We start from the raw sequence: 57,429 nt of genomic DNA on the forward strand, positions 1-57,429 counted from the left end.
ACCAAGCGCCATGGCGATGAAGTTGACGCAGGCGCGCTTCAGTCCGGCCTTGCCATCGAAGTGATAAGCGATGGAGGCGATGTTGGTTTTTGCCGTTTGTGCGATGGAGCGTGTGGACGTTCCAGCATAGCCCTCGTGACCGAAGTGATAGAGGGCAGCTTCAATGAGATCGCGTTTTGTCTTGGCGGAGGGGTTATCCGCTGCCAGGGCTTCGCGCAGTTCGTCAGGAGTGGGATGGTTTGACATGACGACACCCATAATTCAATCAATCGATTGATTTAATGTGGTGCTGATTTCCCTTCTTGTAAAGAGGGTGCTGCGATTTTTTTGTAAAGGGAAAACGTGGGGGGTGGGGGGGCCTAATTCTGACACTCGTCCAAATCACGTTTCGTTCTGTTCATGTTCTTGCTATCTCTGATAAATATAGATCGTGGGGAAAAACTGAAAAAAGAGAAAAACGGCCTTGAACTACGGTCAGTTAGTGGGTAGTAACCACCTCAAGGACACGTGGCCGAGTGGTCGAAGGCGCTCCCCTGCTAAGGGAGTAGGCCCGGAAGGGTCTCGAGGGTTCGAATCCCTCCGTGTCCGCCATCCTTCCATTATTGCTAAAGTCAAATTCATCAATAAAATCAATCCGCTATGACGGATAGATAAAGAAGTCTTGACTCTGAATCCCCTTGCTACATAACATTCTACATAACAAACTACATAACATTTGTGTTCAGTGGAGTGTGGAATGGGGTACACGTTAAGTCGCGGGATCTATTATTTTGTAAGGCGTGTTCCCAAAAGATATGCCTCTGTTGAGCCTCGTTCTCGCATTCAGATATCGCTCAAAACCAAGAGCCCGGACGTTGCCGAAAAGAAATCCTTGCTGGTTGACGAAAGGTTGGTTGCCTACTGGGAAACTTTGCTGGCGGATAAGGGCGAGAGTGCACAAGAGCATTATGATGCGGCATTAAATTTTGCTGCAGCTCATGGCTTTGCTTACCTTTCTTTGGATGATGTGGTCGCTGCTCCGCTTGGTGATCTGCTTGATCGGGTTGATGTGATACCTGAGAGAGAAGTGCGCAAGAAAGAATCTGCTGCAATTGCCGGTGTGTTTGGTACGTCAAAGCCAGCCAAGAAGCTCTCAAAGGTCTACGAAGAATACATTGAGCTTACTCCTGACTTGCGGGTGGGGATGAGTGATGACCAGATCCGAAAGTGGAAGAGCCCAAAACTCAAAGCCGTAAGCAATTTCATCGCTGTTGTTGGTGATAAGGATATTCGAGAGCTGAGCCGGGATGATGGGCTTGAGCTTCGGCAATGGTGGATGGACCGGATTTTGGATGAGGGAAAGAAGCCGGGAACCGCAAACAAGGATTTCACCCACCTGTCGAAAGTATTCTCAACGTGGTGTGATCTAAAGGGGGAGAGCTTGAACAATCCTTTTTTACGGTTGCGACTGAAGGACGACAGCGTTCAAGATGAACGGCCTCCGTTTTCCCGTAACTGGATTAAAACCAAGTTGCTTGCGCCTAATGCATTTGGGGCAACCAATGAGGAAGCCGTTTTAATTCTTAAGACCCTGATTAATACCGGCCTGCGTCCTTCAGAGGTGATCGGGGCAAAGCTTGAGCACTTCAAGACCACTCACAATATCCCGCATATCAGCATTGAAGAGTATCGCGCTGAACGCCAGATGAGGAAGCTCAAGACCAAGTGGTCAGCGCGTGAGATACCACTTGTGGGCGTTTCTCTTGAGGCTGCACGGCGATTGGTGGCGCTCGGCGGCGTGAAAAAGTACTACCTGAAGTCAGATCAATGGTCAGCACTCATCAATAAAGCGCTGGACGAGCGCAAGCTGCGGGAAACAGATCATCACACTGCTTACTCGCTACGGCACTCTTTTGAAGACAGTTTGTTGGAGGCTGGGGTGGATCATCGTTTGCGCGTGGAGTTGATGGGGCATTCCTACGAGCGGCCAAAGTATGGGGAAGGGGGAAGTTTGCAATTGAAGCGTGAGCAGATAGAGAAGATAGCTTTCTATTGAAATGCTACGCTTGCGGATCGTGTTGTATTCTAAAGCCTAGGTAATGGCCTCCTTCATATACCCCGCACCCCACTTTGGTCCGGTGATTGTCGCTAGCTCTTTCACTCAAGCGGACAATTCTACTGAAATGAAACTTAAACCGTGAGGGGTTGTAAGGGGGTTACGGCGCGGTTTGTTTTTTTTGGGAGCTCTTTTCCGTGTGTAATGTTAGTTCGCCTCTGTGTGGTTGGTTTCTAATTGCTCTGTGACGATTGTTGAGGGGAGGGTGGATCAAAAGTTCGGAAGTTGAAGGTCCTTTACCCGACCCGATATATCTCAGAGATTTTTTTTTCCTGAACTGCAATTCTGAGGCGCTACTGCTTCAATGTGTGAAGCGGTTTGTTGCATGGTGGGTGTTGCTAGCAGTTGGGGATATAAATCTTTTTATATCAATAGGTTGAATTGATAGGCGTTGGGTAAGTGAAGCTCTTTCAGCCTTTTTGATTTCATGGTTCCTGGGCGCATGGTTTTCTTTCGACTGCCAGCAATGGAAGGGGGCAGGAAAAGTTCAGAAGCTCGAAGTTAAGGACCGGCGTGGATAAGCAGATTTTTTTTCGCACGCAACTTTTAGAGGGGGGTGGTCCAAATATCTAGAGCGGTGCAAGTTGAGGACCGGAGGGGGAGGGTTTTTGCGTAAAAAGTGCGAATTGAAGGCAAAAAGCCCAATGGATTGGTTTCAGTTTTGAAACTTTGCAACCAAATTTGCTACTAATAATCTCTTTGTTACATAAAAATATATTAATAATATCAATAAGTAAGATAATTTAGTTTCAAAGTTGCAAGAGTAGCAGAGAAAAATAGGCTCGGGTTTTGTTTTTGGCCTTAGATGAATAATTCACCACCTTATTTTTCGTGTTCGGAGATGCTGCAATTTTGCGCGACTAGATTGCAGGCTGCTGGGGTGTGGGGCACTATATATAGTTTCTTGTACACCTTCGATATGCCTGTTTCCTATTCAAGATACCTTCAAAACTCTGCTACTTTTGCAACTTTGAAACTTTGGTATTAACGTACTGAAAGTAATCAATAATTATGGTAGCAAAACAGTGGGTAGCAGGTAGCAACTTTTTTCGTTTGCTACCTTTTGAGCTGCGGCTGACTGGCTCGGCGATTTTCTACGCCATCTGGTGCGGTTCGGATGGAATTCAGGGAAGTTCGGAAAACGCAGAAAAGGCCCCTAAAACCGTTGTTTGCGCAGGATCGCAAACACAAGACGTAGTACTAATACCAGCTTAAAGAGTATTCTCCACAAAGCGCAGTACCCCTTTTGCTACTTACCCAGATTAAGTTACAGTGTTTTATGGGTGGCTAGGGTAGCTCCTGAACGGTCGGATATCGCACCCGGCCTGCCACCTGCTCACTAAGTGCGACCGCCGAGCGAGGGCGAAATGGGAAAGCTAGGTGGCGTCAGAAAGAGGCTAGAAGATTTTCTCCTTCCTGAAGATCGGGAAGAGATCGAGCGTCGCCGGGAGGACATTAGAAAAAAACTGCGCCACCTCGTTCTGCTTCCGTTTAATAGATCATTTAAAGAGCAAAACGAGGATGTAGATCAGAACTCCCTGTCTGATGATGCAAAGGAGTACTTTTTTGGAAGGTATGTCAAATTACCTTGGCATTACTCGTTGCTTCCAGTTGTTTTGCAGGGAGCAAAGTTAAGTGAAGCTGAGTTTTTGAATATGTTCCCAAAACAGACCGAGACTTTGCATTCCTTCGTTAAAATCAATCCATATTACTTTGCAGTTGATATGGTCGAATATGAAGCACGCCAGTACATACTATCGGGCCATATTTTAGCTGCTGCGGTAAATGAAAAAGAAGTAATCACTAGTCAAGAGGACAATCCTCAGTTGGTCGATAAGATCAAAGATGGTGTTTTCAATCTGGAGGGTTTTGAGGATACTATTTTTATCCGATCTGATGAAGCTTCTACCGGCCTTAGAGAGTTTCCCAAAAAATCAATCACAGAGAAGCTCTCTGGTGACCGAAAACCTGATTGGCGCGAAATTGTAGAGGTTCATCCAGTACTGCAACTCAAGGATAAAAATAGACGAGGTAGGGCATATATTCGGCACAATAAGAAATACATTGTGGAGGCTATCACAGGCTATATGGAGGGAGAATACGGTACTCATCGCAAAGCAGTTGAGGCGATGGTTGCAAAATATCCGGCTTCGACTAAGGGGAAAGACGGCCACATTTATTCAGACGCAGATGATGGTGGTAGTGGGTGGTTATACGAAAGGGTCCATAACATTGTGGAAACATTAGAAGAAAAAGGCTTTTACCCTAAAACACCAGAAGAAACCTAAATCTTCCCAAATGACTGCACCCCGCTGTCTGGGGTTCCTTGGTGTTGTTTCAACTGCAATGGAGCAACGCCAATGCGAGAGCATCCTCCAAATGATCAGCTCTTATCACGAACTGAGGTTCATACGCATTTTGGATTGACACAAAGGTTTCTTGAGGGAGCTGCCTGTAAAGGTGGTGGCCCGACTTTTGTGAAAATTGGTCGGTCCGTGCGCTATCGCGCTGGTGATGTGCGGGTATGGATCGAAACACGGCGCATAGCGCCTGTCCCTGAGGTTCCAAAAGGACGCTCAGCACCAAAAATAACTTCACTAGATGCTGACTGGCAGACTATAGGCGACTTGGCAAACGCACTTGTTGCCAAGATTGCAACCCTTCGGGCAAAGGAGGGTGGCACCAATGAGTGAAGCCCAAGACATTGTACGGGCACTGGGCGGTGATTTTAAAGGTTCTAGCGGTCAAGCACCATGCCCCTGCTGCCAGCGTGAGCGACGCAAAGATCAACGCGGACTGAGCGTGAAAGACGCAAGCGGCAAAACGCTTTTGACCTGCCATAAGAGCAGCTGCTCTGCCTCTGATGTTTTCGCGGCTCTACGGGGGGGTGGGATTGTGAAAAACCAAAGAGAAACGGTCAATTGCACTCCATTCGATATTGAAAAAGAACGCCAAGAGCGCAATAGGCAGAAGGTTAAAACACAGGCACTTTGTGACCATATATTCTCTGAAGCAGTGCCGATATCTGGTACGCCTGTCGAAACTTATCTGAAAACCAGAGGCATTATCGTTCAAGGCCATAAGATGCGTGATACTCTGCGCTTCCACCCAGCCTTGCGTCATTCGCCCAGCAGTCAAGAATTACCTGCCATGGTTGCCAGAGTGCGAGGGCCTAACGGATTACCTATTGGTTTACACAGAACCTTTCTGAAGCCTTATGGATTAGGCAAAGCAAGTGTTTCTCCTGCAAGAATGATGCTTGGAAGTTGTGCTGGCGGCGCGGTGCGCTTGGGTCCTAATCGTCCTATGATCATGCTTGCAGAGGGTATCGAAACAGCCCTTTCTCTTGGCATAGTCTCGCATATGACCGTATGGGCAACACTGAGCACGTCCGGCCTTAAAGGGCTGAGACTGCCTAAAATTCCTACAGCCGAAATTGTCATCTTAGCGGCTGACAATGACCCTGCCGGAGTGTCAGCGGCTGAAGAAGCTGCAGTGAGGTTTGAAGCTGAGAGGCGGACCGTTACAATTATAGCTCCCAAAGCGATAGGTGCTGACTGGAATGACGTGTTGCAGGAGGCGCCGCAATGACTGCTGAAGATATCGAAAAGGCAGTGAGTAGCGCGGTAAATACTGCAAAGAGCAAGATTAAAGTGGGCGCTGGCGGGAGCGTAAAAGCCCAGCGCAAAACGGCTAAACGCAATTTTCCGTTTCAGGTTGACAAAGACGGGGTTTATCGCAAGATCGAGAGTGAGCAAGAGGATGGTACAATGCGCACCTATTGGCGGCGCTTTGGCTCTGAATTGCATGTCCTAGCTCTTACCCGGAATGACGAAGGCGAAGATTGGGGGCGGCTCCTGGAGGTCACTGACCGTGATGGCATGCGCCATAAGTGGGCCATGCCCAGTGCCCTGCTGGCTGGTTCGGGTGATCCTTTGCGGGCAGAATTGCTGCGCTTGGGGTTTGAGCTGGAACCAGACCGTTCGGCAAGATCATCGCTTCTGGAATACCTGATAAAAGCGGAACCAGAAAAGCGGGCGCGGTGCGTTTGCCGTGTGGGCTGGCACGGGAAAAGCTATGTTCTTCCCGGTGGTGCCATCAGTGCGGATTGCGATAGTGAAGAGGTAATTTTACAAACCTCGGAAAAGCTGGACCATGCCTTCAATATCTCGGGATCATTAGAAGATTGGAGGGAGGCGATTGCCGCGCGGGCGCTTGGTAACTCCCGTCTGGTGTTATCTCTGTCTGCGGCTTTTGGTGCACCCTTGTTGGCCCTTACTGGTGACGAGGGCGGCGGCTTTCATTTTCGCGGTGCTTCGTCATCTGGCAAATCAACTGCCTTGACTGTTGCTGCTTCCGTATGGGGTGGCGGTGGTACACGTGGGTTCGTGCGTCAATGGCGTGCGACTGATAACGGCCTTGAGAGCATTGCAGGAGTGTCCTGTGATGGCCTTCTATGCCTTGATGAGTTGTCTCAACTTGACGCTAAAGCGGCGGGCGCTGCAGCCTACCTCCTTGCCAATGGCAAAGGAAAAGCTCGTGCGGGGCTGAATGGGCAAGCCCGCAAGGCGCAAGAGTGGCGCATTCTGTTTTTAAGCAACGGTGAAATCGGGCTTGCCGATAAGATCAAGGAAGGCGGCGGGCGGATCGCTGCGGGTATGGAAGTGCGCGTTATCGACCTGCGGGCGGATGCTGGTGCGGGGATGGGCCTTTTTGAGGACACTCACGACGAGCAAGACCCAGCTTTCTTTTCGCGGGCCTTGAAAGCGGCAGCAGACAACACCTACGGGACGGCCGGGCGAGCCTTTGTGGCGGAACTGGTGAACGATCTACCAAAGTACAGAGAGCGCATAACACAGCTGCGCAAGACCTTTATGGATTGGTTGTTGCCAGTTGGATCTGATGGGCAGGTTTACCGCGTGGCAGATCGCTTTGCCCTGGTGGCGGCTGCCGGGGAGCTTGCTTCAGATATGGGAATAACCGGCTGGCCTGCATGGGCGGCGGGCGAAGCTGTTCAGCGTTGCTTTAAAGATTGGTTGATCGAGCGAGGCGGTATTGGTGCCAGTGAAGTGGCTGAAGCGAAGAGGCGAATTGCTGAAACCCTTGAATTGCACGGGTCCAGTCGCTTCCAACGATGGGCAAAAAGTAGCTCTGACCGGATCGTCATCACTAATCGTGTGGGCTTTGTGAAGACCGAAGAAAGTGTGATCGACGACGAAGTCGAAAGCACTTATTTCTTCATGCCTCAACCTCTGAAAGAGGTTCTTACAGGGCTGGACTTTCGGGCGGTAATTACCGAGCTTGTAGACGCTGGCGTGATCGTTGCGCAGAATGGCAAGCCAAATAAGATGTATCACGTTAGCAGTGGCGGGGGCAAACATCGCCTCTATCAGATTGACCGCGACAAGCTGGACGGAGGTCCTGAGAGTGTTACGAGCTGAAATGAGGCGGCAACCCTATGAAGCATGGTATGTTCCTGCGAATTTTTCTATTCAACTCACCGCGTTGCTATCCCATATCATACGACTGCTTTGCCCGGTTTGAGACAATTTTTTAAGGCTCGCGTTAGCCAGTCATAAAGCTGACTTCGAGCGTTGATATGGGACTTTATCGCTCTCGGAACCTCCATGTGTGCTTCAATAATTTCCAGAAGTTTGCGAGTGGTGTGGCTCCTTAGTTGGACTTGTCGTTAATCTGCTTCAGGAGCGAGTAGATCTCCCAGATCGCACCAAAGACAATGGCAAGACCTATCAACATCGTCCCTCTATCAATTGCTTCACCGCTAGCCGCAGTCCCAAAATACCTGTGTGCGACAGCTTCGAAATCAGCGATCGAACCGCCTAATACACCGAGTGTAATCTGCCAAGCCCCAAATGCTAAACATAGGTAAGCGGCAAACACGCTTAATTTTGCAAAAAACATAATGAAAATCCTTGTTATGAACTGATTTGCATTCCCCGGCAAAAACGATTCAACTCCTTGTAACAGCAAGCAAAACTAATGATTTCCTTGCCTCCTTTAATGGACTGGCTTACTTCTGCTCTAACAGCTTTCTGGCATGCAAACACTCCTGTACTTCGGTGGAGTTGAAGAAGCTGCCGCATTGTACTGCAGGTCTCACTATTGGAGACTAAACTGTAAACGCCGTTTCCCTGACAGAGCGAACGAAAAGATTGCTTATTATCCTAAAAGTTGTAGGAAATAATTTTGACTAACGAAAAGTCATTAAGGTTCGAATCTTTGGGGAAGATTGAAATGAAACTTAGTTATTGGGCGTCCTTATTCCTACTAGCCCTTGGCGGTTGCGCGGCAACGATTGAACCTATACCGCAACCCGAAAGCGGATATAGCGCATTACGATTTCGCCAAGCTGCACAAGTAAGAGATCATAGCATCAACATATACATTTTCTCAGCTGGATCGACCTTTGTTAATGATCGCAAAGAAAAGGATATGCCAGTTTATTGTGGACCTGCGACGATAAATGACGCCCAAACTTATACTGTATGCCTTGGTTACAAGGGAGACGACACCATCATTATTGGACCCAGGGCGGGATTTAAGGAGGTAACAAGAACACTACCAAGCGGCACGTTGGAAGAAGTTAAAGTGAAAATGTAGCGCAACAACAAAAGCCGCATCGGTTTTCCGATACGGCTTCATCAAACTACAGATAAACTGAAAGATCGACAGCAGTCTAACCTGCATTGTTCGACGCTCCCGCATTTTTCAAATCGACGAACTCGTAAGTCATAAATTCCTAAGAAAATTCATACGGAGGCGGAGTATGATGCGTAATCGCAGCCTCCTTATTTGGACGGTTCCGCGAACCGCGAAAAGATATCAAGTGGCTCGCAAGCGTAATCCCAGCGCCTCTTAGTTTTGCGCCATACCTTGTAGCAGACCTGATCATCAACAAATCCGCGTATGTGCACTTTCTGGCCGTGAAAAGAAAAGGCATTACCAATCACAACGCTATCAGTGGGTACAGGCATCCGGCCTCCTTTTTAGGACTTGATTAGCAAGCGTCATCGGTAAGGGATTTGAGAAGTCTCTACCTCATACTTAGCTTCAACCTGCTTTAATAATGCTTCGGCAATTACCTTGTTAGCTAGCATATTACGAGGTCCTACTAACACCTTGATTTCCTTTAAGAGCTCTTCATTTATACCTACATCAATATAATCGCCTTCAACGCGCGACCTTACAGAAGTGTTCAACGGAAAGCTGAACAAAAAGCGGTACTCCTTCTCGTAGGCCCAATACCGATCCTTAGTGAACCAAATTGCGTCATTGCCATCGTCTCCGATGGTTTCACTGCGGTGCTGCTCTTGGTGATATTCGACACCTCGGTGGTAATACGCCCGTTTGCCTTGGGCAAGGTTTTCTGCGGTCCGGAGGAGGGGGCCATTAGAGTACTCCTCAACTACTGTTGGTCCATCTTTCATAAAGAGATTACTCTCAAATATCTCGATTGGAAGACCAATGCGCACTCCATCTAGTCCACCATACAGCGACCACATGGGAAGACTTTCTTCTTCTTCTTTGCTCCAGGAAGAAATGAAGGTTAGCTCGTTTCGCCCTTTGATAATTTGAGAGCCTTCCTTCTTGTCATTCAGAGTTGCAGCAGCCTTAAACCGCAAGGTCTTGTTATCGAGTATTAATGCAAGAACCTGTATTGTTGTGTAATGGTACACGTACTCCACTGACTGCTAACTCCTTTTTTGGACGGTTATTCATAATCAAACTTCTCGATTTTCATTGGTCCAAACAGTTTTATGCCGTCATGTTCGGTTCGCGAGACTTGGTGCATCTTTATTCAGAAAATTGACTTGGCTGCAGCTAAGTCGATCTTGGTAAGAAGCATTGGATCAGGATCGAATGGTGTGAGCTTGGATACTATCTGGCTGTCGAATTTTGGCGCACCAAGGTCTGCCAGATCGTATACTTCATAGCTGCCAGGCTCTATGTAATCACATCCGAATGACTGCTCAAATTTTGAACGTCCGTCTTCGTGATCCGGATCAATATCAAAATAATCTCTTATTTCGTCAGCTGAGTGTGTCGCAGAGCTACCGAGAAAAATGGTCTGCAAGCGCTTTGCTCCTTTTTGGGATTACCTTTGTCAAATGGTTTAGTTCACACCTCTGCAAGCCGTTGCTTGATAAGTGTCTCCGTGTTTTGAATTGAGTTGCCAGCAGGACTCGTAATTGTTTGGTTTTAAATAATGAGAGGATGCCAAGACTGCAGCACTTAGTAAAATGGCTATAGGTAAGGTTAGCTTCTCCAATGCCTTGCTCCTTTGTTGGACGGGACTAAATTTGAGAGTGAGCTAATTCTGAACGTCCGCAGTGGGAGCTGACAGGACTTGCTCCAAGGCCCAGAGCCGATCTTGACCCCAGATTCCGATTTTGCCGACGCCATAACTTGGCACACCCCAGAGGCCCAACTCCATCATATCTTTCCGATTCTGCTCGACTTGAACACGCCAGTCATCATTGTCGACGCACTCACGAGCTGCTTGCCAGTCTAATCCGGCGCTTGTAATAATTTGCGCCAGCCCACGATCAGTACTCGCATCGATGCCCCTAGACCAGACACCGGCCATGAAAGAATTACAGAATTCTCTGAGGCGGTCATTTTCTTCTGCAAATCTTAGGAGGGAATAGCCGCGCTCGATGGCTTTGCCCAGGGGGTCAGCAATCCTTCCAAAAGGAACCCCGAGGTGTCGTGCCTCGCGCGCGGCGTCTGCAATGATATACCTTCGTTTGGCCCGAGGGACAGGTAGCCCACGCATGATCATGGGAAGCACGGGTCTGATTTTCACGGATACGCCCGTCCGATCAGCAAAAGCAAACGTGCGTTCCAATGCGAGATAGGAGTACGGGCTTCGGAATGAGAGAAAGAAATCAATCTCGCTGCCGGCAGGAAAGGTAGATATGCTTTTTTGTAAAGGGTGGGTTTGAGACGCGGGGCCAAGCCCGAGTTGATGTAGGCGGTCTTCCAAATAATGTAGTCGATCAATACCCCAATGCCATTCCCCACCATAATAGAAGGTTGCACCCAGATAGTGACCGTACTGGGAAAGCAATGAATCACCATATGCCTTAACCTGTTCTGAGCTGGTGTTTTTTGAGGTTATGGGTGCGTTCCCAGACCACAAGTCCAAGCTGACGTCTAAGAGCTTCCCGATGTCGGCATGTGCCTCAAGTTCCGCTGCCATTCGTGCCTCGGCCAAGGCAATCTGCGCGGCCTCTGGTGCGTTTTCGCCTGGGCCAGATAGTCCGTAGTGCCTGGCAACTCGGTTGGCGTCTTCTAGTGCGTATGCTGCTAATGCTTCTTTTTCTGGAACGGCCCACTCCGGTGGACCCGATATCAGATGGATTTTCAAGGTACTTGCATAGTTCTCCTGGAAGTCGGCAAGCACTTGGAGCGTCAGATGGGCGTAGGGATCGGCCGCATGATGGAAATAATGCACTTCATGTGCTTCTCCTCTGCGAGCTCTGCGTCTTTCAAAAGCACGGTGCTTTCGCAGTAACCTGGTTTCACTTGTTATGTACTGAGCAACTCTAGAAATGGCGATCGATTTTAGAGACATCCAGAACGCTCCCTGACCAATAAATAGACTGAAACTTTAGAGTGTGAAATAAACTTATGCAATAATATCATATAATTACTTCTGAGAAAGGGAGGGTGAATCTACGTCGCTTCTTAAATTTTTCGAGCTGTCGCTGATTGCCTCCTTTGTTGGACTATCTTATCATCCACGTTCAACAAGCCGGGATGCTTTTGATGTGCTCCATACATAACAAGACGCGTTGGGTATTTGCGGCTTATCCGCTCTACGCGCTCGACAGCTATTCTCTTTTTGTCATTCCTCCGATGCCATGAGGCCCAAATAAATCTCCGGTTGGCACAATTGGTGGCTAGATGATTTCTTTATAGGATTGTAAGACCATCGAGTTCACAGGTGCGAACACTATAGCTTTGGGCTTAGAGAACTTGTTGTATTGCTGGGCTGCAAAATTCACTGCGGTGAACTTCTGTATATCGGCCTGCAGCATATACACTCCCGTTTGCACCTCATCGAACGCGTCCCCTTAGGTAACTACAGCGGACGCGCTCTTTATACTTCTCCTGTCTATAGCTTAATTCTGCGCAGCCTTAGTGCGTTGGTGATGACTGAGACAGAGGACAAGCTCATTGCCGCTGCTGCAATCATTGGTGAAAGCAAAGACCCTGTTAATGGATAGAGAATGCCTGCCGCAACCGGAACACCCGCTGCATTGTAAACAAAAGCAAAGAACAGGTTTTGTTTGATGTTGCGCAGTGTTCCTCTGGCAAGCTTACGTGCTTTGATAAGGCCAGAAAGGTCTCCGTGCAGCAGCGTGACACCGGCACTTTCGACGGCAACATCAGCACCCGTTCCCATGGCGATACCCACCTCGGCTGAGGCAAGCGCGGGAGCATCGTTAACCCCGTCCCCTGCCATTGCAACCTTGCGGCCAGCTTTGTGTAGGTCATCAACCAAAGACTTTTTGTCTTCAGGCATCACGCCAGCGCGAACTTCGTCGATGCCAAGTGCAGCGGCAACCGCCTTTGCGGTTTTCTCATTGTCACCTGTCGCCATTATCACTTTCATGCCGTTTGCATGCAGCTCATTGATGGTCGCTTTTGCAGTTTCCTTGATTGGGTCTGCAACGGCAATCAGGCTGGTTAGCTTGCCGTCCATTGCCATATACATGACGGTCTTGCCCTGCGCACGCAGTGCATCAGATTGGTCGCTTGCCTTTGCAGTCGAGATCCCTTCAGCTTCCATCATGGCAGCGTTTCCAAGAGCAACCTTGCTATCAGCGATGACACCAATAACACCTTTACCTGTGACAGCAGTAAAATCTTCTGGCTGAGTTAAAACTGCGCCCTGGGTCACAGAACCGGCAACGATCGCTTCGGCAAGAGGATGTTCTGATGCTTTTTCCAAAGATGCAGCAGCGGAAAGGACATCTACTCGGGAATGCTGATCAGAAAGCAGTACAACGTCTGTAAGCATCGGACGACCTTCGGTCAGTGTTCCGGTCTTATCGACGATGAGCGTATCAACCTTGGCCATCCTTTCAAGTGCTTCGGCATCCTTGATAAGCACGCCTGCCTGCGCGCCGCGTCCTGTCGCCGTGGTGATGGACATTGGTGTGGCAAGACCCAATGCACAAGGACAAGCGATGATAAGCACAGACACCGCCGCAACAATAGCATAGGCGAGTGATGGCGTTGGACCGAACGTCAGCCAGAGGATGAAGGAGACTATTGCAATTACCACAACAGTCGGCACGAAGTAGGAGGAAACCTTATCCGCCAATCCTTGAATTGGAGCTTTTGAGCGCTGAGCAGAGGAGACCATATCAACGATCTTGGCGAGCATGGAATCCCCGCCAACGGCCTTGGTTTCGATAATCAAACTACCGTTTTTGTTCAGCGTTCCGCCCGTCACCGTGTCGCCGGGGCGTTTTTCCTGAGGGAGTGGCTCACCGGTGATCATGCTTTCTTCAACAGAAGACTGACCTTCCAGAACAATCGCATCGGTTGGGATGGATTCACCGGGGCGGACGCGGAGCTTGTCGCCAACCAGAATGTTTTCCAGCGGCGCGTCATACTCCTCACCATCTGGCGTTATGCGACGCGCGGTTTTCGGGGAAAGGTCCAACAGGGCGCGGATGGCGCCACCTGTACGTTCGCGGGCGCGAAGTTCCAGTACCTGTCCAACAAAAACAAGAGCGACAATAACGGCCGCCGCCTCAAAATAAACAGGCACGTGTCCGGTTTCTGCCTTCAGAGAAGTTGGGAATAGATCCGGGAACAAGAGACCAACCACGCTGTAAGCATATGCAGCGCCAACGCCGAGCGTGATCAAGGTCCACATGTTCGGATTTACCGTTTTAATTGAGCTCCATCCACGCTGAAAGAAGGGCAAGGCTGCCCACAAAACCACCGGTGTTGCGAGCACAAACTCAATGTTGAGCGCAAGCGTTTCGCCAAACCATTCTCTGATGGGTAGGCCAAGCATGGGCCCCATAGTAAGAATAAGCAACGGAACCGCGCCTATCGAACTAACCCATAACCGCCTGGTGAAGTCGATAAGCTCGTGGTTTGGCTCGTCCTCTGATCCTGCTATCATAGGCTCCAGGGCCATGCCGCACTTTGGGCAGGAACCTGGACCTTCCTGAACCACTTCAGGGTGCATGGGACAGGTATAAAGCGCCGACTTATCTTCCGCTTCAGCGACTTTTTTGCTGTTACCCGAAGCGTAAAAATAAGGGTCAGTTTTAAATTTGTCGTGGCACTTGGTGCTACAGAAATGGTAGTCGTGACCTTGATAAGAAAGGCTTGGCTTTCCCTTGCCAATCTCTACACTCATTCCGCAAACGGGATCTGTCACCGTATTTTCTGAATGTCCATGCCTCCCACCGTGGGAATGGCTGCCAGCCCTATGGCCGGTGGCGTGCTCTTTTGCATGGATTGTACTGTGATCACTACACATGGTTGCCTCAAATTGCTTCCGTAACTAGAAGTCTAATCCTTCCAGTAACTGGAATGTCAACGTAAAATTACTTATTTGTGATATATTAGTGATTCTCATTCTATTGCAAGTCATTGTTAGGCAACACAATTCGCCTTCACGCTATCGTAGTTCAAGCGTGCAGTGCAAGAAAGTTTATTGAGGAAATTCCACGAAGACAGGCGGTTACAGACGAGATCGAACAAATAAAGTCTTTAGACAAAGGTGAGGATCTGACAATCGGTTTTTGACTGCCTTGGGTAAAGTGACCCCAGTTCAGCGCAAGCAGGAGGCGCTTCGCTATTCTGAGCTTATCGCGCGGTAGCGTTAAGGAAGGTGAGTAGTGTTCCCTCCTTAGTTGGAGGCTTTGCAGCGTCCGTCATCAATGTCTTCGAGTCCACGGATAAAACAGCCGATCATGCTATCTTCACCGTGAACCTCTGCGCGGAATTCGGCAATGGCGGTCAGCAGAAGAATGAAATATATTGTCCTCATTTCGCCATTCGCTCCTTAGTTGGACTTGTCGTTGGGCCGCTTCTCGCGTGAACAAACGTTCCAGATCGCACCAAAGACAATGTTCCCCGTCGAGGCCATTTGGACAGATCGGGTTAATTGAGTAAAAGAGTGTTTTGGCCCATGATCACGACGATAGGAGTGAACAATGGGGCAAGACACAAGATCCGCCAGTGCAGCCGCTGAAAAGGCAGTCAGGGACATTCGGCGCAAAACCCGGAAGCGCTATTCCACTGAAGAAAAGATCCGTATTGTCCTTGCGGGATTGCGCGGCGAGGAAAGTATTGCCGAGCTGTGCCGCCAGGAAGGTATCTCGCAGGGGCTTTACTACAGCTGGTCTAAGGAGTTTCTGGAAGCCGGTAAGAAGCGCCTTGCCGGGGACACTGCCCGTCAGGCCAATACCGACGAGGTCAAGCATCTGCGCAAGGAAGCGCACGAGCTGAAGGAAGTGGTTGCCGAGCAGGCGCTGGAGATCCGGCTTCTCAAAAAAAGCATGCTCGAGGATGGGGGAGACGAAGAATGAGATACCCCGCCCATGAGAAGCTGGAGATTATCCGTCTGGTTGAGAACACGCAGCAACCTATCAAGCGTACACTGGAGCTGCTGGGTATCCCCCGCTCAACGTTCTATGCCTGGTATGATCGTTATCTGGACGGCGGCATTGAAGCACTGGAAGATCGTGTATCAAAGCCATCCAAAGTGTGGAACCGTATTCCCGATCAAATCAGGGAGCAGATCATTGAACTGGCATTGGAGGAGCCGCATCTGTCGCCTCGTGAGCTGGCAGTTCGTTTTACAGATACAAAAGACTATTTCGTTTCAGAGGCCTCTGTATACCGTCTGCTCAAGTCCAAAGATCTGATCACCTCGCCAGCCTATGTGGTGATCAAGGCTGCCGATGAGTTCAAAGACAAAACAACAGCTCCCAACCAGCTCTGGCAAACTGACTTCACCTATTTCAAGATTATCGGCTGGGGGTGGTTTTATATGTCCACCGTGCTCGATGACCATTCCCGCTACATCATCGCCTGGAAGCTATGTACCACGATGAAAGCCAGGGATGTCATTAACACCCTTCAGCTGGCGCTCGATGCTTCAGGTTGCGAGCACCTTAAAGTGCTGCATCGCCCGCGTCTGCTGTCAGACAATGGCTCCTCGTATTTGTCTTCAGATTTAGCCCAGTGGCTGGAGGACAAGGGTATGGATCATGTGCGCGGACAACCTTATCATCCGCAGACACAGGGCAAGATTGAGCGTTGGCACCAGACCATGAAGAACCGTATCCTGCTGGAGAATTACTACATGTCAGAGGACCTCGAAGCCCAGATCGGTCACTTCGTCGATTACTACAACAATCACCGCTATCACGAGAGCCTTGGCAACGTGATACCTGCCGATACCTATTTCGGACGCGACAAAAAGATCTTGGAGCGTAGAAAAATCATCAAACAGCAAACACTGCAAAACCGCCGCTTGCGTTATCACGCACAGGCCGCTTAAAATTAACACGCAGAAGGGCCAGGCACTCCACTACTCAAAGGCCAATCTTGTCCAAATATCTTTGACGACGGACACCAATGATGCGAGGAACCTATTTGCGGTAAAGGCCTCTGTTAATCGGGAGAAGGGCGCTCTAGGTCCACTAAAATGGCTCCCGCCTAACCCTAAGTTCCGCTGCGAATACACAACACGCTTTAAGCGGATCATGACGATTTATAAGCTGCAGTTCTCGCAGAACGAGGCGAAGCGCTTAGGTGCCCTGAGAGAGAAGGTCTGCAACTAAAGTATCCCCAAGTCTGAAACTCGTTACATGACCATTGACTCCCTGTATCCGACTAGAGATGCAGGGAGAAGCTGATGCAATGAGCAATGCTCAAGGGGCAAATCCTCGGTCGAGCTATTGGCAGAAAAAAACACTCCTACTACGACAGTGAGGGATTTCCTCACGTCATAGTAGGAGATTGTTATGTACATTGCATGTTATCGAGACTGCGTATTTGGAATTGGTAACTCGGAAGAAAAAGCCCTTGAAAAGGCAAGAGAAATCCTCAGTTTGTTGGGGCGTGAGGAATTGGAGTATGCGTTTTACTATCTCAAGACAGCGCCCATAACGGAGAGGGCCTGTGCTGCGCTGAAAGCGAATGAAGCAATTCCGTTCACCTTAATCTAAGGTATCTTTGAACAGAGCTAACTTAGCCTAGCTATCCAGCGGCGGGATAGCTGGCTCCCCCATATATGCAGCAGCGGAACTTATTGATTATATCTGAGATGGTTTCGATATTTTGTCGCAACTGGTTGCGGCATTTCCCAGTTGATAGATGTTTATTTCGGGCATTGAGAAAATGCGTGTGATCTTATGTAAAGGCCAGCGAGATTAGACCCAAAGGCGCACAGTTGCCACTTACAACCTGGCTTTCACTGACAATGAACAACGACAATACGCCAAATTAAAAAGGCATATTGTGGGTAAGGAGGCTAAACGCCTCCTTAGGTGGACTTGTCGTTAATCTGCTTCAGGTGCGAGCAAATTTCCCAGATCGCACCAAAGACAATGGCAAGACCTATCGCTAACAGCCCTCTATCAATTGCTTCCCCGGTAGTCTCAGTCCCTAAATACCTTCTGGCGAAAGCTTCGTAATTAGCAGTCGAGCCGCCAATTAATCCCAGTACAACCTGCGAAGATCCAAATATTAAACATAGGTAAGCGGCAATACGGCTTAGTTTTGCAAAGATCATAATAAAATTCCTTTGTTGGATGGCGCCAGTTTCTCTCTTCAGCTTTCATCAACGGCAGAAAACAGGCAAAAACCTATGGCGCCAAGTGCTCCTTAGTTGGACGGTCCGCACCGTCCGTCATCAATTCTTTCAAACCCACGAATGAAGCACCCGTCAGAGTGCCTTTTCCATGCACTTCAGCGCGGAACTCTGCAACGGCGGTCAGTAGAAGGATGAAATAGATCGTCCGCATCTCGCCAATTGCTCCTTAGTTGGACTTCTTACTCAATAGGTCTTTTGGCTACTGTGAGCGAGCAGTACTTCCCCTGCGTTTTGCTATTTCCCTATACAGAGCTTCTGGACTAACGGCTATTTGCAATGCAAGTTGTCGCCACTCCCCCTTCGGGGGTAAAGTTCTGTGCCAATCCAACCATGCGTCCAACTTTTCACTTACCCTCTTGAGCGACAAAATTTCGCTTCGTAAGCGGGCATCTTGAACTTGCTTTGCAAGCCTTGCAGCCCATTGAATAGTCGATTCAGGATGCTGCAATAAATATTCTCGGAATTTCTCTTTTTCGACTACTTGGATGACCGAGTGAGTTAATGTCAAAGCATCGCAATGATATTTTTCGGAAAAGACCGATGCGTCAGCAACAATGTCTCCCCGCTTTGCATTTTGAAGCACCATCGCACTACCGCTATCCTGATGCCGAATAAGTTGTATCTCTCCCTCCAGTACTAAGTAGAGATGGCGGACCAAGTCGTTACGATGAAACAAGAAAGAACCCGCTTCAATCGACCGTATCCGACTTTTTCCCGGATCCAAGAGGTCAAAAATATATGAAAACATGATAGCTATCATATCAGAAGCGAACGCAATAGGACATGCTGAAAAACCCAGACTACCTGTTGGAGAGCGGTAATGTTCAAATATGTTTTATTTTTCGCCCTGATTTTCGCCCCAGCGCTCGCCAGTGCTGAAACGGGGGAGGGTAGTTCCATACAGATGGAACATGGTCACAACGAAACCACAGCCAATACGCAAGAAGCTGGCACACCTGTCGAAACTGGCCAGGCGGCATTTGCGGCAATACAGGAAATCGTCAACCTACTTCTCCTGGATCCCGCCACGGATTGGGAAAAAGTGGACATCCCAGCTCTTCGCCGACATCTGATTGATATGAATAATGTTACGCTGCATGCCGACGTAAAAGCTGAAACAACTACCGATGGTTTGTCCTTCGCAATCACTGGATCTAAAGAGGTAGAGGCCTCAATTAAACGTATGGTGAGCACACATTCTGTGACCATGAACGGCATCATGGGCTACACCTACGAAACGGAGGAACTGCCCGGTGGTGCTACTTTATTGGTTCATGCCGACAGCAACAATGCTCGTTCAAAATTACATGGGCTTGGGTTTATGGGCCTAATGACACTTGGGGCACACCACCAGCAACACCATCTTGCAATAGCAACAGGAACGTCATCGCACCAGTAAAGTCATTCCTCCTTTGTTGGGCGGTTCTGGATCAGAATTGTTCTTAATTAGAGGCGTCTCAGCCTTGGGTTACAGAGAGCTTATTACTAAAATTGGCTCTTCGTAGCCTTCTAAATCATCGGCTAGCCACCACTCATCCTGCCGGTGCGAATGTATTTTCACTTTAACTCCCCACTCGGTGGCAATTAGTAATGCAATCCGTTTGCGGGGTGGTTTGAACTTGTTCCATTGAGAAAACACTTCTTGCACGAAAGAAATACCTTGCTCCAAGAAGTTATTTTTCACAAAATCATCAATATTGATTGAGTTTATAAAGCACTCATACCCTGTTCTATCAGGAAACATATCTATCGATGCATTTGTCTCGGTTGTTAGGCTGGCCGTAAGAAATGTGCAGCCGTCTTTTTCTTTAAAGCCAGAAAACGCTAATTTTTGTAGAGCAGGATCTATTCTGCCAACTTCGACAGGCAGTCTGTTATAAATATCCACCATTTTGGAATTCATTTCATAACTCAAAACCACTTAAATCACGCTCCTTTGTTGGACTGCCATATAGGCATCCGATTATACCCTGCTGTACCTAGGACATTAGACTTGGTTATGGGAAACGTCCTATGTTTCAGAGGAAGGTCTAGACCCTGATGTCTTGCCCTATTTGATGTTCAGCATATTCTTCGTTGTCTTCCTCAGGTTCAGAAAAAAGTAACCCTAAATTTGGACATCGGCTCTAAATAGGTAATTTCCGATTGCTTTGTCGTTTGTTCGTTGCGACGCATTTTAGAGAAATAAAACAGAGTTTTGGGGCGGTATGGAAAATAGAAAGATTAGAGTTGGCATATTATTTGGAGGGAAATCTGCTGAGCATGAGGTTTCTCTACAATCTGCAAAAAATGTGGCAGATGCAATTGATCGAAATATTTACGATGTTGTCCTTCTTGGTATCGAAAAGTCAGGCCGCTGGCGCTTCCTAGATCAGGCTAAGTATCTCCTGAATGAGAATGACCCCAAGCGCATATCGCTGAACAAGGAAAACCAAAAGAGCGTCACACTTATCCCGCAGAGCGGTGGGGAGCTTACTGATGTGGAAACAGGGCAAGATCACTCCGCTGTAGATGTAATATTTCCGATTCTTCATGGCCCATTTGGCGAGGATGGTGCAGTACAGGGAATGCTCAAGTTAGCTGGAGTTCCTTTTGTTGGTGCAGGAATTCTCGGTTCAGCAATTGGTATGGACAAAGATGTCATGAAACGGCTTATGCGGGATGCAGGCATCCCGATCTGCAAGTTCTTGGTTTTCAGGCAAAACGATCAGTTAGATTTTGACGAGATCGTCAATAAGTTAGGACTTCCTTTCTTTGTAAAGCCAGCAAACCTTGGCTCGTCCGTTGGTGTGCATAAAGTTACCGACAGAACGTCATTCTCCTCCGCTATCCAAGATTCATTCGGCTACGACAACAAGATACTTATCGAAGAATTTGTAAACGGTCGAGAGCTGGAATGTGCAGTTCTCGGCAACCGGAACCCGTATGCGTCCGTCGTCGGCGAAATTATTTCCATTTCCGATTTCTATTCGTATGAAACTAAATATATAGATGAAAATGGCGCGAATTTGGAGATTCCGGCTGCCATTGACGATGAAACCAGCGATCGCGTACGGGAGTTGGCCCTTGAAGTATTCAGAGTGCTGGAAGGTGAAGGACTAGGTCGCGTAGACTTTTTTATGAAGGATACCGGCGAGCTGATCGTCAATGAGATTAATACCCTTCCGGGTTTCGCCAACATAAGCATGTATCCTCGGCTGTGGGAGGTTAGTGGTTTGTCCTATACCGATTTAATCAGCCGTTTGATTGAACTTTCGATTGAGCGTTTTGAGAAATTAGAGAACCTAAAAACATCATTTTGAAGTCACAGAAAACCCACGAAACCCTTCCGGAGTTGCCCCCCTATTGCAGGGGGGCGCGCCGTAATAGCATGTTTGACTTCCTCCTTAAATGGACTGTTGGGCTGGGCGTTCTTCAGTGCTTTCAATTTCGCCCTTAAAATGAATGCATAGTTCCGAGCCGTCCTCTCGAAGACAACTAAGAAACCAGCCGTTATCGTCCATGCGCTCAAGGTGCATGCCGCCATTCGTAACAACTCCTTCGAGATTGCCTTGATCGTCGTAGTCAACTCGGTTCTGCATTCTTGCTCCTTTTATAGACTATGCCGCCTTCCGTGCTTTGCGGCGAAATTCAGCTTGTTGGGCGTTCTTAAGTCGGCGTGCCCAGTCTTTCCAAAGTGCTTCCAAATCGTCGCCTATACGGTAGGACTGCCCCGTTTCGTGAATATAGATCACAGCATCGCCAGCGAAGATTCCATTTATCAGTTCACTTGCAAGGTTCTCGGTCCATCCAAGACACAACGGATCTGCGAAAAACACGTGAACCTGTGGGCTCTGATAAGCTTCAAAGTAAGCAATTAATCGCTGTCTTCTCTTGAGCAGGGACGCCCAATTTGTAGAGCGTTTGTTGGAAACGTCATCAACAAGAACGCTTGGGAAGCTCTTCCCATCAACTGTCAAATCTGGGATGCCCCAAGCTCTTGCAGCCTCAATCTGGTCTTCCAAACTTGGAAGGTATTTATAGCCGGTTATTAGCGCCATTTTGGCTACTTCATTCTGGACTTTTACTACCAACTTCCCCGCCTCACGCTTTTACTACATCTGCTACTTTTGCGATTGTTTTTCGCGTCGAATGCGCGCGTCACAGCGGTCTTTCAATTCTTTGATAATTGAATTGTAGACGTCAGCCGTAGCTTTCTTGGCGACCTCAGCCCTTTCGAGCTTCTGGCGCTCTTTATCTGTCAGGTAATCTCTCCAGCTCATATCTATGTGTACGCGATATTATTGCGTACTTCAATTCGTTTTTTAGTACGCAATATATTGACGTACTAAGGTAGTGATAATATAGTTATCTCAACATCATATTGAGATGCGATAAATTTCACAATGAATGTGAGAGGGTTGGTTTTTAAAACTCTGACATTGCCGCTGAGGTTTGACATGCTTGAAAGATTAGAACCGAAAAAATCTATTTTCGCTGACACATGGGAACTGCGCGTTGAGGGAGATCCAGATGGTGCAGTTGCTACAATGCTTGATGAGGCGGAAGCCCGCGAGATTGCTAAGCGTTGCAACGATTATCCTGAGTTAAATTCTCTTCGAGAAGTAGCGAGTGCTGCAAGTGATTTTGAGCTAGCCCACCGTGATGCTGAGTTCGCTGCAGCGTCAGGTGGACTGGATCATTTTGCGCAAGAGCTGAGAACGTCACTGGGCAAGTACTTTGAGTTTTTTGGCGAAGAAGATTGCCGAAACATACCAGTCTGAGAAACGCCGCTAAGAGGAAATGAAATGGAAGGCGTAAAACCAGTAGCAAAGCCGCCTCTGCCCTCTGTGATTAAGAAGCCGCTTAGCCCGCTTCAGCAAGCAGAGCTTAGGAAGTTGAATGCGGAAGCAGAGATGGCCGAAATTCTTCTGGCTCGCATGAAGGGAGAGTGCATCCCTTTTAGCCGACTTGAGGAGTGCCTCGAAAGCATTGATATGGGTGTCGGATTTATGCCGAAAGATACTCCTCATCAATACGCCAAAGGCGCTGAGGATGCCTTGAAAGAGGTGCGAAAGGCGATCGCAAAATTTAAGTCCTGAAACTCCGATTTTGAGAAAGTGATTATGAGCAATTCAATTGAACGAGTTGGCAAGATTGCAGATCGCTTTAAGTGGTGCATGCACGTTGTTGGTCCTGATGATGTGATCCCCGCTGAAAGCTATGCAGCTGCCCTTAAAATGGCTGATGAGCATAACGCCCATTACATAGCTTCAATGGAGCGTACAGACGTTTGTACGGTTGCTGTGCCAGCTATTTGGCCGTGGTCTGAGGAGGACCACGCAGAGCAGCTTTCAAAGCAATCCAACTAGGGCCAATTTTTAAGAGCTCTGGCGCTGCACTTGGGAAACCATAGAAGCCAGATCCGACGCCGAGGACAGCTAGGCGCGGAGGTGCCCGTAAGAACCGGGGGGCGGTGACTGAAGACAAACCCGCCATTTATGATCCAACAAAGGCCGGTAGGTGAGAATGACAGATACGCAGCTTAGTACAGAGGGTTTGATTGCTGCTGTTTGTGCGGTGAATGAGTGGCAAACGTATGGTGTGCACCGTCAAGTAGCTGAAAGGATTGTTGCAGGAAAGCCATTAAAGGACAGTCATCAGCAGCGATTGGAAGCTGCAATCTCTGCTTATCTGACGCATGAGCAAGCGAGTGCAATTTTCAATGACGATAAGCTGGACGCCTTGATACGGCGGGCTGTCGGTTTATTGCAGCGCCAGCGAGATCTGCTGCACGAGCATTGGAAACCCATCATGCAGAATGAGGCTGACAAGCAGGAGGAGTGTGTGGATCTGACGAATAATTCGATTGGATTGCTACTGGATGCTTTCGATCTTCTGAAGCCCCAAAAGCAACAGTCCTGAAATGGCCGGTGAGTGAAATGCCTAAAGTGCTTGATTTGTTCAGTGGGATTGGAGGCATGACGCTTGGCTTACAAGAGGCGGGCTATGAAACGGTTGCCTTTTGTGAAATTGAGCCATCAGCGCGTTTCTTGCTCCAACATCATTGGCCCAATGTAAAGATTTACGATGACGTTACCGAAGCTGAATTTTCAGAACCCGTGGACTTGGTTGCGGCAGGTTTCCCCTGTCAAGATATCTCACAGGCAGGGAAACGCGCCGGAATTACCGGAGAGCGTTCAGGACTCTTTTGGGCAGTCCTACGAGCCGTTTGCATGGTGGGACGGCCAAAGTTGCTCCTGGAGAACGTGGCAGCGTTGCTTGGTCGAGGGATGGGAGATGTTTGTGGGGCCTTGGCCGAGATCGGGTATGACGCGGAATGGAATTGCATTCCGGCGAGCGCCATTGGTGCCCCGCACAACCGGGACCGCAACTGGATTGTTGCCGACCCCATCGGGGGTGAGCAATCACGGCAAGAACCACGTAGCTGGACGGTTGGACGAGTGGGGGGGCAGCAGCAACCCTTTCCGTGGGACCAAGGATGGCGGGAAGCACTTACCTCGTTTCGAGGAATGGATGATGGGGTTCCCAGATCGGTGGACAGAACCGATGGCCTGCGAAACGCAGTCGTCCCGCCGCTCGTCGCGCAAATCGCAAAGCAAATCTAAGTAGTCCAACAAACTCCGATTTGTAGGAGGTGAGTGATGACAGCGATGCGAAACGACATTTGGCGCGATCTAATGGAGAAGCGCGAGGAGCTGATCAAGTCTATAGAGGCGGCACATGCGTCACCACTACGCGACTTCACAGAGGGCGACCGCCGTGAGTGGCAGGATATTGAGCACGCTCTGGACTACTCGCCTCAGCGGTGGGCAGACCAGCAATCCAACTAAGGCCGGAGGGTAGATTATGGGGAGAATGAAGACGTACGGGGTCACTGTTTCGGGTTTTCCGGAAGCTGTATATTCAGCGCTAACCCCAGCTAAAGCGCGGGTGCAGGCTTGGTACGAGTACACCTCAGCGTTTGAGTGCACCTTCAAAGAGTTTTTGAAGATTTCGACCCTCCGGCGTTGTGATGTTCCCGAGAAGGATGGTTACGGATATGTGCGCCGCTCTTACGGTGTTGACCCGAAAATTGGTGGGCGAGTCCGCCTCATAAATGAGGGGTCTAGTTCAGGCTGTGAGGGTGAGGTCGCTTACCCCGGTTCCTCAACCGCTCATGTGCGCGTCTTACTTGATGGGCGTGACAGTTCGGTGTGGGTCCATCCCAACAACATACGGTCCATTTAATTCCAATTTGTAGGAGGTGAGATGGAACAGGGCTTCACAGTGCATCACCGCAATACGCACCACTGGGACATTACAGGCAAAGATGGCCGAGTTTTTCGTCTTCGTGGAGAGCCGGGTGGCTACAAGGTTTTTGACGAGCGTGAGCAGATGTTTCGCCAAGAGGGTTCCGTGACGGATTTTCCGTCGCTGCAAATGGCAATGGGCTTTGTCTGCGCAGAGCTAATGAGTGAACCGAATTTACAGCAGTCCAACTAGGCCGCAATTTGAATGAAGTGTTGACGTGGACACATTATTACAGAAACGGGGAATTTTCTTACCCTGCAAGTCTGATCTGCTAGCGTATTCTGCATCAATGAAGGGTGGAAAATTGATCTTGAGCGTCGCATAGCTGGTTCCCAGAAATCCGGAGGCCGACGATGAAGGTGAATCCGTGATGGTCGAGCTTGGCGAGCATCTTTCACAGTTGCCTAGCAACTCCGGTGATGAGAATTTATGAAAATAAGTACATGTCCATTTTGCCAAATCGACGACACTCAAAAGGTTGTCGTTAATAAGGAGGGGCGCATTTGGGTTTCCCACGTTGAGTGCCCTGCCTGCGGTGCCCAAGGTCCAGTGCACTATGATGCTCAGAGTGTTGATAGCGCGAAAGACGAGGCCATTTTTCTTTGGAATGATCGTCCTTCCGAGAAACTCCAATATCCCCGCTCCCCTCCAAATTGGTAGAGGCGAAAAAAACTCCTGAAACTATTATCTTTTACTGGTGTGACGACTCCCTCGTCCTTCAGGGCGAGGAGACGTCACTGACAAGTGCTGCAACACATTGGAGGACACATTATGGACAAGGTATTAAAGGGAACTGATGCTGAGAAAATCAGGCAACTGAAGGATGCTGCAGAAAATTGGGAAAAGGCTGGGGATACGCGTGCAGAAAATGCCAAAGCGGAAAAAAACGACGCTGCCGCTAAGCGCGGAACAAACAAGAATGGCGAGGCGGGTGATGCTGAAGACCGTTCCGCCGATGAGGAAAATAAGGCCTCTGATAACTATTCCAAGGCAGCAAAAAACTGGGATAAAATAGCTAAGTCTTCAGGTAACCAAGCAGAAATAGAAAGCGCTGAAAAAAAGGCTAAAGCCGCTCGCCAAAAAGCCAAAGAAGCGAAGGAGCGGGCAGCGCAAGCTCATGAACGCGCCGGTACCGATCATGGAAACAACAACGACGGTCAGAAAAAGGCTGCATCCTTGGAGAAGGCCGCAGTGGAGCGCGAGGAACTAGCCGAGGGAAATTTTTAAGTATGCAGCCTCCCATCAACCAACTGTTTTTCACTCTGCCACAAGGCAGTCCTAAACAGTCCGATTAGTTAGAGGTGGGAAGGAGAGAGGTGCGTGGTTGAAAAGAGTTGGTTTCGGTCAGTGTCTCCCTCTTAGGGTAAGCTTTCATCGTAAGCCTCTTCGGCAGCAAATACCGCCTCTTGCTTACTACCTCTATACCCACTTGCAATTTTCACTGGTCCTCTGGTTACGATAAATGACTAAAGGCTCACATCGCTCTGAGATAGCTTTCTTACGAAATCGCCGATGCGGAGATGCTTCTGGAAACTACTGAACCGTTTAACGAGGCGGGCAAGTGGATTAGCTCATCAACCCGACAGCAGTACGACCGGGACCAAATGTGTCAAGTTTAACGTTCAAAAAATAAACTAGCATTGAACAGTGCTGATACACTATAGCCGAAGTGTCGTGGATCTTGAACAGCAACATATAGAGAAGCTTTGGAAGAACGCTACTTACAGCTTCACAAACACCTGCAAAATCCCATTCTTAACTGAGTGCTGTTTTTCGTTTAGATATTATCAATATACCGTGTAGCGAAAGTCTCATCTACGACTGAACCGTTGGAAACCTCTGATGTAGCATGGCCCTTAAGGCATCTGATAGCTTTTGAATTAGAAACTGTTTATGTTGAGGTAAGTGTTTTGCATAGACTGCCATGTATTCAACGGTTGGGCGTGCTCCACGTTTTAACTTAAAATCTGCCGCCCCAGAACTCATATTGTAAGATAGACCCTCCTTAATTGCTACGTCATGCGCAATCCAGCTCAATATGCGATAAAGACCCTTATCTTCTGAGTTTGAAGCGTCGTAACCCGCCATCGGAGCGCAAATTTTGCCATTACTACGGAAGGTACAAACCCAAGCTTTTAAGTGATTCATGTTATCAAAGACTCCATACATATCAATCACTTCTCTTTGAACCATTTCCTTGAGGAAGAGGGCTGTATACTGCGGGTTCAAACGGGAATATTTTTCTAGGTACAATTTATTGTATAGCTGTTCAGCGCGCTCAAACTCAACTTCTGAAAACGTTTTGCCGCATCGTTGGGTAAACCCAGTTTTTCTAATGAGGCGACTGTCTTTTTTGAGATTTCTGGGTGTCGGTGTGTTTTTGCTCAAGGATTGAATGTAGACAATGCGGTTCGGCAACATAACGAAGCCAGCATTTCTTAATGTAGCTAGAGTTTCAGGGTCCTGAATAGCATTTACTGACCGCAGGACGATAGCATGATTTGGGCGCTTACATGAGGTTTTTTGAATAAACTCTTCCAGACTCCGTTCAGAAAATACTGGCGTGGGACACGTGGAAAGTAGCCAATTATTGACCTGGATTTGACGTTCCAATCCTAACATATCCATAGCAACTCTCGCGATGAACATAGTCGGGATCTTCATAACGGATTGTAGCGGTTCTTTTAGGCCATTAAATGGATTTTTTTGAGCAAAGGTATAATCAATATATGCGGTTTTGGGGGATACAAAATAGTGATTTTTGTTTGATCGGCTATCGGAGATGGTCACTGGTATTTTAAGCTGATCAATCTCTGTTAGATCGACTTTAGCAGTTAAGTTCCTTATTAAATTTTGCGTGGGATGAGATTGAAATATTTCTGTAAAATGTTCTGACTTTGATAGCATTTTTTAGGTTGACCCGATGCCTTTGATAATTTTCTAAAATGAAACTAACTACGAATGGTATTGTAAGACGTGCGAACAAGTGCAATATCAAAAAGCGGCATGATTTTAGCTGCGAAAGAGGTAACTAAGTTCAATACTCATAACCTAAGATGAAACTTAGACTGAAAGACAATGCAAGTCTCCGTACGAATTACATTGCCCGTGTAGCGTATCTTATAAATGAAATTGTATTCAATAGTATATGCATCAATTTCTTCATTCGGTGATGAAAATAATTCATTATTGACTAAGATGTATACAGTTTATAGCCTAATAAATTACTTTATATAGAAAATAAGACTTAGATTGTTGTATCTCGCTAAGAAATGCAAAATTTAGAAGATCAGCTGTGTTCCTAACAAAACTTGTTTGGATTGTGGTCATGAAAAAACAAATGGCTTATTCTATTTTATTTGCAGTAATTGCTGCCTCTTTCGGTGTATACATCTTTGTTGAGATGCCACATGAGCGGTATGTGTCAAGTATATATGTATTTTTATTTAAATTGATGCCATTTATCTTCGCTTCAATAAGTATAAGCCTGTTGGATCGTAATTTCATTCGAAGTCTAAATCTCCATTTTGTCGCAGTGATTTTTTGTTTCCTGATTTTCTTTGCTGTTTACGTGCCAAAAATGTTCTTTGACGTAATGGTAGGTGAAGGGAAGAATGTATACTACCTTACACTTATCATTGTGCCGTTCATTATTCTGTCGCTTTCGCTAGCTTATCGAATAGGAGGCGGTTCTAGTGGCAATACACTTCGATTGTCATTTGCTCTATTATTGATAATGCTTTCTGGCATAGAAGATCTTGCATTTTTTATTGTTAATACGCATGAAATTGGAGCGTTCAACCCTGTGCCCGAAGTATGGCATTGGGTGTCTCATATCGAGGTTCGGTTAGGCCACCCGCCAAGCAAGTATGAGGTCTACGCCTTTATCATAGGACACTTTGCTCTGGCCGCATTTGTGCTTTTTTACCCTTTTCGTTCTGTTAGCCGCTTGAAGCCCATTTTTGGAGTGCAGGAAGCGTGATGGGCACCCGTCGGCTTAATCCTTCTCCTTTCGCACACATCAAAGTTATTGTTACCTGTGTTCGGTACAGAATTGCGCATGCGGTTATGAAAAGCCTCTCCGAGGCTGGAGCAAGAGTGATTGCAGGTGACTGTATTGACAGGCCGATTGGTAGGTATTCGAACTACTGTGACCAATACTTTAAATATAGCGATCCGTTCGATGACCCAGAAAAATTCGTTCAGGCTATAATTGCAAAAGCGAAAAGTTCCGGCGCAAGCCTCATTGTACCAACTTTCACGGAAACCCAGATAATTGCAAGATACCAGGACCGCCTTTTAAAAGAGGGGGTTAGAATGATACTTTCTCCAAGTGAACTCATTCAATACGCTGATGACAAGGCTGCGATAACCAAGCATGCGCAGAAGCTAGGATTGAAGGTCCCGCCTTCCTGGTACCCAAAGTCAATATCGGATGTGCACTTGTTGCAAGCCGAGCTGCCTTACCCTGTAATCATAAAGTCAAAAGGTGGAAAAGCGGGTGAAGGGCAAAGGATTGTCCAGAACTCTGAACAACTTATCCCTGCATACTTGGATCTGGTCGATGAGCTAATGCCATCTGAAGAAACGTTCCCCTTTGTCCAGCAATTGGTGAAAGGAATGAACATCGGTGCGGCTTTTATTTTTTTTAATGGGAGACAACAGGCTTCCTACAGTTTTGAAGTTGGAAGAACATTCAGGCGGGTTCACTCCATCGACAGGCGCAGCGTACGTCATAAGAAGGCAATTGAGGATGGCAGGTGCTTACTGGAAGATTTGAATTGGCACGGCGTGGCTCAGTTAGACTATATCCTGGATGCTGAGACCGGAGTTCCTTATCTGCTTGAGATTAATCCAAGGTTTTGGGGGTCTGTTAGCAATGCGATTGAAGCAGGAGTAGACTTCCCAAAGGTCTTATTGCAGTTAGATCAAGGTGATGTTTCACCGATTTCGAGACCTCAAAAAGATGGCATACGGTCCATCTGGTTTTACCCTTATTTGCTCTCAGCTAGCCAATCACTGTTTTCCGGTAGGTTTCGTGAGTTTTATGCTCACTTGTTTAATCCGTTTAGCAGTCATATCCGATTTGATGATTTATCAATCTCTGATTTGAAACCGACCCTCTACGAGCCCGTGCTTGGATTGCTCAATGTGCTGCGTACCGGAGGCTTGGCGCTAGACACTCGAAAAGAAAAGGGAGGACCGTGGTTGTGACGGATGGTTCCACCCTACAAGCTGCATACGTGAATAAAGGAATCCGCTCCAGAGAGATTGCGGTTGTTATCGGAGCTGGCTTTTATGGCTGTACGCTTGCTTTAGAGCTGGCGCGTTACTACCAGTCGGTGGTTTTGATAGAATCCGAAGAAGCGATTATGTGCCGGGCGTCCTATCACAATCAAGCGCGTGTTCACATGGGGTATCATTATCCGCGCTGCCTGAAAACGGCACAAAGTTGCCGGAGAAACTACCAGCAGTTTTTGAACGAATTTCCTGACACCATAGAACACTCTTCGCCATCTTATTACGCAATTGCCCAAAAAGACTCAAAAGTCACAGCGCAGGATTTCGAGGAATTCTGCCAACGCATCGGAGCACCTTTACAACGATGCGATCTTAGAACGGCTTCTGCCATCGCACCGTATGGCGTCGAGCAAGTATATAAAGTTGTAGAGGCGTCTTTTAATGCCTTTAAGCTGCGCCGAGATATGGCAAGTAAATTGCGGTCTGCGAATGTCAAAACAATGCTCAGTACGCGCGCAGTACAAATTTCGAAAACCAATAGTTCCTATAGCGTTTTAGTTGAACACTCCAATGTAAGTTCAAGCCTTCCTGCCGATGTAGTTTATATTTGCGCTTATTCGGATATAAATCGGCTGCTGATGCGAAGTGGGATGCGGACTGTGCCCTTGCATCACCAGCTTACCGAAATGAGCTTGTTAGATAGTTCCAGTAAGCTCCCTAACATGTCATTGACGATCATGGACGGACCGTTCTTTTCGCTGACACCATTTCCAAGCCTCGATTTGCAAGTATTATCGCACGTTAGTTATACGCCTCATTTTGTTTGGTTGGATGAGGGTGGAGAAAACCTGCCAGATAGTAAGAAAGTACTGGCGTCCTACCCCAAAAGTAACAATCGGAAGATGATTTTAGATGCGGGGCGCTACTCACCCGCAATTGGAAATTCAGTGTATCTGGAGTCTTTGTGGGCAGTAAAAACTATGATCCCAACCCAACAACACAACGACGGACGTTCTGTATTATTCCGTGAATGTGATGAAGCTGTCTATGCTGTTTTAGGAAGCAAGATCGACAATATTTTTGACATGCGCTCGATGCTGAGAAGAAGATATCAGGAGTATATATATGCATGATAATTCTTTTGTTTCGATAGTTTTCCCTTTGACTACCTTTAATGAGGCCGCAGAAAGATCTATTGTATTAGCAAGTCAACTTATTTCGGAGCAGTATGAAGACTACGAAATAATTCTAGTTGATGATCACCTGGATTTACGATCTGAGGCGAAACTTACAGATCTTACAGAAAAGCATCATAATTTCCGAAATATCCGTCACGGACGTTCATATGGACCGGAAGCTTCTGTAGTGACAGGGATCAACCATGCGATCGGTAACTATGTAGTCGTTTTCCATCCTGAGCAGGACCCTGTGGTAGCCATTCCAGAGATTATTTCTTTTTGCAAACTCCGAGCTGATATCGTGTATGGAGTTGATAAGAGCCAACGAAAAAGAGTTGGTTTTTCTGGGTATCTCAGCGACATATATTATTGGTACCTCAGTCGTTTCACCGACCTTCGCATTCCGCGTTATCATACAGGCCTTCTTTGTTTAAGCCGCAGGGCTGCATCGTCATTTAAGCGGCTAAATCACACCTCCGGAAAGCTTGTATTTTCAAGTAGCCTCAGCAATCTTAAAAGTTGCAGTTTTCATTACAAAGTCATTAAACGAACCGAGCCTTCGGTGGTTGACGCGATTGGTTTAGCAACCGATACAGTCCTGGAAAACTCAGTTCATCCTTTGAAGTTGCTACTAAGCGCCAGTCGTGGCCTCATAGGAATAGCAGGAATTCTATTCTTATTCTTGTCGTGGCAAATAACAACGATACCTCACGAGAATGTTTTCTTTCCCATGTTTATGGGCGCATTATCTGTTGTCTTGCTATTTTCTGTTTGTATGTTGGTTTTACTAGCAGAATACATGCTTCGTTTGTTTCTGCTCCTTCGCCCTAACTCTTCGAATATTGTAGAGAAAGATCGGCGTAGTTCGATCATGTTAAATCCTGATCGGTTGAATGTCATCATAGAGAGGGCGTCGAATGACTAACCTATCCGGCATTCCAAACTATGAGGTCAAAGAGTTCGCGGCAAAAAAAGCTCGTTACTGCCTATGCATATTTGTACTCAATGAAGGTGCTAGAATCCGAAAGCAGCTAAAACGGTGCTCTAAGATCAGTGATACGGTCGACATCATCATTGCGGATGGTGGCAGCACAGATAACTCACTTGATCCCTCGTTTCTTTTGAACCAAGGCGTCAGAACACTTCTGACCAAGGCAGAAACTGGGCGCCTTGGAACCCAGTTGCGTATGGCAATGCACTATGCGCTAGAGCAAGGGTATCAGGGCGTTGTCACGATGGATGGCAACAATAAGGACAATCCTGAACACGCCCTTAGGTTTCTGAGTGCGCTCGACGAAGGATATGATCATGTTCAAGGGTCTCGTTATATAGCGGGTGGGAAAGCCATCAACACGCCGATCCTACGCAACCTGGGCATTTGTTATGTACATGCACCTCTAATTAGCTTTGCGGCAGGTTTCCGCTACACAGATACAACGAATGGTTTTCGTGCCTACAGCAAGGCTCTTTTAACTTCGGATGATATTGCTTTGTTCCGGCCAATTTTTGTGGGCTATGAATTACATTATTACCTAGCTATTCGGGCGGCTAACATTGGAATGAGGGTTAAAGAGGTTCCAGTGACTCGGTCCTATCCCCGTTACGAAAAGACACCCACAAAGATAACGCCAATCAAGGGTAATCTAACGATTATTGTCAAACTGCTGATGGCAGTACTAGGACAATTCAACCCACCAAAAAATTCGGCAGACAGGGCAGCTTCATGAAATCAAGAGCCTTATTGGGTTATACTGGGTACGTCGGCAGCACACTTCGTCAAAGTAATCACTATACTGCCGTTTTTAACTCCACGAATATTCAATCAATTGATGGGAAAGAGTTCGACCAAATCATCATAGCTGCAGCTCCAGCTGAAAAGTGGAGAGCCAACCAGCATAGTGTTGCAGATCTGCTGAATATTGAGAAACTAATTGGGCATTTGAAACAGGTAAGTGCCAGACAGGCAGTCCTGATTTCTACTGTCGATGTTTATCCCGACCCTATTGGTGTGAATGAAACGAACCAGATTGATGCTGATCAGAACCATCCCTACGGCCGTCATCGCTTATTGTTAGAAAGAGAAGTTGCTGGACTGTTTGCCACTAAAATAATCCGTCTACCGGGTCTGTTTGGTAATGGGTTAAAGAAAAACATCATATTTGATTATTTAAATGACAATCAGATTGAAAAAATAGACACCCGATCCCAGTTCCAGTTCTACAATATGGCCCGCCTTGCATACGATATCGAGCGTATCGTGGAAAATGACCACATGTCTGTCGTCAATTTGACTGTTGAACCTGTCAAGGCCGCACAAGTTTCTCTTGCGTGCACTGGCAGGGAACACAAAAATCATCCCCTCAAAGCTCCACCGCGATACGATGTGAAATCAATCTACGCAGAACAGTTTGGCGGAAGAAATGGATATTTCTACTCCGCTAACGAATGTCTAACGGACATTGCTGCTTTTTCAAAAGTGCAGAGGGAAAATGCCTGAGAAATTATCTGTTTCGGCAATCGCATGGCCTGCAAATCGTGAATTAGAGTTTGCGAAATTATTGGAGCAGAACGCAATCCAAGGTATTGAGGCAGTTCCACACCGCGTTCTTAATTCTGGCAAGACAGCTGTCGCCTACAAACGTTTTTGGGCGGAGCGCGGTATACAAATTTGTGCAATGCAGGCGCTGTTATATGGTGCGCCTCCATTCCACCTTTTCGGGGGACGGGAGCTGCGCGACAAAATGACTTCCTATTTAAAGATGGTCCTTCAAATGGCAGGGGAGTTAGAAGCAAAGGCGCTGGTATTTGGCTCACCAAAACAACGCATACGCGGTGCTCTCGATCTTGATCAAGCTATGTCGATTGCGGCGGATTTTTTCCATACACTTGGCGAGTATGCCCTGCAATTTGACACAAAAATTTGTATTGAACCGAATCCGGAAACTTATGGCTGTGATTTTGTTACGAAGGTCTCTCACGCAGAGACACTCGTAAATAAAGTGGGAAGCGCGGGTTTTGGATTGCATTTGGACGCGGGTGGAATGTTCCTTTCTAAGGAAAAGCCAGAGAGCTGTCTTAAGGCTCTTGGCAGTAAAATCTGCCACTTCCATATAAGTAATCCAGATTTGGATCCGATACACATCACGGTCCGTGATTTGGAGCAGCACCATTTCAAATGTGCGGATTCTCTAGCGTCCATTCATTATGATGGGTGGCGCTCAATTGAGATGAAATCTACGCCAAACATAGATCGCGACTTGATCTCAGCTATCAATTACGCCCGCGCCATCTACTACACAAAAAGTAAAAGTCTTGGGCGGGTTCATTGAACGAACATTCCTTTTCAAAAGCACTTCAAAATGACTTGCTGTCCAGTCCGGGAACCAAACTTACGTGGTTGTTCTTGGGAAGTGTTGTTTTTCGCGTGGTTTCCGCTCTCACAACAATAATGTTGATCTACTTTTTGACGGCTGGAAACTACGGTGAATTAATGACTGTCGTTTTCTGGTCTCAACTCATCGGCCTTGTTTCCAGTGCAGGCCTCGCAGATCTAATCATAAAACGTCGAAGCATGTATTCTATGCCGGATACAGCAACTCAAGTTCTGCATGCTTGGGCTATTGCAATTATTCTTGGAGCAACATTAGTATTTTTTCTTTATGTTACATTGTTGAGGAGTACTCTTAGTCAGGAAGCGAACACGGTCTTTTTTTTATGTGCGAGTTCGAGCATATTTCTTGCGATGAACTATATCTCGCAGGGTGCTATGCGCTCGAGCGGTAAGGTGATTACTCAAGCGCAGATGTTAATAGCTGCAGCACTTGTAACGAACTCAGGTTTGGTATTCATTGCTTGGAAGTATCAGAGTCTGCTATTTCTTGGATATTGGTACCTTGTTGCATTATCCATACTTTTTTTGGTTAATATGGCTATTTTGGTACACTATGGCTTATTTGGCATCAGAAAGTTTACTGTCGCTTTTCTAGCTAGAATGCTTCAACAAACCTTGCCTTATGGGATTGTTCAAGTTCTCTACCTTCTTCTACCTATATTGTCTTCAACCATAGTTTTGGTCCACTTTGGAAAAGATGTCGCCGGAAGCAATAATGTGGTCATGGCTCTTTTTATGGCTGCAGCTAACATCGCACTTATTTTGGATCATGCTTTTTTCCCAATGCTCTCAGTGGCAGTGCGGGGAAGGGGACATCTCTGTTCGGCATATTTCCTTATGAGTATTTTTTTAAGCCTCCCTGCTTTGGCTCTATTTGGATTTCATGGTGACTGGATCGCTTCTATCTTCCCTGCAGGCTATACATCAGTAAATAGCATCATAATCGTTTTAGCGTTTCTAATCCCGATTAGGTTTGGCAGCCAATGCTTATCTGTTGTGATACGTCTTGGTGGGTCGCAAAGAATTACGATTCTAAGCTTGTGTGCGGCGGTATCGTTGTTAGGCATGTACGGGCTTTGTATGCGTTACATTCCAACTTTTTCGGAGAAAGTTGAATCTCCAGCGATGGTTTTGCTTTTGGTTGAAGCCAATGTATTTTTAGTGTTGTTGACGGTTACCCATACGATTTTGGTTAAGTCAGCAATCTTTCAAGGTTTAAAGGCAATAACTTATTCAACATCTCTTGCTGGTGTTACCCTGGTTTTGCTTAATAATTGCGGCTTTGTACCTTGGTTCGGAATCTTGATCAGCGGAATGGTATACATCGGAACTTTCGCTCTAAGTGGATCCGTGAAATTAATACGTGATTGCTTACGCTATGAGCTTCAAAGTTGACGCGGAAAGATACTTCGAAGTTTTTTCTATAATGCGTATCTTTTAGGCATATTAACTTCTCTGAAGCTCACAGGATCGCGGTCATCTAACTGGCCTGTTTGTATGGGGCTTGTCTAGCTGAGCATGAGGGATCAACGTTCAGTCAGTTTGGCGAGCGTCACAGCTCCGGGAATGCCTTGGGTTAAGTCGATCCCGGTCAATCTGCCTATCTGGTAGCTTGCTTAAGCCGTGCCAATATGCACAACAGAGAGGAGATAAAGTAGGACATGCCTATTGAGGTGTAAATTGGGGAAAGGTTCCGATCTAAATGGCGATAACCAAGCGTTTTTGTACACCATGCGTGAGGGACGCCGCGTGTCTCTTTTATATAAGTTCGAACGCGTCGATGGGGGGCTTGCTAGACATTCGGTAGGATAACATTATTGTGGCACAAATAACGTCCAGCTACATAACAAACTACATAACATTTTGTCCCTTGCGAGAAATCTGACAAGAAATGTTTATACGTTAACATATTGAAATACATATCAAAATTTCTTTTTTTACGCATGTACTCCAACTTCTCAAGAAATCCCTCCGTGTCCGCCATTTCCCTAATGTGCTGATTTATAGTTTTGATTGAAAATCAGCAGCTTAGTACCCCCACCACTTTTTCATAGATGGCAGAATGGCCAGTTTTGTAGCACAATTTCTGCAAGCGGGTTCCGAAGCGCTTTCAGCAATATGACCCGCGCGAAAAAGTTCTGACCTCTCTTCACACCGATAGCCGCGAAACTGCATTGCGTAAAATGGGGAGAGCTGTTTGATGGCCGCGTGCCAGCTGCTGAGGCTTGGGCAAAAGGTGATCCAGAGCGCCGGATTTTCCCTTGAACACCATCCTTGCGTCTTGGCAGCCTTCAGATCCCATTCAATGCGCCCGCGTAAACGGTGTGCGGTTTACGGGATGCGGCCCCAAATGGGTTTCACGACGCTCAGGACGGCGCCTATGCCGATCTGGTCCACTGGACTGCTCAGATGTAAGCGCAATAAGTCTCAAGCGTAGAGCCTCACTGAGCTCAGTGTTTTTCAGTCCTCAACTCGGCTTTTTTGACATTGAGGAAGTCTGTGGCTGCCTTTCCGAAGGAATGGTTTGAGTATCCTGGTCGGGCTCCCCGATCAGGTCGCGTCCACTCAGGACGTGATTGCTGGCTTCTTGGTGTAGCAGTCAGGTCAGAACAGTGTGGATTTTCTCTTCTGATGAATAATAGTTGCGGGTCTTGCGCCGGATATCTTTGACTGCCTTTTCAGCGGGAGCGCTCGCAGCCTTTGTGTTTTGCCTCAATCCTCACTTCTATCGTCGTGATCATGGGCCTAAACACCCCCTTACTCAAATCCGTAAGCCTGTTCCATAGTTGCTAATGACAGACAGAGCAGACCCATGACCGTTCTTTTGTCAACGGCCTACGGCCTGTGGGGCAAACAAAACGGCAGATGCTCTGAGTAATCCTTACTGAGAAGTCCCGTGGTCAGAAATGTTGGCATCGTCGGACTTTTACGTCTCCTGGCAGACATCATAGTTTTCAGAAGCAAACGCGATCATAGTGCCGCCTCCCTTGTAAGAAAGCCCACGGTACGAACAGCGAGGCGCATCACGCCGTTTTTTAACCGCTGGCCATGTTCACCCCAGCGGTACACGTACCTTCTGTCTACTGCGTCGATAGATTGGGTCTAGGCCTGCGTACCTTACCATAAGTCATCAATGACAAACATTCGCCACTATCGGCGCTATTTGTTCATCGGGCCAAACTGGGAAGACGATGAACAAATAGCCGCAATCCTTTCTAAGGGAGGAACCATGATCTTTACAAAAACAGCTCGTCTACTAACGACGGCAGCCTTCGCCTGTGCTGCGATGCCAGCACTTGCGCAAGAAGTTGAGGTCCTACACTGGTGGACCTCTGGCAGTGAAGCTGCGGCACTCAACATACTGAAGGAAGACCTCGCACGCCAAGGTATCAGCTGGCAGGACATGCCCGTAGCAGGCGGCGCAGGCGAGGCCGCGACGACAACGTTGAAGGCGCGCGTTTCGGCCGGTAACCCACCGGTCGCGGCTCAAGTCTTGGGCATGGGTGTCACCGAATGGGCGACGGAAGGTTCATTAGGCGACATTAGCGTGATCGCAACTGAGGAGGGCTGGGATGCGGTGGTGCCGGAAGCGGTCAAACGTTTCGCTACCGATGACGGCAAATGGGTGGCCGTTCCGGTCAATATTCACCGGCCAAACTGGCTATGGATCAACAGAGAAATCTTCGAAGAGCACGACCTGACACCGCCGACCACCTGGGAAGAATTCAACACCGTCGCCCAGACTTTGAAGGATGCAGGCGTGACGCCGCTGGCTCATGGTGGCCAGCCTTGGCAAGATGCCACGATCTTCGATGACGTGGTACTCGGCCTTGGTGGGCCGGAATTTTATCGTGCAGCGATTCACGAACTTGATCCCGAGGCTCTGGGTTCGGACACGATGAAGGCGGTCTTCGATGAAATGCGGGTCATCCGCGGCTTCGTCGATGACAATTTCTCGGGCCGTGACTGGAACCTTGCAACCGCGATGGTCGTAAACGGCGACGCTGCCATGCAGCTCATGGGTGATTGGGCCAAGGGCGAACTGCTGGAGGCCGGCGTAACACCGGGTGAACAAGTACTCTGCGTTCCCGCCCCGGGAACCGAAGGGTCATACCTGTTCATTACCGACTTCTTCGCATTCTTCGATGTGAGCGAGGAGAACCAAAGTGGACAACAAGCCATGGCCAGTGCCCTGATGTCGCCGAAGTTCCAGGAAGAATTCAACCTGATTAAAGGTTCGATCCCAGCGCGCGCGGACGTGCCTAGCGCGAACTTCGATAGCTGCGGCCAGCAAGCGATTACTGATATTGCGGAGGCCAATGCCAAGGGAACGCTTATCGGCTCACTCGCCCACGGTCATGCCCAGACGCCTGCCGTTCAGCTCGCCATCTTCGACCTCGTGACGGAGCATTTCAATTCCGACATGTCTTCTGAGGATGCTGTTGAGGAACTGCTGCACGCAGTCGAAGCGGCGCAGTTGTAGTTGCGACCACATCCCTCTCAGAACCTCGCAATTGCGGGTGATTATCCTGGGTCTGTGCTTACAATTCCTGATGAGCACAGACCCAGGTCCTTTACAGAGTGTGTTGCGCTCGCCGCACTCCCAGAAAGGAGGCCATATTGGCTCAAGTTCCAGAAGGCGGATCAGCACTAAAGTTCTCGAAATCCAAAGGCGACTGGCTGCGTGACGCGCTTCCAAAACTTGTATTGAGTCCATCGGTCGCGATTAGCATGATCTTCGTGTACGGTTTCATCCTGTTCACGATCTACCTGGCATTCTCTGATTCAAGAATCCTCCCGAGTTACGGTTGGGCCGGATTGCAGAACTTCCAGAACTTGTTCACGTTGCGCGCCTGGAACATCGCGACGATCAATCTCGCCATTTTCGCAATTCTCTACATCGGCATTTGCTGCGCATTGGGGTTGCTGCTCGCGATCTTACTTGACCAGAAAATCCGAGCGGAAGGTTTTATCCGAAACATCTACCTCTACCCTATGGCACTGTCTTTCATCGTGACCGGTGTGGCGTGGAAATGGATCCTTGACCCAGGCATCGGACTTGAAGCGGTTGTGCAGGGCTGGGGGTTCGAAAACTTCGAATTCAACTGGATCAAGGACCGAGACATGGCGATCTACACCATCGTCATCGCAGCTGTCTGGCAAACCTCGGGCTTTGTGATGGCAATGTTTCTCGCGGGACTGCGCGGCATCGACCAAGAAATCCTGCGCGCCGCCGAGGTGGACGGGGCATCGACATTTGCCCTTTATCGCCGGATTGTCATTCCGCAACTACGGCTTGCTTTCATGTCGGCTTTCGTGGTGCTCGCACATATGGCGATCAAGTCCTATGACCTCGTTATCGCACTGACGAATGGCGGCCCGGGCATTGCTACAACCATGCCCGCGACTTTTATGTATTCCTACACGTTTACCCGCAACCAGATGGGGGTCGGTTCTGCATCGGCAGTGATGATGCTGATGACCATCGCCGCGATCACCGTACCGTATCTGTGGTCCGAGTTGAGAGGGAGCAAGCAATGAGCATTGCATCCTCAACCCACCGCATTGCGCGCTTTGCGCTCTATGGGGTTCTCGCACTCTTTTGCCTTTACTACCTGATGCCGCTCTACGTGATGGTCGTGAACTCGTTGAAACCGCTCTCGGAAATAACTTCCGGCGGCATGATCGCCCTGCCGAAAGAATGGACTGTCGCACCATGGCGCAACGCCTGGTCGGAAGCACAGGTCGGCGTGGAGGCAACCGGAATGCGTCCCTACTTTATTAACTCCTTCCTGATGGTTATCCCAGCGGTCGCCATCGCTACCATCCTCGGGGCGCTCAATGGTTACGTGCTGACGAAATGGACCTTCAAGGGCTCGACGATCCTCTTTGGTTTCCTCCTGTTCGGTTGCTTCATCCCGTTTCAGATCGTACTCATCCCTATGGCACGTGCACTCGGGATGATGGGGCTTGCAGGGACGGTACCGGGGCTTATTTTTGTCCATGTGGTCTATGGCATCAGCTTCTCCACGCTCTATTTTCGTAACTACTACGCAGCCTTTCCGACCGAGTTGGTCCGGGCTGCGCAGATCGATGGGGCGGGCTTTTTCACTATCTTCTTCCGGATCTTGTTGCCCAACTCCGGTCCGATCGCAGTGGTCTGCGTGATCTGGCTGTTCACGAATATCTGGAACGACTTCCTCTTCGGCGCATCCTTCTCGGATTTCAACAGCCAACCGATGACCGTGGCTCTTAACAACCTGGTGCAGTCGTCCACCGGCGTACAGGAATACAACGTCCACTTCGCCGGCGCGATCATTGCCGCCCTGCCTACACTCCTCGTCTACATCGTCGCCGGCCGGTTCTTCGTCCGCGGATTGATGTCCGGCTCCGTGAAAGGATAAGACAATGAGCTTTCTCGATATCGATAAGGCGACCAAATCGTATGGCGCTGTGCGCGTTTTGAACGAAACCGATATTTCCGTTGAAGAGGGGGAGTTTCTCGTTCTGGTCGGCCCATCTGGCTGTGGCAAGTCCACGCTGCTGAATATGATTGCTGGGCTTGAAGGTGTCAGTTCGGGAGAGATCCGCATCCGGGACAGGCGCATGAACGACATTAAGCCCGCTGACCGCAACATCGCGATGGTGTTCCAAAGTTATGCGCTCTACCCGAACATGACGGTGAGGAGTAATATTTCGTTCGGTATGGAAATGCATGGCGTACGGAAAGCGAAACGCGAGGAGAAGATCGCCGAAATCGCTGAGCTTCTGCAACTCACGCCATTTCTGGACCGCAAGCCGGGCCAATTATCCGGGGGGCAGCGTCAGCGTGTCGCCATGGGACGAGCGCTGACCCGCGACCCGGATGTCTTCCTGTTCGACGAACCGCTTTCTAACCTTGATGCCAAGTTGCGCGTGGACATGCGCACCGAGATCAAGAAACTGCATCAGAAACTTGGTACGACGATCGTCTACGTGACCCATGATCAGATTGAAGCGCTGACGCTCTCGACCCGCATTGCGGTTATGTTTGGCGGCGAAGTACAGCAACTCGGCACGCCGCAGGAGATCTACGATAACCCGACCAACATGTTTGTTGCAGGCTTCATGGGATCTCCAGCGATGAACTTGCTGCCGGCCACACTGCGCGATGCTGAGGGTGGTGTCGCCGTCGAACTCGCGCTTCCGGATAGCAGCTATATCTCTCTGCCTTTCCCTCGCGGCGCAACGCTGTCAGGGCAGGATGGCCGAGCGATCGTGCTCGGCATCCGGCCGGAAGCAATGACGGACCCTGAAAGCGCCGATGCCGAAAGTCCCGCGATCCATCAAGCCGAGCTATCAATCGACGTCATCGAGCCCGCTGGGTCGGATACTTATGTCACCGTCAGCCTGTGTGGCAAAGACGCCATTGGCCGCTTTCGCGCCAACACGTCGGCCCGCGCTGGCGCGCGCTTTCCCTTCTCTTTCGACATGGCAAAGGCGGTGGCGTTTGATCCGGAAACTGAGCAGCGGATCGATTGAACACCTTTGGGAACTTCGATGATGGCAAACGAAATGGACCAACTTCGTGAGAGCGGTAGCATGCTAAGTAACACTCAGCGGATCACACAAGACCAACTGGTGAAACAGCTGGCGTCTTATCCGCCCGGTCGACGCCACCTTGTGGCGGTCGTCGGGCCGCCAGGGTCCGGTAAGTCCACGTTAGCGGAGGCTCTGGCTGCCGCGATCAACGAGACGTCGCCGGACTGCGCGGCGGTCTTTCCAATGGATGGCATCCACTTCGACGATGCGATCCTTGAAGAGCGGGGCCTATGCCAGAGAAAGGGCGCACCGGAGACTTTCGACGTAGCCGGGTTCTGTCACCTCCTTGACCGGCTTCGTCGCAACCAGGAAGCCGAGATTGCGGTGCCGGTTTTCGACCGGGATCTGGAGATCTCCCGAAACGCAGCACGGATCATTCCCCATTCGGTCGAGCTTCTCATCGTGGAGGGCAATTACCTCCTGCTGGATCGCCCGTTCTGGCGCGACATTGCCGCGTTCTTCGACCTGACCGTGATGCTCGATGTCTCCGCTGTGGAGTTGCGGCGCCGGCTCTATGCCCGCTGGCGCGGCTATGGTGTCGAGGATGCAGAGGCGACCCGCCGCGTTGAGGAAAACGACCTGCCGAACGGGCTAATCGTTCTGAACCAATCCCGCTCAGCCGACCTGACATTACGTGAGGAAGACTGTGCAGTGACAAACTGATAGAGGAACACAACATGCCCGGATTCGACAAAGGCCCCATTCTTGTCACCGGCGCCAGCGGTGGTATTGGGGGAGCAACCGTCCGCCAGCTTGTCGCAGCTGGCGCTGAAGTTATCGCCAATGGTCGTAATCAAGACACGCTCGCGGCGCTCTCTAAGGAAACCGGTTGCCAGATGCTTCCATTCGATCTGGAAAGCGAAGACAGTATCCGCGAGGCGCTCGACGGGCTCGACCTCTGGGGCGTGGTCAACTGCGGCGGCTTCGGCGGTGAGATTGCGACGCCGATGGAGACGGATATTTCGATCTTCGACAAGGTGATCTCGATCAACGCCCGAGGTGCGCTGCTGGTGACGAAATATGCCTCCCGATCAATGATACGCCTCGAAAAAGGTGGTGCCATCGTAAACGTGTCGAGCCAGGCCTCGCGAGTGGGACTGAAGGGACATATCTCCTACGGTTCCTCCAAGGCAGCGCTCGACAACATCACCCGCGTTTCCGCTCTCGAACTCGGCCCCTATAGAATCCGAGTCAACGCGGTAAACCCGACCGTGGTTATGACACCCATGTCCGCCAGTTATTGGGGGCGCCCTGAAGTCCAAGAGCCTTACCTCGAGACCATGCCGCTCGGTCGTTGGGCCACCGAGGACGAGATCGCGGCGCCCATCGTGTTCTTGCTCTCAGATGGCGCTTCGATGATTTCGGGCGTCACTCTTCCCATCGACGGTGGTTATACGGCGGTCTGATTCCTGCTGCCCCGCGACGGGCCGAAGCCTTGCTTAATCTGGAGCTAATCCCATGCTTGATCTTTCGCTTGCCTCTCTTGGCAGCGCGCCCAAAATCGTCGCAACCCCGGGCTACGACCGCCAGAACCTCAGCGCAGGCATCCTCCATATTGGGGTTGGCAATTTTCATCGCGCCCACATGGCCCACTATCTGGATAGGCTTCTTGCGAAGGGTCTTGGCCATGACTGGGCGATTGTTGGGGCGGGGCTGAAGCCGGGTGATGCCCAGATGCGCGACAAGCTCGAAGCACAGGACTGGCTGACCACCGTGGTCGATCTCGAAGCCGACTCCGCGAACGCGCGGGTCATCAGCGCGATGATCGACTATGTCGATATTGCCCCTATGGCGATCCTCGCGCGGCTGTGTGATCCCGCGATCCGCATCGTTTCTCTGACTGTCACCGAGGGGGGGTATTTCCTCGACAGCGCCGGTGCCGTCATCGTTGACCACCCCGAGATCCAGGCTGACGCACGTAATCCAGAGGCACCCCGGACTGCCTTCGGTCTGATAATTGCTGCCTTGCGCCGACGTCGCGAGGCGGGTACCGTTCCCTTTACCGTGCTGTCCTGCGATAATCTCCCGGCCAATGGCAAGGTGGTTTCTGGCGTCGTCACCGCACTCGCCCGTATGCAGGATCCGGCGCTGGGAGACTGGATCGCGGCCGAGGTCGCCTTTCCCAATAGCATGGTCGACTGCATCACACCCAGAACAGGAAAGAAGGAGCTTGCGCTGGTGCGTGATCGCTTCGGCATCGAGGATGCAGCACCCGTTATCTGTGAGCCTTTCCGGCAATGGGTGATCGAAGACCATTTTCCCGCTGGGCGCCCGCCACTGGAGGAGGTCGGCGTCGAGTTCGTCGAGGATGTCACCACGCATGAGATCATGAAGCTACGGCTGCTCAACGGGAGCCATGCGAGCCTGTGCTACGCGGCTGCCCTCATGGGCCACGAATATGTGGACGCTGCCTTGGCGGACGAGACCCTATCGCGCTGGCTCGCCGAGTTGCCACGTCGGGAGACAATCCCCTGCCTCGCGCCGCTGGAAGGGGTGGACTATGCCGCCTATCTCGATCAATGCATTGAGCGGTTCCGCAATCCGGCCATTGCAGACACGATTGCCCGCCTGGCCGAGAACGGCTCGGACCGGCAGCCAAAATTCATCCTACCGACAATCAGGGAAGCATTATCGCGTAATTTGCCGTTGGAAGGTCTGGCTCTCGAAATTGGGCTCTGGGCCCATTTCTGTTCCGAAAAACCGATTCCGCTAGAGGATCCATTGGCGGAGACTCTGAACGAAGCAGCACGAAATGGCGCCGCGGCCTTTGTCAGAATAGAAGGGGTGTTCGGTGATCTCTCCGGCAATGCACGCCTCATTAAGGCCCTGGAAGCGGCTCTTGCAATTATTGCGCAGAAAGGTGTCCGTGGTGCAATCGAGGCCTATCTTGATCGAGATTGAATGACCCTGTGCTCAGCTTTCGTCGTCGGGCTGGAGTGGCGGACTGTCTAGCACGGTATCTGTTTGGGCCGGTAAACCTTGATCTTAATTGGACACGCCATGCTACGTTGTCTGCTTAATAGGCCGCAGAGACTGATTGTAAGAACCTCGAACAGCGTCTGTTCGCCAAGTGATGAATGCGTTGGATAGCTATAAAACTGCATGTAGCTACCAAGTATGCTCATGGGTGTCGTATATTGTTTACTCGTTCAATTTTTCAGCGGTGCATGACGGATTGGGCTAAAATTGCTGAGCTGTGCCATACAAATCTGCGTTGAGGTCTACAAAAGTGAGGTTCTACACTGTGGGAATTTGCGATCCCGAGCAGCGGAAATATCGTCCGCAAATGGATGCCACCGTTTGATGCTGGGAACGCATAGAAGCTCATTAACTCAAGAGCTAGCGTTTAACTCAACGTTCACAATAAACCCGTTTGAGATGGGACCTTACTACGTACTCTCTTCGGTAGGCTGTGACACATTTTGTGGTACATTTTGTAGAACCTTCAAAACTTAAATATGTAGCTTTCGCTGTTTTATGCTTTGATATTAATGATATTTTTCGTTCAGTTGAGAATTCTGGAAAGCCAACCGTGTCTCCCTCCGTGTCCGCCACTTCTCCTCCTACGGCGTTGAAATTAAATGCTAAAGCGAATACCGCTTTATCTGACCTATTATATCACCCATCATCCCAATAGCTCTTGATCCTTTAATTGTTGGCGTGAACGCTCCCCCCCAGCATTGATATGTACTGACCAGATGTTTGCTACTTAGATGTTTCTTTCCGTGGAGAAGTGGTTTGGATAAATGGGGTTCCTTTGTCCATTCGCGAGGCTGCGGCTTTGGAACGTTGGATTGTGGTCCTGACCGCGTGAGCGATTGTGGTGGTGCTATGTAATCGCTATCTTAGTGTTCCTCTCGAAGCGATAATAGGCACTCTTAACCGGTTCCTTCTCATAGTTGCATCAAACATTTAAAAACGGCACCTCATTTGCGCTTTTACAATCGGTTATTGCTGTCTGTAGTAAATGAAGATGAGGGCAAGTTGCTGAGTAAGAAAGAACCCTCGCGGATGGTAAAGCATGCATAAAGCATTTTTTGCTGTAACTTTTGGTTTGTAACTGCCGGTACTAATCGATCTGTTTGATACAATCGGAGACAAAACGTCCGCTGACGAGCAGGGGAAATATCTTGTAGAACTGCGGTATGTCAGAAGCACCGCATATTTTAGTCGTCGACGATCATAAGCAAATTCGTCATAGTGTTACACGTTTTCTGGAAAAGAACGGCCTGCGAGCGTCATCCGCAAAAGATGCACGTGAGATGGATGTGATGTTGTCGACGGGGCAATACGACCTGATTGTACTCGACGTCATGATGCCGGGCGAAAGTGGGCTATCGGTTTGCCAGCGCATTTCTGCTGGAAGTAAACTGCCCATCATTCTACTAACGGCTCTGGGTGAGGACACGGATCGGATCGTCGGTCTTGAGATTGGTGCTGACGACTACCTTGCCAAGCCTTTCAATCCTCGAGAACTTTTGGCGCGCATCAAAGCCATTCTTAGAAGAACCAGTGTGCCTGAGACGCTCGGCGGAGCGTTTTCAGGCAAGAAGGTGCGTTTTGCTCATCTGACATTGGACACCGACAAACGTCTCTTGATCGCCGATGGCGGCGAGGAGACGCAGCTTACCACATCGGATCATAAACTTCTGACGGTGCTGCTTGAAAGGGCCCGTGTTGTGTTGAGCCGAGAACAGCTGCTGGATCTGACGGCCGGAAAGACCGCAGGGCCTCTGGATCGTAAGATAGATAACCAGATCAGTAGGTTAAGACGAAAAATCGAGCCGGATGTGCTTCGGCCAAGCATCATTACAACTGTGCGGCATGGGGGGTACTGCCTTTCCGCAGATGTTGAGGTGCTGAAATGAAGCTCTGGCCGTTCAACACACTCATTGTGCAATTGACCTTGCTCGTTATTGCTGCGTTGGTAACCGCTCAGATGATCAGCCTGTGGCTTTTCGTCGACGAGAGAAGCCTGGCGATCCGAGCAGCTCTTGGGTTTGAGGCAGCTGGGCGTGCAGCGAATGTTGCCAGACTCCTGGAGAATGCTCCTGCCGATGCGCGACCAGCAATTCTGGAAGCTGCTGATTCACCTCTTGTCCGGTTCAAACTCTCGCGCAATCCGAGCGCGACTGTTGATGATTATTCCGATGGTGGAGTCATTGAAATGCGCGTTCGCCGTCTTCTTGGCGATAGCAACCACAGAGACATTCGGGTAGAAGTCAATCAGGTTGAGGGCAAGATTCTGCCGCTTCCTCATCTTTCGGGCGAAATGGCCGAGATGCATATGGCCATGATGAAAGGGGAGCTGTCAGCCGTTGAGATGAACCTGTCGATTGCCTTGTCAGATGGTCAATGGCTGAACGTAGAAACGCGCTTTGAACGACCTCCACTACAATGGCCATTTTACTCGACGCTCACCTTTGCTTTGTCTGCTGCGCTCATTCTCATCGTTGTCTTTTGGTTCCTGCTACGCCGCTTAACCGGACCGTTGAGAAGACTTGCATCAGCTTCGGATAGTCTGGGGCGAGGGGAGGAAGTCTCTGAGCTTCCAATGGCTGGGCCTCTTGAAGTCAGAAGTCTCATCAAAGCGTTCAACCAGATGCAGGAAAGGTTGACCCGGTTTGTTGCTGACCGGACAAGGCTGCTCGCTGCTCTGGGCCACGACCTGAAATCTCCCTTAACCGCAATGCGTGTTCGTGCCGAGATGGTGGACGATGATGAAACACGGACAAGCTTGATTGACTGTGTTGAGGAGATGCAGTCCATGGTCGAAGCAACTCTCACATTCTCACGTGGTCTCATTGGTTCTGAGGGGACCGAACTCGTTGAAATTGGTGAGTTTCTCGCCTCATTGCAAAAAGATATTCTTGAACCCTTTCACATAAAGCCAGGTCCCGAGGTTTTAATCCGCATTCGACCAATGGCATTTCGGCGGGCGCTGCGAAATCTAATCGAAAATGCCCTTCGCTATGGAGGGGATGCGACGGTCACCTACGAGACTGAGAAACAATCCCTCGTGATTACAATCGAAGACCATGGTCCTGGCATTCCTCAAGAGCAACTGGAGCAAGTTTTTGAGCCCTTCTTCAGGCTGGAAGAATCAAGGTCCCTGGAGACGGGCGGACACGGTCTCGGCTTGTCCATCTCACGTACGATCGTAAGGGCGCACGGGGGAGACGTAGTACTTGCCAATCGTAATAACAAAGGCCTGATGGCTCAAATCAAGATACCTCTTTCTGAAGATGTCCCTCTGTCGGGAGAGAAGGACAACCTGGCTACGCCGGGTTAGAAAAAACAGGATCTCACAATGACACCTGAAGTTGGTCATTTCGCGCTGGCCTTAGCGCTAGCCCTTGCGCTCGTCCAGAGCACGGTGCCAATCATAGGCGCCGCGCGTGGAAATCTCTTATGGATGCGCTCTGCACGTCCACTTTCGATTGGGCAGGTTATCTTCACATCAGTCGCATTCGGAGCATTGATGCAGGCGTTTATTGTCAGTGACTTCACTGTTCGAAATGTTGCTGAAAACTCGCACTCTCTGAAGCCGCTTCTCTATAAGATTGCAGGCATGTGGGGCAGTCACGAAGGGTCGCTGCTGCTATGGGTCCTCATCCTGACGGTCTTTGGGGCAGGGGTCTCGCAGGAGCAGCGTGATCAACGATCTGAAGGGAACACTCCAAGCAACTTAAGGTCCAACATTGAAAAGACAAGGCAATTTGCGACTGCTGCTGTATCCTTACGACAGGCCCTGCAAGAGCTTCCTGAGATTGCTGAGATTGCTGAGCTATCAAGCAGCATAATTTTCGAGGAAACAGAAGAGGGCTTAAACATCTTACTGTTGGACCAGGAAGGCCGCGCCATGTTTCGCGAAGGTTCAAAATACCCCTACGAAGCAACACGGCGTCTGCTGGCAAAAATGGCGCCAATCCTCGCACGGTTGCCAAACCGAATTCATGTTACAGGACACACAACGGGTGGACAGAGAACGGCCTCAACTCCATACTCGACTTGGAACCTGTCAGCCGACCGTGCAAATGTCGTACGGCATATCCTGTCAGAATATGGTGTGCCGCATGACCAGTTTTTCGGAGTAACCGGAAAGGCCGATATAGAGCCGCTTTTCCCGAATGATCCTAACCTTATTGCAAACCGCAGGGTCGAGATCCTGTTAATGGCAGAGGCCCCACCGCTCCCTCCATCTTTAAGCCCGTAACACAACACTTCTGTGGCGCTCAATCCATGTGCTTCAAAGTGGTTCGGAGGAGAGAGGCGTTGGGTTGGATAGGACGACAAACAATTAATTTGTCGCCCGTTCCCCTGTTCGTCGATTATCTGTTCGCGGATATTATCTCAGCAAGTTCGTCGTGCGTCCGCAAACCTGGGTAAACATCATCTCCGATGACGAATGCTGGCGTACCGGTTATGTTAAGTTCCTGAGCCAATTGCATGGACAATTGGATGTGCGCTGCAATCGCTGGATCATCCATGTCGGTCTTCAGTTGGACCACATCAAGTCCCGCGTCCAGAGCAATCTTCATGACTGAGTTATTATCAATGCGGCCCTTGACCCCCATGAGAGCCCAATGGAAGTCCTCGTACTTGCCTTGCTTTCTGGAAGCCAAAGCGGCTCTTGCAGCATATACGGAGCCTTCACCGAGGATCGGCCACTCTCTGAATACGAATCGAACATTGCTATCTGATTTCAGCAAGGCTTCGAGTTCTGGTTTCGCGCGTTTGCAGTATGGGCAGTTGTAGTCAAAGAATTCGACAACGGTAACATCGCCTTGAGGATTGCCCAGAACAGGCGCGTTAGCATCATTTACGAGAAGGTCTCTGCGCTGATCAATCGTAGCCTTGATTCCTGCCTGTGCCTGCGCCTGTCGCATAAGCTGCAATCGTTGAATTGCTTCTTCAATCACCCTCGGGTTTTCTAGGATTGCCTCCAAAGCCAATTCCTTGACGCGTTCGTCGGATACTGTCGCATTGGATTGCGCAAATGCACTGGTTCCCGATATGAATAAGGCTATGAAAAGAATAAAGAAACTACGGATTAATAATATCATTTACGCAAACTCCTTGTGCGTTCATTCATTTCGTCGTGGCGCTTCTGCATTTCTTCGGGCCATTGGGCTTTGATCCACGAGAGAACCGCGATGATCTCTTGATCGCTCAGTGTGTCTTCAAATGCAGGCATGTTTGAATTCAGGTCATCGAGACCCGCAGCTTTTGCCGTTCCGAACTTGGTGATCCGAAAGAGCAAGTCATCATCGTGGTGCCAGGTGTGGCCGGTTTCGTCATGCGGTGGTGCTGGAAGCGAACCATCGGACTTCGCAGTTTTCCAGTCAGGTTCGCCTTCTAGGTTCGCACCATGACAGGGTGCGCAATTTTGGGCGTATACGTCTGCACCCTGAGCGATCAGTGCTTGGTCGTAGGGCCGCAGCATTCTTACTTCTTGCCGGTCATTGGCATAGAAATAAACTGCAGAAGCCACAGCGACGATTGCAAGCAGACCAACGAGCAGAAGTACTTTTTTTCCTGAGTTCATTTTCAAAGCACCAATATTGGGGAGCCAATGGGTACGCGCTGGTAAAGATCAATGATGTCTTGATTCATTAACCGCACGCATCCACTGGAAACAGCCTTCCCGATGGTCCAGTATTCAGCCGTACCATGAAGACGGTAGAGCGTGTCTTTGTTGTCCTGATAGATGTAGAGGGCGCGCGCGCCAAGCGGGTTCTCAAGGCCAGGAGGCATGCCCCCGTTACGCCAGCTCCATTTTTCCAGATCTGGCTCCCGCTTGATCATCTCGTCAGGAGGCGTCCATTTAGGCCAGGCCGCTTTTCGGGCAATTGATGCACGGCCTGACCATTCAAACCCGGCGCGCCCCAGACCAACACCGTAGCGCATTGCCTTGCCGTTTTCCTGAACAAGATAGAGGAAAAACTCACTGGTATCGACCACCAGGGATCCAGCGGGCTCAGATGTTCTGTAATCCACCTGCTGGCGATAGAATTTCTCGGGTATTTTGCTCGGATTGATCGCCGGAAGAGGGAAACGTTCCTCAGGCATTGCCCTGTACATTGAAATATACGTAATGTCCTGCGAGAGCGGTGTCTTTTCCGGTACTGCGGTTTTTGACACGCAACCGCTCACGGCGAGCCCTGTAAGGCTCGCCGTTCCAGCAACAAAAGTTCTTCTTGATAATACTGTCATGTTAGGTTTTGTGACCTGTCGTTAAACGTGTCTGCCGCAAAATGCGCAGACGCGATCCAGAGGCAGGACGACCAATATTAGTTAGTCGTTCTTGGGCTCTTGTTTTGAGTTGGAGTGGCATGACTTGCCCATGAAACGGTGCATTACCAGATGCATGCCAAGGCAGCCCACCAGCGGCGCAGCTAAAAGCAGTGTTTGCCCGACAGACTGGCCAGCTGGTGCGCTCGCGAAAAGTACGCCTGTACCAACTGCCATCGCCGCACAGCATGCCATCATCATGAGGTTGTGCCCCGACATGAGCTTGCGTAGCGGAGATTGCTGGGCCTGCATGGTCCTAACTTGAGGGGCCAAAGCTTTACTTGTTGCACGTGGCTGTTGAGTAGTCATTGAGAAAGATCCATCTTCTATCTGCCTGCGCCCGCCGACATTTGTCGTGTTGATGCGGTCGGGAATCCTGCGATTTGAAAATGGGAAGTTCAACAGAACGGATTGTTACCAGCACCTGATCGGATCAGCTTACTTTGGAGGTGGAAACCACCGCGTACCAAGGCAAGTTTTATCCGATGATGTAAAAGGTTAATTGCAAGCGACATCTGCGTCTCGCGCTGGATGCCTCGCTTTTATGCGAGCCGTGGTAACAAGGTTCAGGGATGCATAGAGCAACCACTTCCCATCAGTTGGCTTGGCCGAAATACGGTCATCGATCCGTTATTCCGGTTTTGAAGCTTCAGCTGAATTTGGGTGGTTGCTCTTTGGGATAGACAATAATCGTCGAGAATACGGGCATCGGCGTAGTCTCAAGCTCAATGCTTGTTTGAAAGACAAACTCTGTGTTGTCGATAACCAACGAGGTGCAATCTGCTGCACAGTTAGACACCTTCGTGGAACTGGCCTTGTCACCGGAGTTGCTACAGCATTTGTCGTGGTGCGAGTATACACTTTGTGTGAGGACAGGAGCATCTACTTTAACGAATGAGCTCAACGCGATCTCGCTGTTATCACTCTGCTCAATGCTAAAGGCAGGGACCGTAGAGATCCCCGAAAATAACAATATCAGAAGAGAAATAACCCAAATACGCATGCGTAGAAACTACCTTAAAGATTGTGGCAAATCCAGATTAAATTGAGCACAACTGCGTTATCCTCATCCGACTTGAAACCACGTATTCATGCCTGCAGCTGCGTGTTCTAGCATATGACAATGAAACAACCATTTGCCCGGATTATCAGCCACAAAAGCAATTTTGACGACCTGGTCTGGGCCAATGAGAAATGTATCACGCCAAGGCTTGTCATCATCAACTGTTGCTCCCGATCGTTCTATGACGCGGAAGTGGTGACCGTGGACGTGCATGGCGTGTGCGAATGCGGTGTCGTTCTTAACGGCCAAAACAACGGTTTCGCCTTGTTGCACTGAGAAGAACGGATCATCTGCTAAATTTGCAACACCATTAAAGGCCCAGATCTGACCTGTTCGACGCATGTCTTCATTGGATAGTACTTGCCCTTTGTAAACGGTCTCGGTGAACCGGCCCATCGCACCACCCGTCATGTCAATCTCAAAAACCTTGGCTTTATCCAGCTCAGGTTCTGGCAGTGGGTTGGGGCGGGGGTAGCGAACAGGTTCTGTTGTGCCTGCACCATCCTTTACCTGGAAGTAGGCGAATTCAAACGGCCTGTCGCCGGACAACTCTTCGAGCGCGAAGTTCTCTTCTGGGATGACGACCAAATCAAGGCGTTGTGCAGGCCCTAACAACATGGGAGCATAAAGAGGAGCAGTCACATCTTCTAGCGGCTGTCCATCATAAGCTAGAACCTTTGCTCCAAAGCGATTGGGATCAAGGTCAAGTATACGTGCATTAGCAGCATTGATGAGGCGCAGCCTGTAAGCTTCTCCACGTTTCAGCTCAAGGGTCGGGCGGCTCTCGCCATTCACGGTCAGCCAGTTGCCCAGTCGCCCGCCGTGGCTCCAATCCATTAAGTTGCCAAGACTCTCAATATCAAAACTGCCGTCGTTTTTCACACGCCAATCGTCGATGACGATCGTGAGGTCATGGTCTTTGTCGAAGGTCGGTTTCTGTTCATCAACGATCAAAGGACCATAAAGTCCGCGTGCGACCTGATTCCAGCTCTTGTTATGCGCGTGATACCAGAACGTACCTGCATCAGGGACTACGAAGTTATACTCAAACTGCTCTCCGGGCATGACTGGCTCTTGAGTCAAACCAGAAACGCCGTCCATCTCATTGGCAATCCGGAGGCCATGCCAATGGATCGACGTTGGTTCTTCCAGATTGTTGATGAGGCGCACCTTGATGCGATCTCCAATGGTTGCCCTGATTTCGGGCCCCGGTGTAGAGTTATCGTAAAGCCACAGAGCAGAGTCTGCCGTATCTGCATTGATGAGTTTTGTCTTTGAGGGGCCAGCTGTAATGTTGATGTAACCATCCGCCGCAAAGGCCACATCAAATAGTGCTGGAGCGGTTGCAAGCATTCCGCTTGCTCCCGCCACCCCAAGTAAACGTCTGCGTGTGATCATATTTTTTAGTTTCTTCCTTCCAGCAAATAAATTGCTATGGCTTCACGGTCTTGGTCCGTGAGAAAAGCGGTCTCATTGCGAACAACTTTGCCCATTGAGCCGCCGAAGACATCGCCATCAGGCATCAAGCCTGTCTGCAAAGCATACTTAAGCGAGTTTACAGTCCAGCCATTTGCCTTCAGCATGTCGCTTGTGATTGAAGGTACGCTGCCACCACCGGGCAGATTATCAGCACCACTCAAGGCCAACTCAGTTTTTCGTGCACCCAATACATTGCGGGGGGTATGACACACGCCACAGTGAGCTGGTCCCTCGACAATATATTTGCCTCGATTCCATGCCGCACTCTTCGCTGGCTCTGAGACGTACTCCTCTGGTTTGAAGTAGAGGCCTCGCCAAAACTTCAAGCCTGCCCTGATACTAAATGGTGGCATCATCTCGTGTGGTTTTGCAGGTTCCGTCACTGCGGGGACCGTTTGAAACGCAGCCCACAGATCAGCGATGTCTTGATCAGAAAACCCTGAATAGAACAGGTAGGGGAAGGATGGGTAATAAGGCTCGCCCTTGGGCGATATTCCCTGTCGCACAGCTTTTGCAAACTCTTCGATAGACCAGGACCCGATTCCAGCTTTGGTATCTGTTGTCAAATTAGGAGAGTAGAAACGACCGAAATCCGTTGGAAACTCAGTTCCGCCGGCCAGTGGCATTCCGCCATTCTCCGTATCTGTATGACAGACGATACAACCTGACATTCTGGCCAGATAAGCTCCTTTTTGAACATCACCTTCAATCGCGGATAGTTTGGGCTCCGATCCAATAGGCCAATAAACTAAAGCAGCGAAGCCCGCTCCTGCTAACGCAAGAGAGGACAACGCACCCAGAAGCCAAACGCGCATCTTCTATCACTTCTCAACGCGGAACTTGGTATGGCATACAGAGCAAGTTTGAGCCGTCATGTTGAACAAAGCTTGCACGGGCATTTCGGCGAGCATATCAGGATCGGGTTCCATAGATTGGGTTCCCATCATGCCCTGACCCATCATCCCTTGGCCCATCATTCCGCCATTGCCCATCATCATTTGTGCACTCATGCCCGAACCAGAAGCTGGCTGCTGTAGCCCCTTGTCAGTGGCACGGCCCAAAGCTGTCGCGTAAAGCCCTAGCTTCTCAGAAAGATCTTCAAACTCTTGCCAATTTGACCAGATAGCAGGCAGGGCTTCTGAAGGCCCACTGATGCTGTCTTTGGGGAAAAGGGCTGTCAGTGCCTCACCAGAATGAGATTGCAATACTGCTGCGCTGTTGCGGACTGTTTCCGCATCATACGTGCTATCACCGCGCATCATCCCTGCAAGTGACTTCATAGCTTTTCCCATGGCGCCCATAGCCACCATGCGTTCTTTTACGACACCTGTTGCTCCGTTATGAGCTATCGCACCCGCAACGCTCGAGACGACCAATGCACTAGACGCAATAATCACCAATAACTTCATTAATTTCACTCCCAATCCCAGTTTTTTGGAAAGGCATATTTGCCCTAAACACGACTAGGAAAAGGAGCGTGGAGGTGGTGGGTCTACCGCCTTGACTTTTGAGAGTCTGTTTTGTGAAGAAAAATCGTGAAGGGACTCATCGTCCGAAGGAATTCTTGTCCTGATTTCACTCGTCAACGCTAGCAGATTAGCTCCGCAGTGTACGGTCTCTATATCAATCGCCGAGAAACGTTGAAATTCAGGATGGGAATGAGGTGTATTCTGCGCACTTTCGCCTTGATGAACATGATCCGTATGGCTTCCAAACGCGTGATTGTAAGTGCCACCCGCAACAAGAAACGCCAGAAACGCGGCGGAGATAACAAATCTTGAAACGTATGCTAACAGCCCGTGTCTCATGTTGTCTCCAGATACCCCAATCGCCCCTCCCATGAGGCGCCTTATTCCCAGCGAAGGTAATATTAACATCAAATAATATGAAAATGCACTACGCTAATGTATCGAAATGTATCCTTGACCCCTGTGTCCTAGTAAGTTGTATTGATTTGGCAATTTCCTTTGTAAAGTCAGGACTGCACCCCTCAGTCAATTTCGAAAACAAGATCATGCTGCCGTAGTGTTCGCAGGTGATACTCTTTTGGATGCTAAGAATGTTGATGTTCAGGCAGCTATTGAAAGCTTGCGTAGTCGCAAGTTTGGCCACCCTTTTTTCGTATAGTGCTCTTGCTGCCACCTCAGAGTATGTCATCAAACCGGCAATTAAAGCGAGGCTTCTTACGGTTCAAAATGGTGTCCCAGCAGACACCGCAGTACTATCCGCCGGTATCCAGCTAGAACTAGACGCAGGATGGAAAACCTATTGGCGCTCGCCTGGCGAGGTTGGCATTCCGCCTCAGGTGGATTGGTCGGCATCGCAAAATGTTGCAAACGTGCAGTTTGAGTGGCCGGCACCCGTCCGCTTCACTGCATTCGGAATTGAGAATTTCGGGTATGAGGGAGAGGTCGTTTTTCCAATTCAGGTTAAACTGGACAACCCAGGCGAGCCCGTGGTTTTAGCCGCAAAGATGTCGGTTCTTGTTTGTTCGAATATCTGCGTCCCTCAAACTCTGGACCTGTCCCTGGCACTTCCCAAAGGCTCAGAGATCGATCGGGCATCTGGTGCTCTGATTGCAAAGTACGCGAAGAAGATACCACTTGAAGGAGATCAAGCCGGAGTAGAAACAGCGCGTGCATTCATCGATGAAGACCGTACCGAATTCATTGTCAATTTGGCCGCAACAAACAGGCTGAAACAGCCAGACGTATTCCCAGAGTTGGGTGCAGGAACAGCACTTGGAAAGCCCGATATTCGCCTGAGTGAAGCTGATTCCAGAATATGGGCACGATTTCCCATTCTATCCTTCAACGAAGCAACATTTGACGTGCCTTCCGTAACTATCACGGATGGTCCTGGTCGTGCATCTACAGTGCAGCCTGATCTGGTCACCACTGCATTGGCGCCGCCTTTTAGTATCGATGCTAT

At 49.3% G+C, this 57,429-nt stretch carries 59 protein-coding genes, 1 tRNA gene and 2 pseudogenes (2 of these 62 running past the window's edge); 40 read left to right on the forward strand and 22 right to left on the reverse strand.

Translation table 11 applies throughout. The features are described 5' to 3' along the window. Positions 1–246, reverse strand: partial view of a CerR family C-terminal domain-containing protein gene (locus IE076_RS20595; RefSeq protein WP_189438679.1) — the 5' portion only. 462 nt of this gene lie to the left of the window's left edge; the window shows 246 of its 708 coding nt (coding positions 1–246); it begins with the start codon at positions 244–246; its stop codon lies beyond the left edge, outside the window. Between the two features lie 255 nt (positions 247–501). Here IE076_RS20595 and IE076_RS20600 point away from each other — a divergent pair. From IE076_RS20600 to IE076_RS20625, 6 genes are all read left to right on the forward strand, one after another. Next, positions 502–591 (forward strand) — tRNA-Ser (locus IE076_RS20600). A 145-nt stretch (positions 592–736) separates the two neighbouring features. After that, positions 737–2,035 carry a DUF6538 domain-containing protein gene (locus tag IE076_RS20605; protein ID WP_189438680.1) on the forward strand — a complete coding sequence of 433 codons (1,299 nt, stop codon included), beginning with the start codon at positions 737–739 and terminating at the stop codon, positions 2,033–2,035. A 1,427-nt stretch (positions 2,036–3,462) separates the two neighbouring features. Then, complete coding sequence (locus IE076_RS20610) at positions 3,463–4,383, forward strand: hypothetical protein (RefSeq protein ID WP_189438681.1); 921 nt, start codon at positions 3,463–3,465, stop codon at positions 4,381–4,383. Between the two features lie 72 nt (positions 4,384–4,455). Continuing rightward, entirely contained in the window at positions 4,456–4,788 is a 333-nt protein-coding gene (locus IE076_RS20615; RefSeq protein ID WP_189438682.1) for a helix-turn-helix transcriptional regulator, read from the forward strand. Beyond that, positions 4,781–5,686 (forward strand): DUF7146 domain-containing protein, encoded by a 906-nt coding sequence (locus tag IE076_RS20620; RefSeq protein ID WP_189438683.1) that lies wholly within the window; start codon positions 4,781–4,783, stop codon positions 5,684–5,686. Before IE076_RS20615 ends, IE076_RS20620 begins: the two co-directional genes overlap by 8 nt. Next, complete coding sequence (locus IE076_RS20625) at positions 5,683–7,536, forward strand: DUF927 domain-containing protein (protein ID WP_189438684.1); 1,854 nt, start codon at positions 5,683–5,685, stop codon at positions 7,534–7,536. Before IE076_RS20620 ends, IE076_RS20625 begins: the two co-directional genes overlap by 4 nt. Positions 7,537–7,768: 232 nt before the next feature. On the opposite strand, the gene IE076_RS20630 is transcribed toward IE076_RS20625, so the two are convergent. Further along, a complete protein-coding gene (locus tag IE076_RS20630; protein ID WP_189438685.1) occupies positions 7,769–8,017 on the reverse strand; it encodes a hypothetical protein in 249 nt (82 codons plus the stop codon). A gap of 285 nt (positions 8,018–8,302) precedes the next feature. On the opposite strand from IE076_RS20630, the gene IE076_RS20635 reads away from it, so the two are divergent. After that, positions 8,303–8,716 (forward strand): hypothetical protein, encoded by a 414-nt coding sequence (locus IE076_RS20635; protein ID WP_189438686.1) that lies wholly within the window; start codon positions 8,303–8,305, stop codon positions 8,714–8,716. A 188-nt stretch (positions 8,717–8,904) separates the two neighbouring features. Here IE076_RS20635 and IE076_RS20640 read toward each other — a convergent pair whose 3' ends face one another. From IE076_RS20640 to IE076_RS20665, 6 genes are all read right to left on the reverse strand, one after another. Then, on the reverse strand, positions 8,905–9,090 hold the full coding sequence (locus tag IE076_RS20640) for a hypothetical protein (protein WP_189438687.1): 186 nt from the start codon (positions 9,088–9,090) through the stop codon (positions 8,905–8,907). Between the two features lie 33 nt (positions 9,091–9,123). Next, positions 9,124–9,801 (reverse strand): DUF2971 domain-containing protein, encoded by a 678-nt coding sequence (locus tag IE076_RS20645; protein WP_189438688.1) that lies wholly within the window; start codon positions 9,799–9,801, stop codon positions 9,124–9,126. 113 nt (positions 9,802–9,914) lie between these two features. Next, positions 9,915–10,190, reverse strand: a complete 276-nt coding sequence (locus IE076_RS20650) for a hypothetical protein (RefSeq protein ID WP_189438689.1) — start codon at positions 10,188–10,190, stop codon at positions 9,915–9,917. Between the two features lie 237 nt (positions 10,191–10,427). Next, the gene (locus IE076_RS20655; RefSeq protein ID WP_209009353.1) at positions 10,428–11,573 is read right to left on the reverse strand and encodes a 2-hydroxychromene-2-carboxylate isomerase; all 1,146 of its coding nucleotides are present in this window, start codon (positions 11,571–11,573) and stop codon (positions 10,428–10,430) included. 663 nt (positions 11,574–12,236) lie between these two features. Further along, the gene (locus tag IE076_RS20660; protein WP_189438691.1) at positions 12,237–14,630 is read right to left on the reverse strand and encodes a heavy metal translocating P-type ATPase; all 2,394 of its coding nucleotides are present in this window, start codon (positions 14,628–14,630) and stop codon (positions 12,237–12,239) included. 372 nt (positions 14,631–15,002) lie between these two features. Then, on the reverse strand, positions 15,003–15,143 hold the full coding sequence (locus IE076_RS20665; protein WP_189438692.1) for a hypothetical protein: 141 nt from the start codon (positions 15,141–15,143) through the stop codon (positions 15,003–15,005). Between the two features lie 166 nt (positions 15,144–15,309). Between IE076_RS20665 and IE076_RS20670 the strand changes: the two genes are divergently transcribed. After that, positions 15,310–16,661 (forward strand): IS3 family transposase gene (locus IE076_RS20670; protein ID WP_189438693.1). Its coding sequence is split into 2 segments (ribosomal slippage): positions 15,310–15,646 and positions 15,646–16,661, totalling 1,353 coding nucleotides; the frame shifts between segments, so codons are not numbered across the junction. A gap of 466 nt (positions 16,662–17,127) precedes the next feature. After that, entirely contained in the window at positions 17,128–17,331 is a 204-nt protein-coding gene (locus tag IE076_RS20675) for a hypothetical protein (RefSeq protein WP_189438694.1), read from the forward strand. Between the two features lie 317 nt (positions 17,332–17,648). Here the strand turns inward: IE076_RS20675 and IE076_RS20680 are convergent, their stop codons facing one another. From IE076_RS20680 to IE076_RS20690, 3 genes are all read right to left on the reverse strand, one after another. Next, on the reverse strand, positions 17,649–17,897 hold the full coding sequence (locus IE076_RS20680; RefSeq protein ID WP_189438695.1) for a hypothetical protein: 249 nt from the start codon (positions 17,895–17,897) through the stop codon (positions 17,649–17,651). A 73-nt stretch (positions 17,898–17,970) separates the two neighbouring features. Then, positions 17,971–18,129, reverse strand: coding sequence for a hypothetical protein (locus IE076_RS20685; protein WP_189438696.1), 159 nt, complete (start codon positions 18,127–18,129; stop codon positions 17,971–17,973). Positions 18,130–18,177: 48 nt separating this feature from the next. Further along, entirely contained in the window at positions 18,178–18,726 is a 549-nt protein-coding gene (locus tag IE076_RS20690) for a Crp/Fnr family transcriptional regulator (RefSeq protein ID WP_189438697.1), read from the reverse strand. A gap of 72 nt (positions 18,727–18,798) precedes the next feature. On the opposite strand from IE076_RS20690, the gene IE076_RS20695 reads away from it, so the two are divergent. Beyond that, positions 18,799–19,377 (forward strand): hypothetical protein, encoded by a 579-nt coding sequence (locus IE076_RS20695; RefSeq protein ID WP_189438698.1) that lies wholly within the window; start codon positions 18,799–18,801, stop codon positions 19,375–19,377. Positions 19,378–19,446: 69 nt separating this feature from the next. On the opposite strand, the gene IE076_RS20700 is transcribed toward IE076_RS20695, so the two are convergent. After that, positions 19,447–19,881 (reverse strand): PM0498 family protein, encoded by a 435-nt coding sequence (locus IE076_RS20700; protein ID WP_189438699.1) that lies wholly within the window; start codon positions 19,879–19,881, stop codon positions 19,447–19,449. 304 nt (positions 19,882–20,185) lie between these two features. On the opposite strand from IE076_RS20700, the gene ddlA reads away from it, so the two are divergent. Continuing rightward, entirely contained in the window at positions 20,186–21,280 is a 1,095-nt protein-coding gene (gene ddlA, locus IE076_RS20705; RefSeq protein ID WP_189438700.1) for a D-alanine--D-alanine ligase, read from the forward strand. 84 nt (positions 21,281–21,364) lie between these two features. Here the strand turns inward: ddlA and IE076_RS20710 are convergent, their stop codons facing one another. Next, a complete protein-coding gene (locus IE076_RS20710) occupies positions 21,365–21,559 on the reverse strand; it encodes a hypothetical protein (RefSeq protein ID WP_189438701.1) in 195 nt (64 codons plus the stop codon). Between the two features lie 18 nt (positions 21,560–21,577). Continuing rightward, positions 21,578–22,018, reverse strand: a complete 441-nt coding sequence (locus tag IE076_RS20715) for a hypothetical protein (protein WP_189438702.1) — start codon at positions 22,016–22,018, stop codon at positions 21,578–21,580. Positions 22,019–22,378: 360 nt separating this feature from the next. On the opposite strand from IE076_RS20715, the gene IE076_RS20720 reads away from it, so the two are divergent. From IE076_RS20720 to IE076_RS20765, 9 genes are all read left to right on the forward strand, one after another. Further along, positions 22,379–22,741: a hypothetical protein gene (locus tag IE076_RS20720; RefSeq protein ID WP_189438703.1), complete on the forward strand. Its 363-nt coding sequence runs from the start codon at positions 22,379–22,381 to the stop codon at positions 22,739–22,741. Between the two features lie 24 nt (positions 22,742–22,765). Then, positions 22,766–23,059 carry a hypothetical protein gene (locus tag IE076_RS20725; protein WP_189438704.1) on the forward strand — a complete coding sequence of 98 codons (294 nt, stop codon included), beginning with the start codon at positions 22,766–22,768 and terminating at the stop codon, positions 23,057–23,059. Positions 23,060–23,083: 24 nt separating this feature from the next. After that, a complete protein-coding gene (locus IE076_RS20730) occupies positions 23,084–23,329 on the forward strand; it encodes a hypothetical protein (RefSeq protein ID WP_189438705.1) in 246 nt (81 codons plus the stop codon). Between the two features lie 157 nt (positions 23,330–23,486). After that, positions 23,487–23,882, forward strand: a complete 396-nt coding sequence (locus tag IE076_RS20735) for a hypothetical protein (RefSeq protein ID WP_189438706.1) — start codon at positions 23,487–23,489, stop codon at positions 23,880–23,882. A gap of 17 nt (positions 23,883–23,899) precedes the next feature. After that, positions 23,900–24,586: a DNA cytosine methyltransferase gene (locus tag IE076_RS20740; protein WP_189438707.1), complete on the forward strand. Its 687-nt coding sequence runs from the start codon at positions 23,900–23,902 to the stop codon at positions 24,584–24,586. Between the two features lie 36 nt (positions 24,587–24,622). Further along, positions 24,623–24,811 carry a hypothetical protein gene (locus tag IE076_RS20745; RefSeq protein WP_189438708.1) on the forward strand — a complete coding sequence of 63 codons (189 nt, stop codon included), beginning with the start codon at positions 24,623–24,625 and terminating at the stop codon, positions 24,809–24,811. 25 nt (positions 24,812–24,836) lie between these two features. Beyond that, on the forward strand, positions 24,837–25,208 hold the full coding sequence (locus IE076_RS20750) for a hypothetical protein (protein WP_189438709.1): 372 nt from the start codon (positions 24,837–24,839) through the stop codon (positions 25,206–25,208). 21 nt (positions 25,209–25,229) lie between these two features. Beyond that, on the forward strand, positions 25,230–25,463 hold the full coding sequence (locus IE076_RS20755; protein ID WP_189438710.1) for a hypothetical protein: 234 nt from the start codon (positions 25,230–25,232) through the stop codon (positions 25,461–25,463). 579 nt (positions 25,464–26,042) lie between these two features. Next, the gene (locus IE076_RS20765) at positions 26,043–26,498 is read left to right on the forward strand and encodes a hypothetical protein (protein WP_189438712.1); all 456 of its coding nucleotides are present in this window, start codon (positions 26,043–26,045) and stop codon (positions 26,496–26,498) included. Between the two features lie 588 nt (positions 26,499–27,086). Here IE076_RS20765 and IE076_RS20770 read toward each other — a convergent pair. Then, a complete protein-coding gene (locus IE076_RS20770) occupies positions 27,087–28,178 on the reverse strand; it encodes a hypothetical protein (protein WP_189438713.1) in 1,092 nt (363 codons plus the stop codon). A 421-nt stretch (positions 28,179–28,599) separates the two neighbouring features. Here IE076_RS20770 and IE076_RS20775 point away from each other — a divergent pair, with 421 nt between their 5' ends. From IE076_RS20775 to IE076_RS23125, 19 genes and pseudogenes are all read left to right on the forward strand, one after another. Continuing rightward, a complete protein-coding gene (locus IE076_RS20775; RefSeq protein WP_189438714.1) occupies positions 28,600–29,253 on the forward strand; it encodes a hypothetical protein in 654 nt (217 codons plus the stop codon). Then, the gene (locus IE076_RS20780) at positions 29,253–30,485 is read left to right on the forward strand and encodes a carboxylate--amine ligase (RefSeq protein ID WP_189438715.1); all 1,233 of its coding nucleotides are present in this window, start codon (positions 29,253–29,255) and stop codon (positions 30,483–30,485) included. Before IE076_RS20775 ends, IE076_RS20780 begins: the two co-directional genes overlap by 1 nt. Further along, entirely contained in the window at positions 30,482–31,645 is a 1,164-nt protein-coding gene (locus IE076_RS20785; protein WP_189438716.1) for an FAD-dependent oxidoreductase, read from the forward strand. Before IE076_RS20780 ends, IE076_RS20785 begins: the two co-directional genes overlap by 4 nt. Further along, positions 31,638–32,615, forward strand: coding sequence for a glycosyltransferase (locus tag IE076_RS20790; protein ID WP_189438717.1), 978 nt, complete (start codon positions 31,638–31,640; stop codon positions 32,613–32,615). The genes IE076_RS20785 and IE076_RS20790 overlap by 8 nt, the downstream gene beginning before the upstream one ends. Further along, entirely contained in the window at positions 32,608–33,417 is an 810-nt protein-coding gene (locus IE076_RS20795; RefSeq protein WP_189438718.1) for a glycosyltransferase family 2 protein, read from the forward strand. The genes IE076_RS20790 and IE076_RS20795 overlap by 8 nt, the downstream gene beginning before the upstream one ends. Then, a complete protein-coding gene (locus IE076_RS20800; RefSeq protein WP_189438719.1) occupies positions 33,414–34,187 on the forward strand; it encodes a Rossmann-fold NAD(P)-binding domain-containing protein in 774 nt (257 codons plus the stop codon). The genes IE076_RS20795 and IE076_RS20800 overlap by 4 nt, the downstream gene beginning before the upstream one ends. After that, positions 34,180–35,019 carry a sugar phosphate isomerase/epimerase family protein gene (locus tag IE076_RS20805; RefSeq protein WP_189438720.1) on the forward strand — a complete coding sequence of 280 codons (840 nt, stop codon included), beginning with the start codon at positions 34,180–34,182 and terminating at the stop codon, positions 35,017–35,019. Before IE076_RS20800 ends, IE076_RS20805 begins: the two co-directional genes overlap by 8 nt. Then, positions 35,016–36,476, forward strand: coding sequence for an MATE family efflux transporter (locus IE076_RS20810; protein WP_189438721.1), 1,461 nt, complete (start codon positions 35,016–35,018; stop codon positions 36,474–36,476). The genes IE076_RS20805 and IE076_RS20810 overlap by 4 nt, the downstream gene beginning before the upstream one ends. 1,834 nt (positions 36,477–38,310) lie before the next feature. Beyond that, positions 38,311–39,564, forward strand: a complete 1,254-nt coding sequence (locus IE076_RS20815) for an ABC transporter substrate-binding protein (RefSeq protein WP_189438744.1) — start codon at positions 38,311–38,313, stop codon at positions 39,562–39,564. Between the two features lie 248 nt (positions 39,565–39,812). Continuing rightward, positions 39,813–40,622 (forward strand): carbohydrate ABC transporter permease, encoded by an 810-nt coding sequence (locus tag IE076_RS20820; protein ID WP_189438745.1) that lies wholly within the window; start codon positions 39,813–39,815, stop codon positions 40,620–40,622. Continuing rightward, complete coding sequence (locus IE076_RS20825) at positions 40,619–41,485, forward strand: carbohydrate ABC transporter permease (RefSeq protein WP_189438722.1); 867 nt, start codon at positions 40,619–40,621, stop codon at positions 41,483–41,485. Before IE076_RS20820 ends, IE076_RS20825 begins: the two co-directional genes overlap by 4 nt. A 4-nt stretch (positions 41,486–41,489) precedes the next feature. Continuing rightward, the gene (locus IE076_RS20830) at positions 41,490–42,602 is read left to right on the forward strand and encodes an ABC transporter ATP-binding protein (protein ID WP_189438723.1); all 1,113 of its coding nucleotides are present in this window, start codon (positions 41,490–41,492) and stop codon (positions 42,600–42,602) included. Between the two features lie 60 nt (positions 42,603–42,662). Beyond that, the gene (locus IE076_RS20835) at positions 42,663–43,325 is read left to right on the forward strand and encodes a nucleoside triphosphate hydrolase (RefSeq protein ID WP_189438724.1); all 663 of its coding nucleotides are present in this window, start codon (positions 42,663–42,665) and stop codon (positions 43,323–43,325) included. Positions 43,326–43,339: 14 nt separating this feature from the next. Further along, positions 43,340–44,068, forward strand: a complete 729-nt coding sequence (locus IE076_RS20840) for an SDR family oxidoreductase (RefSeq protein WP_189438725.1) — start codon at positions 43,340–43,342, stop codon at positions 44,066–44,068. A 52-nt stretch (positions 44,069–44,120) separates the two neighbouring features. Then, positions 44,121–45,563 carry a mannitol dehydrogenase family protein gene (locus tag IE076_RS20845; RefSeq protein ID WP_189438726.1) on the forward strand — a complete coding sequence of 481 codons (1,443 nt, stop codon included), beginning with the start codon at positions 44,121–44,123 and terminating at the stop codon, positions 45,561–45,563. A 1,244-nt stretch (positions 45,564–46,807) separates the two neighbouring features. Further along, the gene (locus IE076_RS20850) at positions 46,808–47,530 is read left to right on the forward strand and encodes a response regulator (protein ID WP_189438727.1); all 723 of its coding nucleotides are present in this window, start codon (positions 46,808–46,810) and stop codon (positions 47,528–47,530) included. Then, a complete protein-coding gene (locus IE076_RS20855) occupies positions 47,527–48,954 on the forward strand; it encodes an ATP-binding protein (protein WP_189438728.1) in 1,428 nt (475 codons plus the stop codon). The genes IE076_RS20850 and IE076_RS20855 overlap by 4 nt, the downstream gene beginning before the upstream one ends. An 18-nt stretch (positions 48,955–48,972) precedes the next feature. Then, a pseudogene (locus IE076_RS23120) lies at positions 48,973–49,303 on the forward strand (heme lyase NrfEFG subunit NrfE); the annotation flags it as partial. 245 nt (positions 49,304–49,548) lie between these two features. Next, positions 49,549–49,878 (forward strand): annotated as a pseudogene (locus IE076_RS23125) (OmpA/MotB family protein); the annotation flags it as partial. A gap of 115 nt (positions 49,879–49,993) precedes the next feature. Here IE076_RS23125 and IE076_RS20865 read toward each other — a convergent pair. The 7 genes from IE076_RS20865 to IE076_RS20895 all read right to left on the reverse strand — a co-directional run bounded on the left by IE076_RS20865 (position 49,994) and on the right by IE076_RS20895 (position 55,907). Further along, on the reverse strand, positions 49,994–50,728 hold the full coding sequence (locus IE076_RS20865; protein WP_189438729.1) for a DsbA family protein: 735 nt from the start codon (positions 50,726–50,728) through the stop codon (positions 49,994–49,996). Beyond that, entirely contained in the window at positions 50,725–51,210 is a 486-nt protein-coding gene (locus IE076_RS20870) for a c-type cytochrome (protein WP_189438730.1), read from the reverse strand. Before IE076_RS20870 ends, IE076_RS20865 begins: the two co-directional genes overlap by 4 nt. 2 nt (positions 51,211–51,212) lie before the next feature. After that, positions 51,213–51,806: a L,D-transpeptidase gene (locus IE076_RS20875; protein WP_371871522.1), complete on the reverse strand. Its 594-nt coding sequence runs from the start codon at positions 51,804–51,806 to the stop codon at positions 51,213–51,215. 153 nt (positions 51,807–51,959) lie between these two features. After that, positions 51,960–52,265: a hypothetical protein gene (locus tag IE076_RS20880; protein WP_189438732.1), complete on the reverse strand. Its 306-nt coding sequence runs from the start codon at positions 52,263–52,265 to the stop codon at positions 51,960–51,962. 757 nt (positions 52,266–53,022) lie between these two features. Further along, complete coding sequence (locus tag IE076_RS20885) at positions 53,023–54,372, reverse strand: multicopper oxidase family protein (protein WP_189438733.1); 1,350 nt, start codon at positions 54,370–54,372, stop codon at positions 53,023–53,025. 50 nt (positions 54,373–54,422) lie between these two features. Further along, positions 54,423–55,289 (reverse strand): c-type cytochrome, encoded by an 867-nt coding sequence (locus tag IE076_RS20890; RefSeq protein WP_209009357.1) that lies wholly within the window; start codon positions 55,287–55,289, stop codon positions 54,423–54,425. 30 nt (positions 55,290–55,319) lie between these two features. Next, positions 55,320–55,907, reverse strand: a complete 588-nt coding sequence (locus IE076_RS20895; protein ID WP_189438735.1) for a c-type cytochrome — start codon at positions 55,905–55,907, stop codon at positions 55,320–55,322. A gap of 695 nt (positions 55,908–56,602) precedes the next feature. On the opposite strand from IE076_RS20895, the gene IE076_RS20900 reads away from it, so the two are divergent. After that, positions 56,603–57,429, forward strand: the start of a protein-coding gene (locus tag IE076_RS20900) for a protein-disulfide reductase DsbD family protein (RefSeq protein ID WP_209009359.1). 1,246 nt of this gene lie beyond the right edge of the window; the window shows 827 of its 2,073 coding nt (coding positions 1–827); it begins with the start codon at positions 56,603–56,605; the stop codon falls past the right edge of the window.

It is taken from the genome of Pseudovibrio japonicus (assembly GCF_014651595.1).
GTDB lineage: Bacteria > Pseudomonadota > Alphaproteobacteria > Rhizobiales > Stappiaceae > Pseudovibrio > Pseudovibrio japonicus.

Excerpts from the sequence above, each read along its gene's own strand:
- IE076_RS20605 (WP_189438680.1), top strand. The coding sequence starts at position 737 with ATGGGGTACACGTTAAGTCGCGGGATCTATTATTTTGTAAGGCGTGTT.
- IE076_RS20610 (WP_189438681.1), top strand. The coding sequence starts at position 3,463 with ATGGGAAAGCTAGGTGGCGTCAGAAAGAGGCTAGAAGATTTTCTCCTT.
- IE076_RS20615 (WP_189438682.1), top strand. The coding sequence starts at position 4,456 with ATGCGAGAGCATCCTCCAAATGATCAGCTCTTATCACGAACTGAGGTT.
- IE076_RS20620 (WP_189438683.1), top strand. The coding sequence starts at position 4,781 with ATGAGTGAAGCCCAAGACATTGTACGGGCACTGGGCGGTGATTTTAAA.
- IE076_RS20625 (WP_189438684.1), top strand. The coding sequence starts at position 5,683 with ATGACTGCTGAAGATATCGAAAAGGCAGTGAGTAGCGCGGTAAATACT.
- IE076_RS20630 (WP_189438685.1), bottom strand. The coding sequence starts at position 8,017 with ATGTTTTTTGCAAAATTAAGCGTGTTTGCCGCTTACCTATGTTTAGCA.
- IE076_RS20640 (WP_189438687.1), bottom strand. The coding sequence starts at position 9,090 with ATGCCTGTACCCACTGATAGCGTTGTGATTGGTAATGCCTTTTCTTTT.
- IE076_RS20660 (WP_189438691.1), bottom strand. The coding sequence starts at position 14,630 with ATGTGTAGTGATCACAGTACAATCCATGCAAAAGAGCACGCCACCGGC.
- IE076_RS20665 (WP_189438692.1), bottom strand. The coding sequence starts at position 15,143 with ATGAGGACAATATATTTCATTCTTCTGCTGACCGCCATTGCCGAATTC.
- IE076_RS20675 (WP_189438694.1), top strand. The coding sequence starts at position 17,128 with ATGTACATTGCATGTTATCGAGACTGCGTATTTGGAATTGGTAACTCG.
- IE076_RS20680 (WP_189438695.1), bottom strand. The coding sequence starts at position 17,897 with ATGATCTTTGCAAAACTAAGCCGTATTGCCGCTTACCTATGTTTAATA.
- IE076_RS20685 (WP_189438696.1), bottom strand. The coding sequence starts at position 18,129 with ATGCGGACGATCTATTTCATCCTTCTACTGACCGCCGTTGCAGAGTTC.
- IE076_RS20690 (WP_189438697.1), bottom strand. The coding sequence starts at position 18,726 with ATGTTTTCATATATTTTTGACCTCTTGGATCCGGGAAAAAGTCGGATA.
- IE076_RS20695 (WP_189438698.1), top strand. The coding sequence starts at position 18,799 with ATGTTCAAATATGTTTTATTTTTCGCCCTGATTTTCGCCCCAGCGCTC.
- IE076_RS20700 (WP_189438699.1), bottom strand. The coding sequence starts at position 19,881 with ATGAATTCCAAAATGGTGGATATTTATAACAGACTGCCTGTCGAAGTT.
- ddlA (WP_189438700.1), top strand. The coding sequence starts at position 20,186 with ATGGAAAATAGAAAGATTAGAGTTGGCATATTATTTGGAGGGAAATCT.
- IE076_RS20710 (WP_189438701.1), bottom strand. The coding sequence starts at position 21,559 with ATGCAGAACCGAGTTGACTACGACGATCAAGGCAATCTCGAAGGAGTT.
- IE076_RS20715 (WP_189438702.1), bottom strand. The coding sequence starts at position 22,018 with ATGGCGCTAATAACCGGCTATAAATACCTTCCAAGTTTGGAAGACCAG.
- IE076_RS20725 (WP_189438704.1), top strand. The coding sequence starts at position 22,766 with ATGGAAGGCGTAAAACCAGTAGCAAAGCCGCCTCTGCCCTCTGTGATT.
- IE076_RS20730 (WP_189438705.1), top strand. The coding sequence starts at position 23,084 with ATGAGCAATTCAATTGAACGAGTTGGCAAGATTGCAGATCGCTTTAAG.
- IE076_RS20735 (WP_189438706.1), top strand. The coding sequence starts at position 23,487 with ATGACAGATACGCAGCTTAGTACAGAGGGTTTGATTGCTGCTGTTTGT.
- IE076_RS20740 (WP_189438707.1), top strand. The coding sequence starts at position 23,900 with ATGCCTAAAGTGCTTGATTTGTTCAGTGGGATTGGAGGCATGACGCTT.
- IE076_RS20745 (WP_189438708.1), top strand. The coding sequence starts at position 24,623 with ATGACAGCGATGCGAAACGACATTTGGCGCGATCTAATGGAGAAGCGC.
- IE076_RS20750 (WP_189438709.1), top strand. The coding sequence starts at position 24,837 with ATGAAGACGTACGGGGTCACTGTTTCGGGTTTTCCGGAAGCTGTATAT.
- IE076_RS20755 (WP_189438710.1), top strand. The coding sequence starts at position 25,230 with ATGGAACAGGGCTTCACAGTGCATCACCGCAATACGCACCACTGGGAC.
- IE076_RS20765 (WP_189438712.1), top strand. The coding sequence starts at position 26,043 with ATGGACAAGGTATTAAAGGGAACTGATGCTGAGAAAATCAGGCAACTG.
- IE076_RS20770 (WP_189438713.1), bottom strand. The coding sequence starts at position 28,178 with ATGCTATCAAAGTCAGAACATTTTACAGAAATATTTCAATCTCATCCC.
- IE076_RS20775 (WP_189438714.1), top strand. The coding sequence starts at position 28,600 with ATGAAAAAACAAATGGCTTATTCTATTTTATTTGCAGTAATTGCTGCC.
- IE076_RS20780 (WP_189438715.1), top strand. The coding sequence starts at position 29,253 with ATGGGCACCCGTCGGCTTAATCCTTCTCCTTTCGCACACATCAAAGTT.
- IE076_RS20790 (WP_189438717.1), top strand. The coding sequence starts at position 31,638 with ATGCATGATAATTCTTTTGTTTCGATAGTTTTCCCTTTGACTACCTTT.
- IE076_RS20795 (WP_189438718.1), top strand. The coding sequence starts at position 32,608 with ATGACTAACCTATCCGGCATTCCAAACTATGAGGTCAAAGAGTTCGCG.
- IE076_RS20800 (WP_189438719.1), top strand. The coding sequence starts at position 33,414 with ATGAAATCAAGAGCCTTATTGGGTTATACTGGGTACGTCGGCAGCACA.
- IE076_RS20805 (WP_189438720.1), top strand. The coding sequence starts at position 34,180 with ATGCCTGAGAAATTATCTGTTTCGGCAATCGCATGGCCTGCAAATCGT.
- IE076_RS20815 (WP_189438744.1), top strand. The coding sequence starts at position 38,311 with ATGATCTTTACAAAAACAGCTCGTCTACTAACGACGGCAGCCTTCGCC.
- IE076_RS20820 (WP_189438745.1), top strand. The coding sequence starts at position 39,813 with ATGATCTTCGTGTACGGTTTCATCCTGTTCACGATCTACCTGGCATTC.
- IE076_RS20825 (WP_189438722.1), top strand. The coding sequence starts at position 40,619 with ATGAGCATTGCATCCTCAACCCACCGCATTGCGCGCTTTGCGCTCTAT.
- IE076_RS20830 (WP_189438723.1), top strand. The coding sequence starts at position 41,490 with ATGAGCTTTCTCGATATCGATAAGGCGACCAAATCGTATGGCGCTGTG.
- IE076_RS20835 (WP_189438724.1), top strand. The coding sequence starts at position 42,663 with ATGCTAAGTAACACTCAGCGGATCACACAAGACCAACTGGTGAAACAG.
- IE076_RS20840 (WP_189438725.1), top strand. The coding sequence starts at position 43,340 with ATGCCCGGATTCGACAAAGGCCCCATTCTTGTCACCGGCGCCAGCGGT.
- IE076_RS20845 (WP_189438726.1), top strand. The coding sequence starts at position 44,121 with ATGCTTGATCTTTCGCTTGCCTCTCTTGGCAGCGCGCCCAAAATCGTC.
- IE076_RS20850 (WP_189438727.1), top strand. The coding sequence starts at position 46,808 with ATGTCAGAAGCACCGCATATTTTAGTCGTCGACGATCATAAGCAAATT.
- IE076_RS20855 (WP_189438728.1), top strand. The coding sequence starts at position 47,527 with ATGAAGCTCTGGCCGTTCAACACACTCATTGTGCAATTGACCTTGCTC.
- IE076_RS20865 (WP_189438729.1), bottom strand. The coding sequence starts at position 50,728 with ATGATATTATTAATCCGTAGTTTCTTTATTCTTTTCATAGCCTTATTC.
- IE076_RS20870 (WP_189438730.1), bottom strand. The coding sequence starts at position 51,210 with ATGAACTCAGGAAAAAAAGTACTTCTGCTCGTTGGTCTGCTTGCAATC.
- IE076_RS20880 (WP_189438732.1), bottom strand. The coding sequence starts at position 52,265 with ATGACTACTCAACAGCCACGTGCAACAAGTAAAGCTTTGGCCCCTCAA.
- IE076_RS20885 (WP_189438733.1), bottom strand. The coding sequence starts at position 54,372 with ATGCTTGCAACCGCTCCAGCACTATTTGATGTGGCCTTTGCGGCGGAT.
- IE076_RS20895 (WP_189438735.1), bottom strand. The coding sequence starts at position 55,907 with ATGAAGTTATTGGTGATTATTGCGTCTAGTGCATTGGTCGTCTCGAGC.